43 protein-coding genes are annotated in these 47687 nt (G+C 73.6%); 23 read left to right on the top strand and 20 right to left on the bottom strand.

All coding sequences use genetic code 11. From position 1 onward, the window contains the following. Nucleotides 1–128 precede the first annotated feature (128 nt). Nucleotides 129–1061 (bottom strand): zinc metalloprotease HtpX, encoded by a 933-nt coding sequence (gene htpX / locus E2C05_RS06470; protein WP_133218789.1) that lies wholly within the window; start codon nucleotides 1059–1061, stop codon nucleotides 129–131. Nucleotides 1062–1172: 111 nt separating this feature from the next. On the opposite strand from htpX, the gene E2C05_RS35390 reads away from it, so the two are divergent. Further along, nucleotides 1173–1484 (top strand): succinate dehydrogenase assembly factor 4, encoded by a 312-nt coding sequence (locus E2C05_RS35390; RefSeq protein ID WP_456306482.1) that lies wholly within the window; start codon nucleotides 1173–1175, stop codon nucleotides 1482–1484. Between the two features lie 501 nt (nucleotides 1485–1985). On the opposite strand, the gene E2C05_RS06460 is transcribed toward E2C05_RS35390, so the two are convergent. The 3 genes from E2C05_RS06460 to ubiA all read right to left on the bottom strand — a co-directional run bounded on the left by E2C05_RS06460 (nucleotide 1986) and on the right by ubiA (nucleotide 4404). After that, nucleotides 1986–2723, bottom strand: coding sequence for a Crp/Fnr family transcriptional regulator (locus E2C05_RS06460; protein ID WP_133218787.1), 738 nt, complete (start codon nucleotides 2721–2723; stop codon nucleotides 1986–1988). A 126-nt stretch (nucleotides 2724–2849) separates the two neighbouring features. After that, the gene (locus E2C05_RS06455) at nucleotides 2850–3494 is read right to left on the bottom strand and encodes a class I SAM-dependent methyltransferase (protein ID WP_133218786.1); all 645 of its coding nucleotides are present in this window, start codon (nucleotides 3492–3494) and stop codon (nucleotides 2850–2852) included. Between the two features lie 10 nt (nucleotides 3495–3504). After that, nucleotides 3505–4404, bottom strand: coding sequence for a 4-hydroxybenzoate octaprenyltransferase (gene ubiA, locus E2C05_RS06450; RefSeq protein ID WP_133218785.1), 900 nt, complete (start codon nucleotides 4402–4404; stop codon nucleotides 3505–3507). Nucleotides 4405–4448: 44 nt separating this feature from the next. On the opposite strand from ubiA, the gene E2C05_RS06445 reads away from it, so the two are divergent. From E2C05_RS06445 to E2C05_RS06430, 4 genes are all read left to right on the top strand, one after another. Then, nucleotides 4449–5174 carry a 16S rRNA (uracil(1498)-N(3))-methyltransferase gene (locus E2C05_RS06445; protein ID WP_133218784.1) on the top strand — a complete coding sequence of 242 codons (726 nt, stop codon included), beginning with the start codon at nucleotides 4449–4451 and terminating at the stop codon, nucleotides 5172–5174. 272 nt (nucleotides 5175–5446) lie between these two features. After that, entirely contained in the window at nucleotides 5447–6802 is a 1356-nt protein-coding gene (locus tag E2C05_RS06440; RefSeq protein ID WP_133218783.1) for a glutamate--cysteine ligase, read from the top strand. A gap of 1 nt (nucleotide 6803) precedes the next feature. Then, nucleotides 6804–7112 carry a nucleotidyltransferase domain-containing protein gene (locus E2C05_RS06435; RefSeq protein WP_133218782.1) on the top strand — a complete coding sequence of 103 codons (309 nt, stop codon included), beginning with the start codon at nucleotides 6804–6806 and terminating at the stop codon, nucleotides 7110–7112. After that, on the top strand, nucleotides 7109–7591 hold the full coding sequence (locus E2C05_RS06430; protein WP_133218781.1) for a nucleotidyltransferase substrate binding protein: 483 nt from the start codon (nucleotides 7109–7111) through the stop codon (nucleotides 7589–7591). Before E2C05_RS06435 ends, E2C05_RS06430 begins: the two co-directional genes overlap by 4 nt. Here the strand turns inward: E2C05_RS06430 and E2C05_RS06425 are convergent. From E2C05_RS06425 to E2C05_RS06405, 5 genes are all read right to left on the bottom strand, one after another. After that, a complete protein-coding gene (locus tag E2C05_RS06425) occupies nucleotides 7569–8012 on the bottom strand; it encodes a GNAT family N-acetyltransferase (protein WP_133218780.1) in 444 nt (147 codons plus the stop codon). The genes E2C05_RS06430 and E2C05_RS06425 overlap by 23 nt on opposite strands. Before the next feature lie 53 nt (nucleotides 8013–8065). Further along, nucleotides 8066–9751: a type I secretion C-terminal target domain-containing protein gene (locus tag E2C05_RS06420; RefSeq protein ID WP_133218779.1), complete on the bottom strand. Its 1686-nt coding sequence runs from the start codon at nucleotides 9749–9751 to the stop codon at nucleotides 8066–8068. 99 nt (nucleotides 9752–9850) lie between these two features. After that, nucleotides 9851–11287, bottom strand: a complete 1437-nt coding sequence (gene tldD / locus E2C05_RS06415; protein ID WP_133218778.1) for a metalloprotease TldD — start codon at nucleotides 11285–11287, stop codon at nucleotides 9851–9853. A gap of 350 nt (nucleotides 11288–11637) precedes the next feature. Beyond that, nucleotides 11638–17004 carry a PAS-domain containing protein gene (locus tag E2C05_RS06410; RefSeq protein ID WP_133218777.1) on the bottom strand — a complete coding sequence of 1789 codons (5367 nt, stop codon included), beginning with the start codon at nucleotides 17002–17004 and terminating at the stop codon, nucleotides 11638–11640. Continuing rightward, nucleotides 17001–18110, bottom strand: a complete 1110-nt coding sequence (locus E2C05_RS06405; protein ID WP_133218776.1) for a COX15/CtaA family protein — start codon at nucleotides 18108–18110, stop codon at nucleotides 17001–17003. Before E2C05_RS06405 ends, E2C05_RS06410 begins: the two co-directional genes overlap by 4 nt. 81 nt (nucleotides 18111–18191) lie before the next feature. On the opposite strand from E2C05_RS06405, the gene E2C05_RS06400 reads away from it, so the two are divergent. The 3 genes from E2C05_RS06400 to E2C05_RS06390 are packed head-to-tail and all read left to right on the top strand — an operon-like array spanning nucleotide 18192 to nucleotide 20199. Then, a complete protein-coding gene (locus tag E2C05_RS06400) occupies nucleotides 18192–18980 on the top strand; it encodes a glycosyltransferase family 2 protein (protein WP_133218775.1) in 789 nt (262 codons plus the stop codon). After that, nucleotides 18977–19690, top strand: a complete 714-nt coding sequence (locus E2C05_RS06395; RefSeq protein ID WP_192912422.1) for a TVP38/TMEM64 family protein — start codon at nucleotides 18977–18979, stop codon at nucleotides 19688–19690. The genes E2C05_RS06400 and E2C05_RS06395 overlap by 4 nt, the downstream gene beginning before the upstream one ends. Before the next feature lie 50 nt (nucleotides 19691–19740). Beyond that, nucleotides 19741–20199, top strand: coding sequence for a GNAT family N-acetyltransferase (locus E2C05_RS06390; RefSeq protein ID WP_133218774.1), 459 nt, complete (start codon nucleotides 19741–19743; stop codon nucleotides 20197–20199). 507 nt (nucleotides 20200–20706) lie between these two features. Here E2C05_RS06390 and E2C05_RS06385 read toward each other — a convergent pair. Continuing rightward, the gene (locus tag E2C05_RS06385; protein ID WP_456306481.1) at nucleotides 20707–20994 is read right to left on the bottom strand and encodes an usg protein; all 288 of its coding nucleotides are present in this window, start codon (nucleotides 20992–20994) and stop codon (nucleotides 20707–20709) included. Nucleotides 20995–21314: 320 nt separating this feature from the next. On the opposite strand from E2C05_RS06385, the gene groES reads away from it, so the two are divergent. From groES to E2C05_RS06370, 3 genes are all read left to right on the top strand, one after another. Then, nucleotides 21315–21626 carry a co-chaperone GroES gene (gene groES, locus E2C05_RS06380; RefSeq protein WP_133218773.1) on the top strand — a complete coding sequence of 104 codons (312 nt, stop codon included), beginning with the start codon at nucleotides 21315–21317 and terminating at the stop codon, nucleotides 21624–21626. 163 nt (nucleotides 21627–21789) lie between these two features. Further along, nucleotides 21790–23427, top strand: a complete 1638-nt coding sequence (gene groL / locus E2C05_RS06375) for a chaperonin GroEL (protein WP_133218772.1) — start codon at nucleotides 21790–21792, stop codon at nucleotides 23425–23427. Nucleotides 23428–23749: 322 nt separating this feature from the next. Continuing rightward, nucleotides 23750–23953, top strand: a complete 204-nt coding sequence (locus E2C05_RS06370) for a cold-shock protein (RefSeq protein WP_132285923.1) — start codon at nucleotides 23750–23752, stop codon at nucleotides 23951–23953. Nucleotides 23954–24032: 79 nt separating this feature from the next. Here the strand turns inward: E2C05_RS06370 and E2C05_RS06365 are convergent, their stop codons facing one another. Further along, the gene (locus E2C05_RS06365) at nucleotides 24033–24599 is read right to left on the bottom strand and encodes a hypothetical protein (protein ID WP_133218771.1); all 567 of its coding nucleotides are present in this window, start codon (nucleotides 24597–24599) and stop codon (nucleotides 24033–24035) included. A 174-nt stretch (nucleotides 24600–24773) separates the two neighbouring features. Between E2C05_RS06365 and E2C05_RS06360 the strand changes: the two genes are divergently transcribed. The 3 genes from E2C05_RS06360 (at nucleotide 24774) to E2C05_RS06350 (ending at nucleotide 27100) form a co-directional block, all read left to right on the top strand. Next, complete coding sequence (locus tag E2C05_RS06360; RefSeq protein WP_133218770.1) at nucleotides 24774–25733, top strand: threonine dehydratase; 960 nt, start codon at nucleotides 24774–24776, stop codon at nucleotides 25731–25733. A gap of 113 nt (nucleotides 25734–25846) precedes the next feature. Continuing rightward, nucleotides 25847–26716, top strand: a complete 870-nt coding sequence (locus tag E2C05_RS06355) for an MBL fold metallo-hydrolase (protein ID WP_192912421.1) — start codon at nucleotides 25847–25849, stop codon at nucleotides 26714–26716. Nucleotides 26717–26791: 75 nt separating this feature from the next. After that, the gene (locus E2C05_RS06350) at nucleotides 26792–27100 is read left to right on the top strand and encodes a non-heme iron oxygenase ferredoxin subunit (RefSeq protein WP_133218769.1); all 309 of its coding nucleotides are present in this window, start codon (nucleotides 26792–26794) and stop codon (nucleotides 27098–27100) included. Nucleotides 27101–27268: 168 nt separating this feature from the next. On the opposite strand, the gene E2C05_RS06345 is transcribed toward E2C05_RS06350, so the two are convergent. The 4 genes from E2C05_RS06345 to alr all read right to left on the bottom strand — a co-directional run bounded on the left by E2C05_RS06345 (nucleotide 27269) and on the right by alr (nucleotide 31052). Then, nucleotides 27269–28150, bottom strand: coding sequence for a TauD/TfdA dioxygenase family protein (locus tag E2C05_RS06345; protein WP_133218768.1), 882 nt, complete (start codon nucleotides 28148–28150; stop codon nucleotides 27269–27271). Between the two features lie 231 nt (nucleotides 28151–28381). Next, the gene (locus tag E2C05_RS06340; RefSeq protein WP_240046612.1) at nucleotides 28382–29197 is read right to left on the bottom strand and encodes an ABC transporter ATP-binding protein; all 816 of its coding nucleotides are present in this window, start codon (nucleotides 29195–29197) and stop codon (nucleotides 28382–28384) included. Further along, entirely contained in the window at nucleotides 29194–29982 is a 789-nt protein-coding gene (locus tag E2C05_RS06335; protein ID WP_133218767.1) for an MlaE family ABC transporter permease, read from the bottom strand. The genes E2C05_RS06340 and E2C05_RS06335 overlap by 4 nt, the downstream gene beginning before the upstream one ends. Further along, entirely contained in the window at nucleotides 29982–31052 is a 1071-nt protein-coding gene (alr, locus tag E2C05_RS06330; RefSeq protein WP_200305640.1) for an alanine racemase, read from the bottom strand. Before alr ends, E2C05_RS06335 begins: the two co-directional genes overlap by 1 nt. Before the next feature lie 215 nt (nucleotides 31053–31267). Between alr and E2C05_RS06325 the strand changes: the two genes are divergently transcribed. The 3 genes from E2C05_RS06325 (at nucleotide 31268) to E2C05_RS06315 (ending at nucleotide 33211) form a co-directional block, all read left to right on the top strand. Then, entirely contained in the window at nucleotides 31268–31870 is a 603-nt protein-coding gene (locus E2C05_RS06325; protein ID WP_133218765.1) for a hypothetical protein, read from the top strand. 181 nt (nucleotides 31871–32051) lie between these two features. Next, nucleotides 32052–32477, top strand: coding sequence for a DUF2382 domain-containing protein (locus E2C05_RS32840; protein WP_158291979.1), 426 nt, complete (start codon nucleotides 32052–32054; stop codon nucleotides 32475–32477). A gap of 47 nt (nucleotides 32478–32524) precedes the next feature. Next, nucleotides 32525–33211 carry a DUF2382 domain-containing protein gene (locus E2C05_RS06315; RefSeq protein ID WP_133218763.1) on the top strand — a complete coding sequence of 229 codons (687 nt, stop codon included), beginning with the start codon at nucleotides 32525–32527 and terminating at the stop codon, nucleotides 33209–33211. A 290-nt stretch (nucleotides 33212–33501) separates the two neighbouring features. Here E2C05_RS06315 and E2C05_RS06310 read toward each other — a convergent pair whose 3' ends face one another. The 4 genes from E2C05_RS06310 to E2C05_RS06295 all read right to left on the bottom strand — a co-directional run bounded on the left by E2C05_RS06310 (nucleotide 33502) and on the right by E2C05_RS06295 (nucleotide 38290). Further along, complete coding sequence (locus tag E2C05_RS06310; RefSeq protein ID WP_133218762.1) at nucleotides 33502–34521, bottom strand: SDR family NAD(P)-dependent oxidoreductase; 1020 nt, start codon at nucleotides 34519–34521, stop codon at nucleotides 33502–33504. A 236-nt stretch (nucleotides 34522–34757) separates the two neighbouring features. Beyond that, nucleotides 34758–35825, bottom strand: coding sequence for an amidohydrolase family protein (locus E2C05_RS06305; protein WP_133218761.1), 1068 nt, complete (start codon nucleotides 35823–35825; stop codon nucleotides 34758–34760). Then, nucleotides 35822–36712 carry an NAD(P)-dependent oxidoreductase gene (locus tag E2C05_RS06300; RefSeq protein ID WP_158291977.1) on the bottom strand — a complete coding sequence of 297 codons (891 nt, stop codon included), beginning with the start codon at nucleotides 36710–36712 and terminating at the stop codon, nucleotides 35822–35824. Before E2C05_RS06300 ends, E2C05_RS06305 begins: the two co-directional genes overlap by 4 nt. 12 nt (nucleotides 36713–36724) lie before the next feature. Then, on the bottom strand, nucleotides 36725–38290 hold the full coding sequence (locus E2C05_RS06295; RefSeq protein ID WP_133218759.1) for an ABC transporter substrate-binding protein: 1566 nt from the start codon (nucleotides 38288–38290) through the stop codon (nucleotides 36725–36727). Nucleotides 38291–38405: 115 nt separating this feature from the next. On the opposite strand from E2C05_RS06295, the gene E2C05_RS06290 reads away from it, so the two are divergent. Beyond that, complete coding sequence (locus E2C05_RS06290) at nucleotides 38406–39266, top strand: alpha/beta fold hydrolase (RefSeq protein ID WP_133218758.1); 861 nt, start codon at nucleotides 38406–38408, stop codon at nucleotides 39264–39266. A gap of 5 nt (nucleotides 39267–39271) precedes the next feature. After that, nucleotides 39272–39745 (top strand): CYTH domain-containing protein, encoded by a 474-nt coding sequence (locus tag E2C05_RS06285; RefSeq protein WP_133218757.1) that lies wholly within the window; start codon nucleotides 39272–39274, stop codon nucleotides 39743–39745. 82 nt (nucleotides 39746–39827) lie between these two features. Here E2C05_RS06285 and E2C05_RS06280 read toward each other — a convergent pair whose 3' ends face one another. Beyond that, complete coding sequence (locus E2C05_RS06280) at nucleotides 39828–41591, bottom strand: ABC transporter transmembrane domain-containing protein (protein ID WP_133218756.1); 1764 nt, start codon at nucleotides 41589–41591, stop codon at nucleotides 39828–39830. A gap of 115 nt (nucleotides 41592–41706) precedes the next feature. Between E2C05_RS06280 and E2C05_RS06275 the strand changes: the two genes are divergently transcribed. The 4 genes from E2C05_RS06275 to E2C05_RS06260 form a co-directional block, all read left to right on the top strand. Continuing rightward, the gene (locus E2C05_RS06275; RefSeq protein ID WP_158291976.1) at nucleotides 41707–42705 is read left to right on the top strand and encodes an isopenicillin N synthase family dioxygenase; all 999 of its coding nucleotides are present in this window, start codon (nucleotides 41707–41709) and stop codon (nucleotides 42703–42705) included. A 134-nt stretch (nucleotides 42706–42839) separates the two neighbouring features. Next, nucleotides 42840–43817, top strand: a complete 978-nt coding sequence (locus tag E2C05_RS06270) for a Bug family tripartite tricarboxylate transporter substrate binding protein (RefSeq protein WP_133218754.1) — start codon at nucleotides 42840–42842, stop codon at nucleotides 43815–43817. Between the two features lie 211 nt (nucleotides 43818–44028). Then, nucleotides 44029–45126 carry a TRAP transporter substrate-binding protein gene (locus E2C05_RS06265; protein ID WP_133218753.1) on the top strand — a complete coding sequence of 366 codons (1098 nt, stop codon included), beginning with the start codon at nucleotides 44029–44031 and terminating at the stop codon, nucleotides 45124–45126. A 2-nt stretch (nucleotides 45127–45128) separates the two neighbouring features. Further along, nucleotides 45129–47687: PAS-domain containing protein (locus E2C05_RS06260; RefSeq protein ID WP_133218752.1), on the top strand; the 2559-nt coding region annotated here is incomplete at its 3' end.

Raw genomic sequence — 47687 nt, 5'->3', positions numbered from 1 at the left:
GCCTGGTCGCCGCGCCGCGCGCCTCTCCGCCCCGGCCGATGCCCGGCGGCGCTTCGCCCAGGCCGGATGATGCCGCACGCCGCTCGCCCATCCCCTTGCCCGCCCTGCCCGGGCGATGCGACGGCCGCTCAGCCCCAGGGGTTCGGGCGGCCGCCGCCCCAGGGGGACGGCGCAGGGCTGGCCGGGATGCGCGGCGGCGCCGGCGGTGCCCCCGGCGGCGCCATGGCCAGCAGCCGACGCACTCGCTCCCCGGTCGGCGGATGGGTGGTGAACAGGCCGTCCATCCGCAGGCCGGACAGCGGGTTGACGATGAACATGTGGGCGCTGGCCGGATGCGCCTCGGCCGCGTGGTTCACCCTGCCCTGCTTGTAGTGTTCCAGCTTCTGCAGCGCCGCCGCGAGCCAGCGCGGGTCGCCGGCGATCTCGGCGCCCAGCCGGTCGGCCTCGTATTCGCGGGACCGGCTGATCGCCATCTGCACCAGCATGGCGGCGATGGGCCCCACCACCACCAGCAGGATGGCGCCGATCGGGCCGAAGGGGTTGCGCCGCCCGTCCTGCGTGCGGCCGCCGAACAGGAAGCCGAATTGCGCCAGCATGCCGATGGCGCCGGCCAGCGTCGCGGTGATGGTCATCAGCAGGGTGTCGCGGTGGCGGATATGCGCCAGTTCATGCGCGACGACGCCGGCGACCTCCTCCTCGCTCATCAGGTCGAGCAGGCCGGTATTCACGGCCACCGCCGCATTCTGCGGGTTGCGGCCGGTGGCGAAGGCGTTCGGCTGGTCCTCCTGGATGACGTAGAGCGCCGGCATGGGCAGCCCGGCCCGCTGCGCCAGCCGCTGCACCATGGCGAAGAGCCGCGGCGCCTGGGCCGGCGCGACCGGCTGGGCGTTGTGCATGGACAGCACCATGCGGTCGCTGTTCCACCAGGCCCACAGGTTGGTGCCGCAGGCGACGAGGAAGGCGATGGCCATGCCCTGCTCGCCGCCCAGGGCATAGCCGATGCCGATGAACAGCGCGGTGAGCGCCGCGAGCAGCACCGCCGTGCGGGCGTATCCAGCCATGTCGCATCCCTTTGTGGCGCAGCCGGGCGATTCCCCGGGCGTTGGGGGTGGCGGCACCGCGCCCCGAGGGACCAGATGAGGATGATGACCGAAACCCGACAAGAGGCGGCCTTGTCGGCCCCCGACCGCAGCGGCGCCCCGGCGCGCCTTCCCGTCCAGGCCCAGGTGCCGATTTCGCCCGACACCCCGCCGGCGCCGGTGCCGCCGATCCCGCCGCCGCCGCCTGGCCCCGACCTGCCGGACCCGCCGGTGCAGGACCCGCCCGGCCCGGATGCGCCCTTGCCCGGCGACCCCGGCCTGCCGCCGGCCGGCGACCCGCCCAGCGACCCGCCGGTGCGGATGACGGAGATCGGTGGCCCCGCCGGACCGGAGCCGACGCGCTACGGCGACTGGGAACGGAAGGGCCGCGTCAGCGACTTCTGACGGCCCCGCCGGAGCGGGGCCGGGGTGGACCGCCAGGCATGGGCCGCCGCAGCGGCCGGGTGCCGGGTGCCGGGTGCCGGGCCGGAACGCGGCCTGCCCCGGCGGAGCCTCGCCGCCGAGGGCGCAGCGCGGCGTGGCGCAGGCGCCGCAGCCCCGGACCCGGCGCGTGGAGTCTGGTCTGTGGGGTCCGGCCTGCGGGGTCCGGCCGGGTGACCACGGCCGCGGCGGGACAGGCCAAGCCCGGCCAAGCCCGGCCCCGGGGCGCCCGGCCGCGACTCGGGCGGCTCGTCGAGTCGCGGCCGGGCCGAAGCAGGAACGGGCTTGTGCGGCGGCAGGGCGAGCGGCCACAAGCACTTGTGGCCCGCCGGCCCGCGGGCCCGGCCCTGCGGCGTCAGCGATTCGTTCGCGCGACTCGGGCCAAGGGGCTGATTCGGCTGGCACCGCGATACCGGCCCCGGCACCGCTTGTTCGCGGTCCGTACCAGCACCGGCAGGCCGGGTCTCAATCGGGGTACAGAACCGGCGCCACGCGTCGCAGCCGGTCCCGCATCGCGGTGTGGCAGGTGCAGGAGGCCTGGGCCAGCCCGGTCGGGTCGGTGACCATCACCCGGCTGCGCCGGCGGCGGATCAGCCCCTTGTCGGTCAGCTGCGCCATCACCCGCGTCACCGTCGTCCGCCGCACGCCGAGCAGGTCCGAGAGCAATTCCTGCGTCACCGGCAACTCCGGCGCGCCGACCCGCTCCATCGCGATCAGCAGCCAGCGGCTGACCCGCGCCTCCACCGTGTGCAGGGACGCGCAGATGGCCGACTGCACCAGGCGCGCCATCATCGCCTCGTCATGCGACTGGATGCTCACCCGCAGGGACTCGCTGCCGGCGCAGAGCGCCTCCAGCGTCCGCAGGTCGATCCGCAGGGCCTGGCCCGGCATCTGCACCTGGATATGCCCGAGCCCGGGCAGGCGGACGATCGCCGGGCCCAGCATGCCCTCCCGCCCCACCGAATGCGCCTCGGCGGTGCGGCCATCCTCGCAGACCGCCACCACGGACACGACGGCCGGCCCGATGGGGAACAGCACGGCGGCATTCTCCGCGCCGGTGGGGCCGAGGATCTGCCCGGCCGCCAGCACCTGCCGTTCCAGATGGCCGCCGATCCGGGCCGCATCCTCCGGCGAAAGCCCATCCAGTACCCGGTTGCCGGTGCCGGCAGGCTGCATTGGCGTCCCCGTGGTCGTCCCGGTCATGGGACGGCTCCCATACTCATCCATGGGAACGGACCTACAGCGAACTGGTTTAGTGTCAATCAGGTGCGCGCCACGGGTCGCTCGTTCTTGCCATGATCCTGCTGCCTTGTGTGGTCCCGCGGCCCGTCAGGCCAGCAGCCGGGCGATGGCGACGCGCCGGAGGTCACGATCCTCGAGCTCCCGCGTCACCGGCACGTCGAGGCTGGCGATCGGCACCAGCCCGTCCCGCGGCACATAGGCCCGGCCCGGATCGGCCAGCCAGACCTCCGCCCCCGCCGCCGCCATGGCCCGCAGCCAGGGCAGCACATGCCCGGTCATGGGCGCCTCGTAGCAGACATCCCCGGCCAGGATCAGGTCCCAGCGGCCGGCGGCGCCGACCACATCACCGTCCAGGGCGGTGACTGCCACGCCGTTCAGCGCCGCGTTCAGCCGGATGGCGGCGGTCGCCAGCGGGTCGATCTCCGCCGCCTCCACCACCGCGGCGCCGGCCATCCCCGCCGCGATGGCCGCCAGGCCGCAGCCGGCGGCGAAATCCAGCACCCGCCGGCCGGCGATCCGGGCGGGGTCGTCCAGGATCAGCCGCGCCATGGCCTGGCTGCCCGGCCAGGCGAAGGCCCAGAAGGGCGGCTCGATCCCCTCCCGTGCCAGCCAGGCCTCGGTCGCCTGCCAGATCGGGGTGATCTCGGTGGCGAGGTGCAGCGCCACCTCCGGCACCAGGGCGGGCCGGGCGATGGCGGTGTGGGCGCGGATGAAGGATGCGGCGTCCCGCATGCCCGGCCCGTCACGCCCGGCCGAGCAGGAAGGCCAGCGCCACCGCCAGCCCGACCTCCCGGTTCGCCTTGAACAGCCGGAGGCAGGCGCCGGGGTCGTGGATGTCGAGCAGGGCGACCTGCCGCGCCAGCAGCGCCGCCGGCAGCAGCAGGCCGGGCAGGAAGGCCCAGCCCAGCCCGGCCGCCCAGCCCGCCGCCGCCAGGAAGCCCAGCATCGCGGCATAGCAGGCGGCAAGGAAGGGCCGCGTCCGGTCCCCGAAGCGCAGCGCGGTGCTGCCGATGCCGACCGCCGCGTCGTCCTCCCGGTCCTGGTGGGCATAGATCGTGTCGTAGCCGAGGATCCAGCAGAAGGCGGCGGCCCAGAGCAGCAGCGCCACCAGGTCCACCTGGCCGGTCGCCGCCGCGATGCCTTCCGGCGCCGCCCAGGAGAAGACGAGGCCGAGCATCGCCTGCGGCCAATGCGTCACGCGCTTGGCCAGCGGGTAGAGCAGGATCGGCAGCAGGGAGAGCAGGCCGAACAGGATCGCCACCCGGTTCAGCTGCAGCAGCACCAGCAGCCCCACCAGGCAGAGCCCGGCCAGGAAGACCAGCGCCCGGAAGGGCGTGACGGCGCCGGAGGCGAGCGGCCGGCCGCGGGTGCGTTCCACCCGCCGGTCGATGTCGCGGTCCCAGAGGTCGTTCACCACGCAGCCCGCGCCGCGCATGGCCACCGCGCCGAGGCCGAAGAGCAGGGCGAGCCGCGCCCCCTCCCCCCAGCCCGGCGCGGCGATGGCGAAGGCCCAGAAGCCGGGCAGGACCAGCAGCCAGGACCCGATCGGCCGGTCCAGCCGGGCGAGCAGCGCATAGGGCCGCCAACCTGCCGGCAACCGGCCGATCAGCCCGCCCGTTCGGATATCGGTGTAGCCTTGCATCCGCCCGCCCTTGCTGCCGGCCTCCGTGTCAGCGAAAGACCCGCATGTCCACCCCGCGTCTCTACCTGGACCAGCCGCTGGAGGAAGGGCGGGAGATCCCCGCGACGCCCGGCCAGGCGCACCACCTGGGCGGCGTGCTGCGCCGCGGCCCGGGCGACGCGGTGCTGGTCTTCAACGGCAGGGACGGCGAATGGGCGGCGAGCATCGCAACCCTGCGCAAGGACCGCTGCACGCTGCTGCCGGAACGCCCCATCCGCCCGCAGGAGCCCCCGCCCGATACCCGCCTGCTGGTCGCCGCGGTGAAGCGGGACGCCATGGACTGGATGGCGGAGAAGGCGACCGAGCTCGGCATCGGGTCGATCCGGCCGGTGGTCACCCGCCGCAGCATCACCGACCGGGTGAACCAGGCGCGGCTGGCCGCCATCGCGCAGGAAGCGGCCGAGCAATGCGGCCGCCTGACCGTGCCCGCGGTGGCGCCGGCCATGCCGCTGCATGCGGTGCTGGATGGCTGGGACGGCACGCCGCTTCTCGCGGGCGACGAGCGGCGGGAGTCGCCGCCGCTCGCCCAGGTTGCGCAGGGGCTGCGGGCGCCCTGGGCCTGGCTGGTCGGGCCGGAAGGCGGGTTCGAGCGGGCAGAGCTTGACGATCTCCGTCGCCGTGCCTTTGTTTCGACTGTTTCCCTGGGGCCCCGCATCCTGCGGGCGGAAACGGCTGCGGTGGCGGGGCTTGCGGTGCTGCAGGCCCTGGCCGGCGACTGGAACGGGCGCTGATCGTGCCGGGCGGTCGCCCGGACCGCGGCCGCCCGGCCGGCGACCCGTCCGGCTGCGCGCAGCCCGGGCGCGGCCCGTCGGGTCAATGAAGGCTGGACGCCGGGCGTCCCGACCAGGGTCGGGCCGATCGGGGTCGAGGGGTCCGATCCCGGTGCCTGGGTCCCAGGCGGCGGGCGAATCGGCCCGCCAAACAGATGCCTGGCGGCGCCCGCCGGACGGCCCCTCGCCGTCCGGCACGGGCCGCCGGGGCCCGAGAACACTGGAAGGGCAGGATGTCGAACCCCGGCGAAGCGGACCTGACGCCGATCACCTCCGTGCGGCAACTCGCCGAATGGTTCGCCGCCGGCAGCAAGCCGCGCGGGCAATGGGGCGTGGGCACGGAGCACGAGAAATTCGGCTTTTTCCGGGATGGCTTCGCCACGCCGGCCTATGCGCCGCCCGGGGGCGAACCCGGGATCCGGGCGCTGCTGGAAGGGCTGCAGGCCAAGGGCTGGGCGCCCATCCTCGACAACGGCAACCCGATCGGGCTGAAGCGCGGCGGCGCCTCCATCAGCCTGGAGCCGGCGGGGCAGCTGGAATTGTCGGGCGCCGTGGTGCCCGACCTGCACGCCACCTGGCAGGAACTGCAGCAGCACCTGCGGGAGGTGCATGAGGTGGCGGGGCCGATGCAGATCGGCTTCGCCCCGCTCGGCTTCCATCCGCTGCATGCGCGCGACCAGATGCCGTGGATGCCGAAGGGCCGCTACGCCATCATGCGGCGCTACATGCCGACGGTCGGGTCCATGGGCCTCGACATGATGACCCGCACCTGCACGGTGCAGGCCAATCTCGACTACGGCGACGAGGCCGACATGGTCGAGAAGCTGCGCATCAGCCTGGCGCTGCAGCCGGTGGCGACCGCGCTGTTCGCCAATTCCCCGTTCACCGAAGGCAAGCCCAACGGCTTCCGCAGCATGCGGGCGCAGGTCTGGACGGATACCGACAAGGCCCGCACCGGCATCCCGGCGGTGGTGTTCGAACCGGGCTTCGGCTTCGAGCGCTTCGCCGAGTGGCTGCTGGACGTGCCGATGTACTTCGTCATGCGCGACGGCAAGTGGCTGGACGCCGCCGGCGCCAGCTTCCGCGCCTTCCTCGACGGCCGGCTGACCCTGCTGCCGGGGGAGCGCGCGACGATGGGCGACTTCGCCGACCACGTCACCACCGCCTTCACCGATGTGCGGCTCAAGCGCTTCCTCGAGATGCGCGGGGCGGATGCCGGCAGCGCGGCGATGCTGGTGGCGAAGCCGGCGCTCTGGGTCGGGCTGCTCTACGACGACGCGGCGCAGAAGGCGGCGGCGGCGCTCACGCGGGACTGGACGGTCGAGGAGATCCGCGCGCTGCGCCTGGCCGTCCCGCGGGAGGCGCTGGAGGCCCGGATCCATGGCCGGCTGGTCCGCGACGTGGCGCGGGACGCGCTGGCGATCGCCCGGGACGGGCTACGGGCGCGGGGCCTGGGCGAGGAGGTGTATCTCGCGCCGCTCGAGGAGATCGTGGACAGCGGCCTGACCCAGGCCGACCGGCTGCTGCAACTGTACGACCGCGCCTGGGGCGGCGATGCCGGCCGGGCGCTGCTGCACGCCGAGGTCTGACATGCCGCCGCCGGTGCGCCTGCGGCCGGAGGAGATCGCGGCGGTGAAGCGCATCATCGCCGCGCATTTCGGCCCGGCGGCGGAGGTGCGGGTCTTCGGCAGCCGGGCCAGGCTGGCGGCGCGCGGCGGCGACCTGGACCTGCATGTGCTGGTGCCGGGGACGGCGCCGGCCGAGAGCGTCGCCGACCGCGCAGCGATGGATATCGAGCACGCGCTGGACGACCGGCATACCGACCTGCTCGTGCTGGGGCGCGAGGATGAAGCGCGCCGGATCGACGAGGTGGCGCTGCAGACAGGCGTGCTGATTTGACCGAGGCCGATCTCGACGCCGCCATTCGCGCCGCGCAGGCCATCGCCCAGTCGCTGCGGCGGGTGCGGGAGCGGCTGGTGGCGCTCTTCCCGCTCGACGCCGCGGGCGTTTCGGCGCTGGACGAGGACCAGCGCGACCGCACCGATGCCCTGATCAAGCGCTTCGAGAATTTGGTGAACACCTTGCAGGACCAGGTCTTCCGCCAGATCGCGGAACGGGAACTGGCGCGCGACCCCGACCGGATGTCGCGCCGCGACGTGCTGGATTACATGGAGAAGATCGGGGTGCTGGACGCCGCCGACCGCTTCCTCGATGCGGTCAAGCTACGCAACCGCCTGTCGCATGTGTATCCGGAGGACCCGGCCAAGCAGGCGGGGCAGTTGAACCGCGTGCACGCGGCAACGGCGGTGGTCCTTCAGGCGCTGGAGGGCGTGGAAGCCTGGGCCGCCCGCCGCCTCACCCCACCCGCTTCGCCATGAAGACGCGGGAGAACCCCTTCTCCACCTGCCGCCCGGTCTCGGCGAAGCCGCGCCGCTCGTACAGCGCGATGTTCCGCGCCATCAGCGCATTGGTGTAGAGCCGCAGCTCCGGCAGGCCGCGGCGCCGCGCCTCCGCCTCGGTGAAGTCCAGCAGCACCCGCCCCGCGCCGGTGCCCTGCGCCGCCGGATCCACGGCGATGTTGTCCAGCAGCAGGTGGTCCGGATGCGCCTCCAGCACCACCAGGCCGCGCAGCGCGCCCGCCGCCTCCAGCAGCCAGGCCTGACCGGCGGCGATGCGGGCGGCGTAGTCGTCCTCCATCGGCGCCGGGCGGCGGCCGACCACCGCCACCCAGGGGCCATAGGCGCGCTCCACCAGCGCGGCCAGGGCGGGCGCTTCCTCGGGGCGGGCGGGGCGGATCATGCGGGCCATCCGGCGGCTGGGGACGGGCGCATCCTGCACCCGTCCCGCCCCGGTCAGAACAGGTAGTTGCCGGGGTCCAGCAGCATGGCGTCGGTGACGTTGTCGAATTGCGCCACCCGCTCGAAGCCGAATTCGCCACGCGCGCCGTCGCGGTCCACCAGCAGGAACCGCGTCAGTTCGGTCGCGCCGGGGGAGGTGACCTGCAGGTAGCTGCCCAGCGTCTCCGCCGTCGCCTGGAATTTCACCAGCAGGCGGATGTCGATCAGGTCAACGCCGTCCGCGAAATCCGTCACCCGGTCCGCCGTTTCCTTGAACCGGGCGAAGGCGAAGATGTCGCGCCCCGCCTCCCCGGTCAGGGTGTTGGTGCCGAGGCCGCCTTCTAGCCGGTCGTCGCCCTCCCCGCCATCGAGGAAGTCGTCGCCATCGCCGCCCGTCAGGCGATCATCGCCCGCCCCGCCGAAGACCACGTCGTCATCGGCGCCGCCATCGGCGGTGTCGTTGCCGCCGCCGCCATCCAGCACGTCGTCGCCCGTCCCGCCCGCCAGGCGGTCGGCGCCCTGGCCCGCCAGGATCACGTCGTCGCCGGCGCGGCCGTCCAGCGCCTGGCCGCCATCCCGGCCGAGCAGCGTGTCATCCGCCGCCCCGCCCGCCACCAGCCCGTCGCGCGGGCCGGAGACGACGACGGCGTCCGCTTCGACCGCGCGCCCCGCCACCCGCATCACCTGCGCCGCGTCCAGCGATTCCAGGCCGGCCAGCAGCAGCGAATGCGGCCCGCCCGCGGCCGGGATGCGCAGCAGCAGCCCCTCCTCCGTCGCGGCGGCGCCGGCCAGCACCGCCTTCAGGGCCTGGGGCGACAGGCCGAAGGCCGACAGGTCCAGCAGGTCGCCCTGCGCCGCCGAGAAATCCTCGATGCGGTCATGCCCCGGCCCGGCGGCGATGACGAAGCGGTCGGCGCCCCCGCCGCCCTCCAGCGTGTTCCGCCCGGCGCCGGCCGCCAGCACATCGGCATCCTCCCCGCCGCCCAGGGAATCGTCGCCGGCGCCGCCCGACAGCACATCCCTGCCGATGCCGCCCAGCAGGGTGTCGCCACCCTCCCGGCCCAGCAGCACGTCGTCGCCGTCATGGCCCTCGAAGCGCTCGGCCCGCGCGGTGCCGCCCAGCCGGTCGTCGCCGGCGCCGCCGATCACCGTGGTGAAGGCGAAGCCGTTCAGCTCCTGCGCGAAGGCCACCACCCCGCGCTCCCCGTCCGGGCCGGTCACGGCGGCATTCGGCTGGCCCATCACCACCGTGTCGGCGAAGGCGGTCAGGTCCAGCGTGGTGAAGGGCGCCGTGCTGCCGAAGAAGGCGGTGATGATGTCGTCGGTGTAGTTCCGCGGGTCGAGCAGCGTGGCGAAGAAGCTGCCGAGCAGCAGGTCGGCGCTCGCGCCCGAGAAGCCGTTCACGATGGCGCCGTCGGAGAGGCGGATGGTCTCGACGCCATCCAGCCGGATCGGCAGCTGCACCGGCGAGAGCGGGCTGAGCGCCAGGTAGAACAGCGGCACGCCGGGGATGGGCGAGGGCTGGGTGAAGGCGGCCGCAGCCTCGGCGAAATCGCCGGTGAAGCGGAAGCGGTAGCCGTTGAGGCTGAAGGTGAGCGAGTCCGGCTGCGGATCGAAGCTCAGCGTGAAGGGGTTGACCGTCGCCGGGTCGGGGAAGGCGGGGAAGCCGGCGAGGCCGGGGCCGATCCTGAAGGTCGCCACTGGGGGCTCCGTGCAAAGGGAGCCCCGTGCCTAACACGAGATGAAGAAACTGTAACGCTGGCGGCGGTCCCGGGCGGGACCCGGGCGGCCGCCCCGGCGCTACACGGCGGTGCCGCCCACCGTCAGCCCGGCCATCTTCAGGGTTGGCTGGCCGACGCCCACCGGCACGCCCTGGCCCTGCTTGCCGCAGGTGCCGATGCCGGGATCGAGCGCCATGTCGTTGCCGACCATCGTCACCTTCGTCAGGCTGTCCGGCCCGTTGCCGATCAGCGTCGCGCCCTTCACCGGGGCGCCCAGCTTCCCGTCCTCGATCAGATAGGCCTCGCTGGCGGAGAAGACGAATTTCCCGCTGGTGATGTCCACCTGGCCGCCGCCGAAATTCACCGCGTAGAGCCCGCGCTTGACGCTGCCGATGATCTCCGCCGGGCTGTGCGACCCGCCCAGCATCACCGTGTTGGTCATCCGCGGCATGGGGATATGCGCGAAGCTCTGCCGGCGGCCATTGCCGGTCGGCGCCACGCCCATCAGCCTGGCGTTCTGCCGGTCCTGCAGGAAGCCGACCAGCACGCCATCCTCGATCAGCACGGTGCGGTTGCTGGGCGTGCCCTCGTCATCCACGGTCAGCGACCCGCGGCGGTCCGGCAGGGTGCCGTCATCCACCACCGTCACGCCGGGGGCGGCGATCCGCTGGCCGAGCAGCCCGGCGAAGGCGCTGGTCTTCTTGCGGTTGAAGTCGCCCTCCAGCCCATGGCCGATCGCCTCGTGCAGCAGGATGCCGGGCCAGCCGCTGCCCAGCACCACCTCCATCTCGCCCGCCGGGGCCGGGACGCTGTCCAGGTTCACCAGCGCCTGCCGCAGCGCCTCCTGCACCGCGCCCTGCCAGACCGGCGCGGCGACGATGCGGGCATAGTCGAAGCGGCCGCCCATGCCATGGCTGCCGGTCTCCCGCCGCCCGTCCTGCTCCACCACCACGGCAACGTTCAGCCGCACCAGTGGGCGGATGTCGGCGACGCTCGTGCCGTCCGCCCGCAGGATCTGCACCGCTTGCCATTCGCCGGCCAGGCTCGCCATCACCTGCTTCACCCGCGGGTCGCGGCCCCGGGCATAGGCGTCGATCTCGGCCAGCAGCGCCGTCTTGGCGGCGAAGTCCAGCAGCGCCAGCGGGTTCGCATCCTCGTACAGCCGGGCATTGGTGGCACGCGGAGCGACATCCAGCGTGCCGCAGCGGCCCTGCCGCACGGCGCCCACCGTCTCGGCCGCCCGCTTCAGCGCCGCCTCGCTCAACTCCCCCGCATGGGCATAGCCGGCCGCCTCCCCGGCCACGGCGCGCAGGCCGAAGCCCTTGGTGGCGTCGAAGCTGGCGGAGCGGATACGGCCGTCGTCCAGCGAGATCATCTCGCTCTCGCGGTATTCCAGGAACAGCTCGCCATCCTCGGCGCCGGCCAGCGCAGCCTTCAGGATGCGCTCGGACGCGGCCCGGTCCAGCTCGCTGAAGAACAGGCGGTCGGTGACGGCGATCGGGCTATCGAGCGGCATGGGGACGGGTTCCTCGGGACAGCAGGGGCAGGCACGGGCCGGGTCGGGCGGGACCGCCGCGGCCGGGGCGGCGCGGCGCATGGTCGCCCGGCCGCCTCCAGGAAAGCTGAACGGATCGGGCCCGCGACGGGCCAAGGGTCGCAGACATACCGGCCTTTCGCGCCGAATACACGTCGGCCGGCCGTCCGGCCCGCGATCTCGCGCCGGCCAGCGCAGGTGCCGGCCGCCACGGCCATTATGTTTGTCGCGCAGCCGCCACGCCAACCCCGCGCGATGTCTGGGGCACGGCCGCCACGCCGACCCCGCGCGCGGAACCGGCAGCCAGGCCGCGGGATGCCCGCGCCCCGGTCTCAGGCGACCAGGGGCGCCAGCAGGCGCGATGCCGGGAAGCGCAGCACCGCGGTGGTGCCCTGGCCGGGCGTGCTCTCGAGCGTGAGCGTCGCCCCCTGCGCCTCGGCCAGCGCCCGCGAGAGATACAGGCCGAGGCCGGAGCCGGGGAAGCGCCGCGCCAGGGAGGAATCGAGCTGGGTGAAGGGCTCGAAGGCGCGCGGGATGTCCTCGGGCGCGATGCCGATGCCGCTGTCGGCGACCCGCAGCACCAGGCCGCCGCCCCTGGCCCCGCCCCCGCTCGCGCCCCCGCCCCCGTCCACGGGCCCGTCCAGGGGCCCGTCGGCCTCCTCGGCCGTCGCCGCCGCGGTCACCGTCACGGTGCCGCCGGCCGGGGTGAATTTCACCGCGTTGGAGACGAGGTTGAGCAGCACCTGCCGCAGCCGCACCTCGTCGGCGCGCAGCAGCGGCAGCGCCGGCGGCAGCGCCGCCGCCACCGTCACGCCGGCGGTCGCCGCCGTCGCCTGCATGACCCGCACCGTGGTCTCGACCAGCGGGATGACCGCGACCTCGCCCTCGGTCATGGCGAAGCCGGTGGTCTCCGCCCGGGTCACGTCCAGGATGTCGTCGATCAGCGACAGCAGGTGCCGCCCCGCCTCATGGATCGAGCGGACATAGTCCCGCCCGCGCACCGGGTCGGGGTCGGCGGTGATCGCCTCGGAGAAGCCGATCACCGCGTTCAGCGGCGTCCGCAGCTCATGGCTCATCGTCGCCAGGAAGCGGGACTTGGCGCGGTTCGCCGCCTCCGCCGCGTCCTTGGCGCGCTCCAGCTCGGCGCGGATGCGGCGGTCCTCGGTCACGTCGGTCAGGGCCAGCACCCAGCCGCCGCCCGGCACCGGCTCGGACGCGATCTCCAGCACCAGCCCGCTCGGCCGGGTGCGGACCGACAGGCTGGGCTGCCGGCGGTCCCGCGCCTTCAGCCGCGCGGCGGTGGCCAGCCCTTCCTCCCCGGCGCCGTACTCCCCGCGCTGCTGCAGGTGGTCGATGAAGCCCTCGAAGCTGCCGCCGGCCGCCATCACCGCCTGCGGCAGCTCCAGCAGCTCGAGGAATTCCGGGTTCACCGCCAGGATCCGCCCCTCGGCGTCGAACAGCGCGATGCCGTGGCGGATGTTGTCCAGCATGGCCTGCAGGATGCCGGCGCGGCGCTGCGCCTCGGCCTCGGCCGTCGCCAGGGCGCTGATGTCCGACATGGTGACGACGAAGCCGCCATCCGGCGTCGGGTCCGACGTCACCTCGATGATCCGTCCGTCGGCATTCGGCCGGACGTAGCGGGCCGGCCGCGTGCGATCCAGCATGCGGGCCATGCGCGCCGTCGCCTCGGCATCGCCGCCGACCGAGCCGCGCCGGAGCTGGCAGGCGATCAGCTCCTCGAGCGAGGCGCCGACCGCCAGCATCTCGGGCGGATAGCCGCCGAGGTCGGCGGCCAGGCGGTTGGCGGCGATGATGCGGCGGTCCGGCCCGTAGTAGCAGATGCCGTGCCGCATGCTGTCGAGCATGAGCTGGAGGATGCCGGCGCGCGACGCCGCCTCGCTCTCGGCCCGGGCCAGGTCGGTCACGTCGGTATGGGTGATGACGAAGCCGCCATCCGGCGTCGGATCCGACCCCACCTCCATCACCTGGCCGTTCGGCCGCTGCCGGCGGTAGCGGATGGACCGGCCGCGATCCATGCCCAGCAGTTCGCGCAGCCGCGCCTCCGCCGCCTCCCCGGTGCCGAGCTGGCCGCTGCGCCACTGCTCCCGCACCAGCTCGTCGAAGCTCTCGCCCTCCCGCCCGCGCAGGTCGGGCAGCGCATGCGGCGGCCCGGCCAGGCGGTTGGCCAGGATCATCCGGCGGTCCGGCCCGAACAGGATCAGCGCATGCCGCATGCTGTCGAGCGCGGCCTGCAGCATGGCGGCGTGCTGCCGCGCCTCCGCCTCGGCCCGCGCCCGGGCGGTGACGTCGGTGAAGCTGACGACGAAGCCGCCATCCGGCGTCGGGTCGGTATAGACCTCCAGCTGCCGGCCGTCGGTCAGGTGGCGCATCTCCCGCCGCGGCTGCGACCGGTCGAGCGCGGCGAGGCGCTGCATGGTCGCGGTGGCGCCCGGCTCCGGCCCGAAATGGCCGCGGTCGCGCTGCCGCAGCAGCGTCTCCTCCAGCGCGATGCCGGCCGGCATGTCCACCGGCGCCAGGCCGGTCAGCGCCGGCGCCAGGGCATTGGCCGCCTTCAGCCTCCGGTCCGGGCCGTAGATCAGCAGCCCGTGCCGCATGTGGTCGAGCGCGGCCTGCAGCATGGCGGCGCGGGATTCCGCCGCCGCCTCGGCCTCCGCCAGGGCGCTGATGTCGGAGAAGGTGATGGCGAAGCCGCCATCCGGCGTGGGGTCGGAGACCACCTCGATCAGCCGGCCGGCGGCGTTGCGCCGCTGGTAGCGGATGGGCTGGCTGCGATCGAGCGCGCCGAGCCGGCTGACCTCCGCCGCCGCGCCCGGGGTGTCGCCGAAGACGCCGGCCGCCTGCTGGCCGCGCAGCACCTCGGCATGCAGGGTGCCGGGGCGCAGGCTTCCCTCCGGCGCGCCGGACAGCGTGGCGGCCAGGCGGTTGGCGGCGATCAGCCGGCGGTCCGGCCCGAACAGCATGATCCCGTGCCGGATCACGTCCAGCATCACCGCCTGGGTCGCGGCCTGCCGCTTCGCCTCCGCCTCCGCCCGCGCCAGCGGCGTGATGTCGGACAGCGTGATGACGAAGCCGCCATCCGGCATGGGGTCGGAGAAGACCTCGAGCGTGCGGCCATCCCGCGTCGGGCGGATGTAGTGCAGCGGCCGCGACCGGTCGGCGGCGGCCGCCTGCCGCTCCAGCGTCGCGTCCAGCGCCGCGTCGCCGGTCGCACCGCGGCCGAACAGCGCGCCGGTCAGCGCCTCCAGCGGGGCACCGGGCACCGCCATCGCGTCCGGCACGCCGGTCAGCTCCCGCGCCAGGCGGTTGTCGGCCAGGAAGCGCCGGTCGGGGCCGAACAGCACCACGCCATGGTGCATGTTGTCGATCATCGCCTGCAGCGTGGCGGCGCGCTGCTCCGCCCGCGCCTCGGCCTCCGCCAGCGCGGTCACGTCGGTCCAGGTGACGACGAAGCCGCCATCCGGCGTGGGGTCGGACACGCTGTCCACCACCCGCCCGTCCGGCATCCGCCGGCGCACCGGGTGGGACTGCCGGCGGTCGCGCCGGGCCACCGCCGCCGCCTCGGCCTCGGCCGCGGCGCCTTCGCCGAAGACGCCCTGCGCCAGCTGCCGCGCCGCCAGGTCGGCCACCGTCATGCCCGGCCGCATCTCCTCGGCCGGCACGCCGGCCAGGCCGGCCGCCAGGCGGTTGGCGACCACCAGCCCGCCCTCCGGCCCGAACAGCGCCAGGCCGTGCCGCATGGAATCCTGCATGGTCTGCAGCAGCGTGGCGCGCTCGCGCGTCGCCTCCTCGGCCCGCACCAGCGCGGTCACGTCGGTCAGGGTGATGACGAAGCCGCCATCGGGCGTGGGGGCGGAGCGTTCCTGCATGACCCGCCCGTCCGGCAGGCCGCGGCGGGTCTCGAAGGCCTCGCCGCGGTCGCGCGCCAGGGCGTCGCGCATCGCCGCCCCGCCCGCCTCCCCCACGCCGTAGAAGCCGGCCGCCTGCTGCGCCCGCACCAAGTCGCCGAAGGGCCGGCCGGGCTGCAGGTCCCCGGGCGGCAGCAAGGTGCAGGACGCCGCCATGGCATTGGCCGCCAGCAGCCTGCCGTCGCGGTCGTAGAGGATGAAGCCGTGCTGCATGGCATCCAGCGCCACCTGCAGCATGGCGGCGCGGCGCTCCGCCGCCTCCTCCGCCCGGGCGCGGGCGGTGACGTCGGTCCAGCTGATGACGAAGCCGCCCTCGGGCGTCGGGTCGGAATGGATCTCGATGATCCGCCCGTCCGGCATCGTGCGGCGGTAGCGGATGGGCTGGCTGCGGTCGAAGCCGATGATCTCGGCCGCCGCCGCATCCGCCGCCGGCCCGGTGCCGAAGACGCCGGCGGCGCGCTGCGCGACGACGATCTCGTCCAGGCTGCAGCCGGGCCGCACCGCCGGGTCGGGCGTGCCGCTCAGCGCCTGGGCCAGGCTGTTCACCGCCAGCAGCCGCCGGTCGGGGCCATAGAGCGCGATGCCGTGCCGCATCTTGTCGAGCAGGGCCTGCAGCGCGGCGGCGCGCGCCGTGGCCTCGGCCCGGGCGGCGTGCAGCGCGGTGATGTCGGTCACCACCTGGACGATGCCGCCATCCGGCAGCGACGCGTAGCGGATGTCGAGCACCGTGCCGTCCGGCCGGATGCGCTGCCGCGGCACCGGCGCTTCCGGCGGGCGGTACAGGTTGCGCCGCGCCAGCTCCTCCGGGTCGCCGGGGCCGTATTCGCCCTGCCGGGCGCGGCGGCTGGCGATCTCCTCCCGGTGCTCGCCGACCGCGACCTCCGCCCCGGCCATGATCGCCTGGTGCGCGGCATTCACCATGGTGGCGCGGCCATCGGCGCCATAGACCACGACGCCATGCGGCAGGCAGGCGAGGACGCCGTCGAGCAGGCCGGCGCGGCGCTGCGCCTCCTCCTCCGCCCGGCGGGCGGCGGTCATGTCGGTCACCTCGACCAGGTGGCCGCCTTCCGGCAGGCCCTGGCTCTCGAAGCGCAGCACCTGGCCGTTCGGCCGGGTGCGCTGGTAGGTGTGCGGCCGCGACCGGTCCAGCCGCAGCCGGTCCTCCACCACCGCGTCGCTGTCCTGGTTGGCGAATTCCCCGCGCTCCGCCAGCAGGCGGTAGAAGGCGGCATGCGTCATGCCGGGGCGGATGGTGCCGCGCGGCAGGCCCAGCAGGTCCTCATAGGCCGGGTTGGTGAAGACGACGCGGCGGTCCTGGTCATAGGCGGCGACGCCGCCATGCAGCCGCGCCAGCAGGTCCTGCAGCCGCCGCGCCTGCGCCGCCGCCGCCTCGGTCCCCGCCAGCAGGCCGGTCACCTCCACCAGGGCGGCGACGGCGCCGCCGCCGGCCAGCGGCGCGCCGATCTCATCGAAGCAGGCGCCGTCGGCGCGGCGGATGCGGCGGCGGAAGGGCCGCCCGCGATCGATGCGGAGCTGCTCGGCCGCCAGCGCCTCCGGGTCGCCGGGGCCGTAGAAGCCCTGACGGGCGAGGCTGCGGACCAGCCCCTCCACCGGCGCCCCGGGCAGCAGATGCGCGGCGTCGAGCCCGGTGGCGCGCCGCAGCGCATCGTTGACGAAAGCGAGGCGCCCATCCGGCCCGGTCGCCCAGACGCCGAGCGGCAGCGCGGAGAGCGCCGCCATCAGCGCCGCATCGGCCGCCCCGCTTGGTTTCATGCGCCTCTCCGCGATTCTCTGGGGGAGGATTTCCCACAGGTTGAATACCTGAGCGCGTGCAACGCCGCCAGCGCCGCGGCGAGGACCAGCACGGCGCAGGCCTGGTGCAGCGTGCCGAGCCAGACAGGCACGACATGCACCAGCGTGGCAACGCCGAGTGCATATTGCAGGCAAACGGCGAAGCCGAGGCCGAGGCAGGCGCGCCGTGCCGGGCCGGCCGGCAGCCTGCGCCAGCCGGCGAAGGCGGCGCCCAGCGCGGCGAGCGTCGCCAGCGTCGCCAGCAGGCGGTGGTTGAACTGCACCGCGGCGATGTTGACGGTGAGATTCGTCCAGGCGGGGTCCAGCCGCCAGTAGCCTTCCGGCACCAGCCGCCCCGCCATCAGCGGGAAGGTGTTGTAGTCGAAGCCCGCCTTGGTGCCGGCGACGAAGCCGCCGGCCAGCATGGCGGCCACGATCAGCCAGGCGGCCGCCTGGGCCTGCCGCCGCACCGTCCGCTGCCCCGGCACCGCCGGCGCCGGCACCGGCCGCAGCACCGACAGGCCGGTCCAGAGCAGCGCGGCAAAGAGCACCAGCGCCAGGCCGAGATGCATCACGAGGCGATAGGGGGAGACGGCGGTGCGGTCCGCCTCGAACCCCGAGGCGACCATGAACCACCCCACCGCGCCCTGCAGCCCGCCGAGCAGCAGCAGCAGGACCAGCCGCGGCTTCAGCCCGGCCGGGATGCGGCCGCGAAGCCAGAACCAGGCCAGCGGCACGGCATAGGCCAGGCCGATCAGCCGCCCCCAGAAGCGGTGGATCCACTCCAGCCAGAAGATCTCCTTGAAGCCCTCGATCCCGAAGCCGGCATTGACCAGCGCGTATTGCGGGATGGAGCGGTAGAGGTCGTAGAGCCGCCGCCACTCCGCCTCGCTCAGCGGCGGCAGGGTGCCGGACAGCGGCGCCCATTCCATGATGGACAGGCCGGACCCGGTCAGGCGGGTGGCGCCGCCGATGGCGACCATGACCCAGACCATGCCGGCGACGGCCAGCAGCCAGACGGCGATGGGGCGGGGGTTGGGCTCGATGCGGTCGGCCGCGGCGGCCGAGATCTGGGCGTCGAAGGGCATGGCCCGAGTATAGGGTCGCCCCGCCGCCGGCGCATCGGCAGCGGCTTGCCCGGGGGCGGCCGGGCTGCTACCCGCGCGCCGATGCCCACCGCCGAACCTGCGGCGCCCGACGCCGCAGCGCTGGCGCCGCCGGGCCCCGCCGCCGATGCCCGCCAGGGCCCCCTGCCGCTATCCGTCGTCATCCCCGTCCGGAACGAGGCGCCGAACATCGCGCCCCTGGTCGCCGAGATCGAGGCGGCGCTGGCCGGGACCCGGCACGAGATCGTCTATGTCGATGACGGGTCGTCCGACGCCACGCCGGCGGCGCTGCGGGAAGCGGCGGCGGGCGCCCCGCTGCGGGTGCTGCGCCACCGGCAAAGCTGCGGCCAGTCGGCGGCCATCGTCACCGGGGTGAAGGCGGCGCGCGGCCTGTGGATCGCCACCCTGGACGGGGACGGGCAGAACGACCCGGCCGACATCCCCCGCCTGCTGGCGCGCGCCCAGGCCGAGGGCGGCGCCATCCTGGTCGCCGGCCACCGGGTGACGCGCAAGGATACCTGGGTGAAGCGGCGGACCAGCCGCATCGCCAATGGCGTCCGCAGCCGGCTGCTGGGCGACCGCACGCCGGATACCGGCTGCGGGCTGAAGGTCTTCCCGCGGTCGCTCTTCCTCGACCTGCCGCATTTCGACCACATGCACCGCTTCCTGCCGGCCCTGGTGCTGCGCCAGGGCGGCCGGGTGGTGAGCGAGCCGGTGAACCACCGGCCGCGGGTGCGGGGGCGGTCCAACTACGGCACGCTGGACCGGCTGGCGGTGAGCCTGCTGGACCTGGTCGGCGTCGCCTGGCTGCAGCGCCGCTGGAAGCGGCCGGTGGTGGACCCGGCGGAGTGAGCGCGACGGCCCCCGCCGGCCAAGGCCCCCCGGCGGGGCGGGAGAGGCTGCGCGCCATCGGCAAGCTGGTCGTCCTGGCGCTGGGCCTGGCGGCGGGCGGGCTGCTGCTGCGGGCGCTGGGCGCCGCGCCGGGCACCGAATGGGTCGATCGCTACATCCGCGACCAGGGCCTGCTTGGGGAGACGCTGTTCCTGCTGGCCGGCGCCGCCGCCGCCGCGGCCGGCCTGCCGCGCCAGGGCGTGGCCTTCCTGGGCGGCTATGCCTTCGGCGCGGTGCTCGGCACGCTGCTGGCGCTGGCGGCGCAATTGCTGGGCTGCGCCCTGGCCTTCGCCTGGGCCAGGCTGGTCGGGCGCGCCTGGGCGGAGCGCGTGCTGGCCGGCCGCTACGGCCGCCGGCTGCGGCCGGTGCGGGATGCGCTGGCGGAGAACCCCTTCGGCGCGACGCTGGCACTGCGGCTGCTGCCGGTGGGGAACAACCTGGCGCTGAACCTGCTGGGCGGGCTGGCGGGGATCGCCCCCCTGCCCTTCCTGGCCGCCTCGGCGCTGGGCTACCTGCCGCAGACCGTGGTCTTCGCGCTGCTGGGCAAGGGCGTGCGGGTGGACGGCGCCTGGCAGCTTGGGCTGGCCGGGGTGCTGCTGGCGGTCTCGGTCGGGATCGGGCTGTGGCTGCTGCGGCGGGCGCGGGCGGGGCGGGCGCTGGACGGGGCCTAGGGCGGGCGGCGGCGTGTTGCCTGGCCGCCCGCCGGTGCCGATCATGCGGCATGCTTCGGATCGAACCCACCGCCGACGATGCGCTGCTGGTCGAGCATTACCGCCTGCACTGGCACGAGATGGGCGTTGCCGAGGATGCGGCACGGGCGGATTGGCAGGCGGAAGCCCGCCGGTTCCTACGGGAGGCCCGGGCGCGGGACGGCCTTGCGGCCTTTGCGGCGCGGGATGCCGCCGGGGCCGTGATCGGCACCGCCTGCTGCCACCTGATGCCGCGGGCCTTCCCGGCCTTCCGCCAGGGCGACGCCGATCGCATCGGCTATGTCTGGGGCCTCTATGTCCGCCCCGGGGCCCGCGGCAGGGGCGTCGGCGGGGCCCTGGTCGGCCGGTGCGTGTCGCATTTGAAGGGGCTGGGCTGCGGGCGCGTGCTGCTGCACGCGGGGGCGCGGTCCGCGCCGCTCTATCGCCGCCTGGGCTTCAGCCCGACCCATGAGCTTGCGATGCCGCTCTGATCGCCCCGGCCGGGTGGCCCCCGCCGGGGCGGCCGCGCGCACCCCGTGGCCCTGTCCCGCGTGCCGGCGGTGCGATGGTCGGTCGCGGCCGCCTGTCGAGGGCGGTCGCACGGGGCAGCGGCGGTGCGCATCGGCGACGGCCGGGGGTTCGGGCGGATGCCGATGGTCAGGCGGGCTGATGGCCGGCGGGGGCGGGGCGCGGGCGAACCATCGGTTCGCGCGGCCGCGGTGTGGGACGGGGTGGCGCCGGGACGGCGGGGCTTGCCCTGCCCGCCGGCGCCGGAATATAGGAATATTGTCAACGCCACCGCTGCATCCGGTGGCGGCGGCCGATAAAACCGCTCAATTCCTCAAATCCTCAAGCGGCCCTGGCGGACTCCGCCCGGAACGACACGCCTTTCCGGAAAAGGGGCCGATCCGGACTCAGCGGAATTGAGCGCGGCGGCGGCCGGTCGGGCCACCGCCGGACCGGGGGGGAGGCGCGCTGCCACCCCCGGGGCGCCCCCCTCAGTGCAGCACGAATTGCCCGCCGGCATAGCGCAGCTCGGCCGGGCGGATGAGGGCGGAGGAGGCGACGCGGACGGAATGCAGCGGCCCCTCGATCTCCCGCCGCCAGAAATCCAGGAAGCGGGTCAATTCCGGGAAGACCGGCGCCTGGTCGAGCTTCTGCCAGATGAAGGTCTGCAGCAGCCCGGGATGGTCCGGCAGGTGGTAGAGGATCTCGGCTGTCGTCAGCCGCCAGTCTCGCACGTGAAGATCGGGTCCGCGAACCATGCTCTCGATCTGCTGCAGCACGCCTGTTGTCTCCCTGGTCGTCCTGGTGCCGTGCCGTCCGGCGCCGTCCTGCGGCGCGGTACGGCGTGTTCCTCCTGTGTGACGGTTGAAAGTCTGCCACGAAGATCCGGGTTCCGTGCAAGGAAAAGCTTTGAAGATCAGGCTGTTAGCACTCGCACTCGAAGAGTGCTGCAACGTCTTGACGCCGGCCTGGCACTCGCCTAGGTCTCTGGCACTCCTCCGGGGGGAGTGCCAGCAGTGCCGCAAGCGGGCTCTGGCCGGACCTGCCGGTGCGAGGAAACGCAAATGGCCAAATGGCAATGGCATCAGGAGAGGACCGTATGAGCTTCCGTCCCCTGCATGACCGCGTTCTCGTTCGCCGTGTCACGGCCGAAGAGAAGACCGCGGGTGGCATCATCATCCCCGACACCGCCAAGGAGAAGCCGCAGGAGGGTGAGGTGATCGCCGTCGGCTCCGGCACGCTGAACGACAAGGGCGAGCTGCGCCCGCTGGACGTCAAGGCTGGCGACCGCATCCTGTTCGGCAAGTGGTCCGGCACCGAGGTGAAGCTCAATGGTGAGGAGCTCCTGATCATGAAGGAGTCCGACATCATGGGGATCCTCGACACCCCTTCCGTCGCGAAGGCCGCCTGAGGCCGCTGCCGCCGGCCGCCGCGCCCCCCGCTTCCGGGGTGGCCCGGCCCGCACCGGCGGCGAAGCCCAGCCTTCGATTGATCGTCAATCAGGGTGATCCGCCGCGCACCGGGGCCTGAACCCCGGCGCCGGGCGATAGCCCTATGAACAGAGGATACGCAGAATGGCAGCGAAGGACGTCAAGTTCGGCGCCGGCGCGCGCGAGCGGATGCTGCGCGGCGTCGACATCCTGGCCGACGCGGTGAAGGTGACGCTGGGCCCGAAGGGCCGCAACGTCGTGCTCGACAAGAGCTTCGGCGCGCCGCGGATCACCAAGGACGGCGTGACCGTCGCCAAGGAGATCGAGCTGGCCGACAAGTTCGAGAACATGGGCGCGCAGATGGTGCGCGAAGTGGCCTCGAAGACCAACGACATCGCCGGCGACGGCACCACCACCGCCACCGTGCTGGCCCAGGCCATCATCCGCGAGGGTGCGAAGGCCGTGGCCGCCGGCATGAACCCGATGGACCTGAAGCGCGGCATCGACAAGGCCGTCACCCAGATCGTCGGTGAGCTCGAGGCCAAGACCAAGAAGATCACCACCTCGGCCGAGGTCGCCCAGGTCGGCACGCTGTCCGCGAACGGCGAGACCGAGATCGGCGAGATGATCGCCAAGGCGATGGAGAAGGTCGGCAACGAGGGCGTCATCACGGTCGAGGAAGCCAAGAGCATCCAGACCGAACTCGACGTCGTCGAGGGCATGCAGTTCGACCGCGGCTACGTCTCTCCGTACTTCATCACGAATGCGGAGAAGATGATTGCGGAGATGGACAACCCCTACATCCTGATCTTCGAGAAGAAGCTCAGCCAGCTGCAGCCGATGCTGCCGCTGCTGGAGGCCGTGGTGCAGTCCGGCCGGCCGCTGGTGATCGTGGCCGAGGACGTCGAGGGCGAGGCGCTGGCCACCCTGGTGGTCAACAAGCTCCGCGGCGGCCTGAAGATCGCCGCCGTGAAGGCCCCGGGCTTCGGCGACCGCCGCAAGGCGATGCTCGAGGACATCGCGATCCTGACCGGCGGTGAGGTGATCAGCGAGGATCTCGGCATCAAGCTCGAGAGCGTGACACTGAACATGCTCGGCCGCGCCAAGACCGTGCGGATCGAGAAGGAGAACACCACGATCGTCGACGGCGCGGGCGAGAAGTCCGCGATCAACGGCCGTTGCGAGCAGATCAAGGCGCAGATCGAGGAGACCACCTCGGACTACGACCGTGAGAAGCTGCAGGAGCGGCTGGCGAAGCTGGCCGGCGGCGTCGCCGTGATCCGCGTCGGCGGCTCGACCGAGGTCGAGGTGAAGGAGCGCAAGGACCGCGTCGACGACGCGCTGCATGCGACCCGCGCCGCGGTGCAGGAAGGCATCGTGCCGGGCGGCGGGACCGCGCTGCTGCGCGCCTCGACCAACCTGCACACGCTGAAGGGCATCAACAACGACGAGCAGGTCGGCATCGAGATCGTCCGCCGCGCCATTCAGGCGCCGCTGAAGCAGATCGCCGAGAATGCCGGCAAGGACGGCGCCGTGGTGGCCGGCGAGGTGCTCCGCACCGACACCTACGCCTTCGGCTACGACGCCCAGCTCGACGAGTACAAGGACCTGGTGGCGGCCGGCATCATCGACCCGACCAAGGTCGTGCGCACCGCGCTGCAGGACGCCGCGTCCGTGGCCGCCCTGCTGATCACCACCGAGGCGATGGTGGCCGAGCGGCCGGAGAAGAAGGCCGCGGCCGGTGGCCCGCCGGGCGGCGGCATGGGCGACATGGATTTCTGATCTAGTCGACCGGTGTCGACTTCCGGCCCTTCCGGGGTTGGAAGTCAAGAAAGGGGGCGGGGCTGCAAGGCCCCGCCCTTTTCATTAGGAAAATACAAGGCGTCTTTTTGGGACGGCCGCTGCCGCTTGTCGCGGCATCGCGTGTATGCAATCGTTGACTTCGCGTGGGCGATCTGCGCTGACTGGATCAGCCAGCCGATTTGGCCGCCTTGCCGTGCCTCCCCGGGGAGATCCCTCGGGCGCCCTCAAGCGATCCAGCCCGGTGGGTTTCCCGCGCGGGCGATCGGCGTCCGCGCCACAGGACAACAGGAGGGTGCGTCGCATGGCGACCGGCACCGTGAAGTGGTTCAACGCGACCAAGGGCTTCGGCTTCATCGTCCCGCAGGATGGCGGCAAGGATGTCTTCGTGCACATCACCGCCGTGCAGAAGGCCGGCCTGCAGGGCCTGAACGAGAACCAGAAGGTCAGCTACGACGTCGTCATGGAGCGCGGCAAGGCCGCCGCCGCCAACCTCAAGCCGCTCTGACCACGCTCTCCTGAACTCGGCGGGGCCCGGCCAGCCGGGCCCCTTTGCTCCGCAGATCCGGCCGGCCCGCCGCGGCGGGTCAGCCCGCCACCGGGTCCTGCACCCAGACCCGGCTCGCACCGGCCTCCCGCAGGAAGGCCTCGGCCCGCTGCCGCATCTCCGGCGCCGCCGCGGCGATGCCCAGCGCCGGCCCCGCCGTCCTCGCATCCTCCGCATCCGCCTTCCTGGCCTCGTTATGCGGGTCGGCCGCCATCCCCACAGCCTCGCCCGCCGCCAGGGTCGCGCCGCCGGCCGCCGCCGCCGCCGCCACGGCCGGCAGCGCCGCGCCGCCAGTGGCGATCACCAGGCCAGCCGCGAGCATCGACGTGCCGGCGGTCGCGGTGCCGACCCAGTTGGTCCTGAGGTTGCGCTGGCTCGCCTCGCCCGGATGCTCGTCCGGCATGATGACCTGCCGGTTGTCGGCCGCGCCTTCGTCGCCGGCCCCGGCGGCCGCCTGGGATTGCTGGAACCACGGCTCCGCCCGCAGGCGTTCCGCCGCGCGGTCCAGCGCCGCGCGTTCCGCGAACTCGCCCCAGACGACCGGACCGGCCATGGATGCGTCGTCTTGCTCACCGGTCCACTGGCTGCTGTCCACCGTGATGGGCATGGGGCCTCCTTCCGCTAGACTTGGAATCGGCCGGAGCGGCCGGCGCGTTCCGACGGGTACGCAGGCCGTTCCTGGCGTTGTAGGCAGAACGGATCCACGCGCCCGGGCAGCCACGCCCCTCCCGCGGTCCGCCCTGGCCAACGCCCGCCGCCCGATGCCGTTCCGGAGGCCCGCTTGTTCGACCTGCCCGCGCTCGAAGCCGCTGCCGCCCTGGTGCACCGCGCCTTCCCGCCGACACCGCAATTCGCCTGGCCGCTGCTGGCCGCCCGCAGCGGCGCCGAGGTCTGGGTGAAGCACGAGAACCACACGCCCACCGGCGCCTTCAAGGTGCGCGGCGGCCTCACCTACATGGAACGCCTGAAGCGGGAACGGCCGCAGGTGCGCGGCGTGGCCAGCGCGACGCGCGGCAACCATGGCCAGAGCCTGGCCTATGCCGGCGCGCGGCATGGCGTGCCCGTCACCATCGTCGTCCCGCGCGGCAACAGCACGGAGAAGAACGCCGCGATGCGGGCGCTGGGCGCGACGCTGCTGGAGCATGGCGAGGATTTCGACGCGGCGCGCGCGCATGCGGCGGCCCTGGCGGCGGAGCAGGGGCTGGAATTCGCGCCCTCCTTCGCGCCGGACCTGGTGCTGGGCGTCGCCACCTACGCGCTCGAATTGTTCCGCGCCGCGCCGCCGCTGGATGCGCTCTATGTCCCGATCGGGCTCGGGTCGGGCATCTGCGGCTGCATCCTGGCGCGCGACCTGCTGCGCCTGCCGACCGAGATCATCGGCGTGCAGAGCACCGAGGCCCCGGCCTATGCGCTGTCCTTCGCCGCCGGGCGCGTCGTCACGGTGGACAGCGCGGCGACGCGGGCGGACGGCATGGCGGTGCGGGTGCCGGATGCGGCGGCGCTGGAGATCATCCGGCGCGGTGCCGCGCGCATCGTCACCGTGACGGATGCGGAGGTGGCGGCGGCGATTCGCGCCTATTGGCAGGACACGCACAACCTGGCGGAGGGCGCCGGCGCGGCACCGCTGGCGGCGCTGCTGCAGGAGCGCGAGCGCATGCGGGGCCGCCGCGTCGGGGTCGTGCTCTGCGGCGGCAACATCGACCTGGCGCTGTTCCGCGACTGGGTCCTCGCCCCCGCCTAGGCGGCGGCTGGCCAAGCAGCCTTCCCGCCGCGCCCCGATCCGCCCCGGCGCCCCCGCCTGCAACCGCGTGGCCACCCGCCCCGTTGCCCCGCGACGCGACGGAGGGACGCCGCATGCGCATCCACCACCTCGATTGCGGGCCGGCGCGGCCGCTGGGCGGCGCGCTGATGGATGGCGTCAGCCCGGGCACCATCGGCCGCCTCACCTGCCATTGCCTGGCGGTGGAGACGGCACGGCATGGCGTGGTGCTGGTCGATACCGGGCTCGGCATGCGGGACATGCTGCGGCCGACCGGGCGCTTGCCATGGCTGAACAGCGCGCTGCTGCGCTTCCGCTACGACCCGGAGCGCAGCATGCTGCGGCACCTGACGCGGCTGGGCCTGCATCCGCGGGACGTGCGGCACATCGTCATGACGCATCTGGATTTCGACCATGCCGGCGGGCTGGTGGATTTCCCGCAGGCCACCGTGCACCTGATGCAGGCGGAAGCGCAGGTCGCCCGGGCGCGGGAAGGCGTCCTGGGCCGCGCCCGCTACCGCCCGGTGCAATGGGGCGACACGCAGCGCTGGCGCACCTACGGGGAAGGGGATCTCGGGGACTGGTACGGCCTCGGCGCCGTGCGGCAGCTCGACGGCCTGCCGCAGGGCTTCGCCCTGGTGCCGCTGCCCGGCCATTCCGCCGGGCATGCCGGCGTGGCGGTCGAGACGCCGCGGGGCTGGCTGCTGCATGCCGGCGACACCTATTTCAACCGCGCCGAAATCCATGCCGAGCCGCCGCACTGCCCGCCGGGCAGCGCCGCCTATGAAGCCGCGATGGCCTGGAGCGGGCCGCTGGTGCGGGCGCAGCAGCGGCGGGTGCGGATGCAGGCCCGCGCGCCGGATGCACCGGTGATGGTGTTCTGCACGCATGACCCGGTGGAGTTCGTCGCGCTCTCGGCCTGGACGGACGGGCAGCAGGCCACGGCCGCGGCCGCGGCCGCCTGATGCCGGACGGCATGGCGGGTTCGACAGCCGCGCGGCGGCGCGGTAATTCCGCGCGGTCCGCAAGGGGGAACATCCATGGCAGCCTGGCACCGCGTCGCCAATGAGGACGACCTGGCCGAGAACATGCCGCTGGCCGTGCGCATCGGCGACCTGTCCATCGCCGTGGTGCGGCTGGCGGACGGCATCTTCGCGGTCAACGACATCTGCACGCATGAATACGCGCTGCTGTCGGACGGCTATTGCGAGGACGGCAAGCTGGAATGCCCGCTGCACCAGGCCTGCTTCGACATCCGCACCGGCGCCGCGCTCAACGAGCCGGCGGAGGTGCCCGTCGCCACCTACAAGGTGAAGGTCGAGGCCGGCGCCGTCTTCGTGGAGGCCTGAGCCGCATCAGGCGCCATGGCACATGGCGCCTGGCCCTGGTCGCCGCGGCGGCCGCCGCCATGGCCCGGGCCCGCCGCCTGACCGGCTGCCGCCGAGGGTGACGGCGAGGCCGATGCGGGCCGGCGGCGGCGGCCGGTCAAGGCCGGCCCGGCCACGGGTCGGTGGCTGTCAGGCCGCCCCGGCCACCGTGGTGCGGAACATCAGCCGCTGGTAGCGGGTGTGGTCGAACAGCGTCGCGGTGTGCAGGGTGCAGCGGTTGTCCCAGACCACCAGGTCGCCTGCCCGCCAGCGGTGGCGATAGACGTAGCGATCCTGCGATGCATGCGCCATCAGCGCGTCGACAAGGGCGCGGCCTTCCGCCACCGGCATGCCTTCGATGTGGCTGATGACGGCGGGGCAGAGGAAGAGGGAGCGGGCGCCGGTGACCGGATGCACCCGCACCAGCGGCTGCGGCATGGGCGGGAATTTGCGCCGCGTCTCCTCCGGCAGCGGGCCGCGGCCGGGCGTGTGCTGCGCATTCCATTCGGCCAGCGTCGCCAGGTCGTGCACCGCGCGCAGGCCGTCGATGCGCGCCCGGGTTTCCGCCGGCAGGTCGGCATAGGCGGCGACGGCGTCGATGAACCAGGTCTCGCCGCCTTCGGGCGGGCAGATCGCGCCGTAGAACAGCGACGCCATGCTGGGCACGGCGCGGAAGCTGCTGTCGGCGTGCCACTGCTCCACGCCGCGGGCGAAATGCGCGCGCAGCCCGTTCGGCCCTTCGGCATTGCCGACGCAGAAGATCTCCGGGTGGTCCGGATGGGTGTGGGCGGTGGAGGAGTGGAGTTCCAGCGGCCCCATGCGGCGGCTGAAGGCGACCTGCGCGCCGGGGTCGTTGGGCACGTCCCGCACCAGCAGGACGTGGCGCCTGTGCAGCGCGCCGAGGAAAGCCTGGAAATCGGCCTCGGGCACGTCGCCGGCGATGCGCAGGCCGCGCAACTCGGCGCCGAAGCTGGCCGGCAGCGTGTGGACCTCGACGGCGGAGGGGTGGTCCAGGGTCAGGCCGGCGCTCATCGCACTGCGGTCTCCTTGCAGCGTGGGGTCGGGCCGTGGTGACGGGCGTTCGGTTGGGGGCCATCGCCCCTCGGGATGATGCCCCGGTCCCGGCCACCGCGCAAACGGCGCGCCGCGTCCCGAACAGGGGGGCGCGACACCGTCGGGCGACCCCAAGCCCTGGCCAGGCCGGCGGAACGGTGTCGAAGGGGCGCTACGGCGCCTTCGCGCTATGCCCGGGCAGGTCGAAGCCTACCGCCGCAGCTCCATCTGGATCGGCCCCTCGCGCTCGCCATTGGCGAACTGGTCCACCAGCGCATTCCCGGTATGGCCCAGCGCGCCCGCCGGCCCGGTCCAGACGATGCGGCCCTTGTGCAGCATCGCCGCCGTGTCGCCGATGCGCCGGGCGCTCGCCATGTCATGCGTGATGGACACCGCCGTGGCGCCCAGCCGCTTCACGCAGTCCACGATCAGCCCGTCGATCACCGCGCCCATGATGGGGTCGAGGCCGGTGGTCGGCTCGTCGAAGAAGATGATGTCGGGCTGCGCCGCGATGGCCCGGGCCAGCGCCACCCGCTTCTGCATGCCGCCCGACAATTCCGCCGGCGAGAGATCGCCGACCGACCCGGCCAGCCCGACCTGCGCCAGCACCTCCGCCGCCTTGTCGCGCGCCTTCGCCCGGGTGATGCGCTTCTGCGCCAGCAGCTTGAAGCAGACATTCTCCCAGACCGGCAGGCTGTCGAACAGCGCGCCGTTCTGGAACAGCATGCCGATGCGGTCGCCCAGCGCCTCCCGCTCCCGCCGGCTCATCGCCAGCACGTCGCGGCCATCCACCTCGATGCTGCCCTCGTCCGGCTGCACCAGGCCGAGGATGCACTTGATGGTCACCGACTTGCCGCTGCCCGACCCGCCCAGGATCACCAGCGAATGGCCGGCCGCGACATCGGCATCCACGCCGTCCAGCACCTGCTTCGCGCCGAACGCCTTGCGCAGCCCGCGCAGGCGGATCTTCGGCACCGCCGATGCTGTCCCGGCGGCGCGCGGTGCCTGCTGCAGCATGTCGCTCATTGCGCGAAGAAGGCCTCGGTCAGCACGTAGTCCAGCGCCAGGATGAGGATGGAGGACGTCACCACCGCCGTGGTGGTCGCCCCGCCCACGCCCTGCGCCCCGCCCTTGGAGCGGTAGCCGCACCAGGTGCCCATCAGCGCGATGACGAAGCCGAAGACCGCGGCCTTCACCAGGCCGGAGATGACGTCATCCGCCTCCAGGTAGTCGAAGGTGGATTTCAGGTAGGCCGCCGACACGAAGCCGAGCTTGTAGGTGCCGATCAGCCAGCCGCCCATTACCCCCAGCACATCGGCCACCAGGACCAGCAGCGGTAGGGCGATGACGGCGGCCAGCAGCCTTGGTGCCACCAGGTACTTCATCGGGTTGGTGGACAGCGTGGTCAGCGCGTCGATCTGGTCGGTCACGCGCATGGTGCCGATCTCGGCCGCGAAGCTGGCGCCGATGCGCCCCGCGACCATCAGCGCCGCCAGCACCGGCCCGAGTTCGCGCGTCAGCGAGATGACGACGACGCTGGCGATGGTGCTCTGCGCGTTGAAGCGGGCGAAGCCGGTATAGCTCTGCAGCGCCAGCACCATGCCGGTGAAGACCGCGGTCAGCGCCACGACGGGCAGCGAGAACCAGGCGATCTCGACGAAGGCGCGCCAGAACAGCCGGCCGTAGAAGGGCGGCCGCACCAGGTGGCTCACCGCCTCCAGCGCGAACAGCGTGACATCGCCGATGGTGCGGCAGGCGGCCAGCGTCGCGCGGCCGAGCGCGGCCAGCGGGTCGAGGATGAGGGCGGCCATCAGGCGGGGACGTACTCGCGCGCATAGCGGGCGCCGAGGCCGGTCAGCACCTCGTATCCGATGGTGCCGGCGCGCTCCGCCACCTCGTCCGGGGTGTTCCCCGGGCCGATGAGCTGCACCCGGTCGCCGGGCGCGACCATGGGCAGGTCGGTGACATCGAAGGTGATGAGATCCATGGATACCCGGCCGACGAGGGGCACGGGCCGGCCGGCGATGACGCCGATGGCCCGCCCGGAGAGGCTCCGAAGGTAGCCATCGGCATACCCGGCGGCAACGGTGGCTATCCGGGACGTGCGCGGCGCCGCCCAGCCGGCGCCATAGCCCACCGGGGTGCCGGCCGGGATCTCCCGTACCTGCAGCACCGGCGCGTCCAGCCGGACCGCCTGGCGCATCGGGTTCGGCTGGCCGGGTGTCGGGTTTATGCCATAGAGCGCGCAGCCGGGCCGGGCGAGGTCGGACGCGAAACCGGGCCCGAGGAACAGGCCGGAGGAATTCGCCAGGCTGGTCGGGGCCGCCGGCAGCCGCGCCCGCAGCGCGGCGAAGCGCCCGGCCTGAGCGGCGTTCAGCGCATGCGCCGGGTCGTCGGCGCAGGCCAGGTGGGTCATCACCCAGCGCAGGTCCAGCCCCTCCAGTGCCGCCGGGTCGGCGGCCAGCGCCTCCGCCTCCGCCGGGGCCAGGCCCAGCCGCGCCATGCCGGTATCGAGATGCAGCAGCGCCGGCAGGCGGCGCCCGGCCCGGCGCGCGGCGGCGGCCCAGGCGGCGACGTCGCCTGGGCCGTTCAGCACCGGCAGCAGGCCGGCCTCGCCAGCCTCACCCGGCGCGAAGCCGTTCAGCACCGCCACCATGGGCCCGGGGCCGAGCGCGGCGCGCAGCGCCAGCCCTTCCGCCAGATGCGCCACGAAGAAATGCCGGCATCCCGCCGCCAGCAGCGCCCGCCCGACCGACGCCGCGCCCAGGCCATAGCCATCCGCCTTGACCACGCCGGCACAGGCCCCGGGCGCCGCGCGGTCCCGCAGCAGCCGCCAATTCGCCGCCACGGCGCTCAGATCGACGGTCAGCACCGCCTGCATCGCCCCAACCCCGCTGTTCGGTTCCCGGTCATGCTGCGGCACGGCATGGACCGGCGGACGGCCTGCCGCAACCCCGCAACCCATGGGCGGCCACCGCGTTCGGGACCAGACGGCACAATCGCCGATCATTTTGCCGCGCGGCAGCATTTCAGCAGACTGGATTGCAGACCGGTCCGCAGGGGCCGCGCCGCCGGCGTCGCAGCACGGAGAACAACATGCCCGAGAATACCCCGAAGACCGAACAGCGGAACGGCGCGACGGCCGAGGTGGTGCGCCGCGGCGCAGCCGCCGCCCGCGGCACGACCGAGGCCCTGCGGCAGGCGCCGCAGGTGGCCGCCGAACAGGTCCGCAACGGCCAGGCCGCGGTGACGGAGGCGGTGCGCGCCACGGTCGAGGCGGCGCAGCAGCCCGCCGTCCAGGCGGCCGAGGCGGTGGGCCAGGCCAACGCCGAGATGGTGCGGCGCGCGGCCGAGACCGCTGCAAAAGGCCCGGACGCCCTGGCGCAGGACGCGCAGCGCAATGCCGCCTCGCTCTGGGCCGGTGGCTTCGACCTGTGGCGCGGCCTGCCCGGCGCGGCGCCGATGCCGGGCGGCATGGGTGAGATGCCGCAGGCCTTCGCCGGCCTGTTCGGCGACCTGCTGCGGAACAACCTGCGCGTGGCGCAGGAGATGCTGCGCCTCACCAACCCCGTCGCGCTGATCGAGCTGCAGCAGCGCATGATGCGCGGCTATGTCGACGCCGTGCTGCACAGCCAGTCCATGCTGCTGGGCACCGCGCAGCGCGCGGCGGAGACGGCGCAGCGCCCGCCCGGGCGCTGACGCCTCAGGGAATTGTGCACCGCAGCGGAACGCGCTGCGGTGCAGCACGTTTGGGGTGAATGGCGGCCTGGACCCCCGCCAGCAGGCACCGGCCCGCTCCGGCCGGTGCGACGCCGGGCAATCCCGCCATCATCATGACATGAGACTGTCGCGGCGCAGGCCGCGACGGAACGGGGACCGCATGGCCGAGCCCGAGCGCACCGGAAGACTTGTCGAGGAGAGGGTCGTCCCCGTCGTGGAGGAAACGGCCGTCGTCACCAAGGAACAACTCGTCACCGACCGGGTGCGCCTGCACAAGCGGGTTCATGCCGAGCGGCAACGGCTGGACATCCCGGTCCGGACGGAAAGCCTGGAGATCGCGCGCATTCCGGTCGGCCGCTTCGTCGAGGCGGCGCCTGCGGTGCGGCAGGTGGGCGACACCACCATCCATCCGGTGGTGGAGGAAGTCCTGGTCGTCGAGAAGCGACTTCGGCTGGTGGAGGAGGTGCATGTCACCCGCCGCCAGACCACCCGGCAGGTCCGGGACGAGGTGACGCTGCGGCGCGAGGAGGTGACCGTCGAGCATCTGACGGACCCCCACGCGACGGAGCGCAACGGGCCGGGCTGAGCCCCGGCCGGATCACGATACATATTCAGGACAAGGAAAATTCTATGATGGAATCCGTGATCGGTCTGCTCGCCAACCGCGAGCAGGCGGAGAGCCTGCGCCGTGCCCTGGCCGAGGCCGGCATCCGCGAGACCAACGTGGTGATCTTCGACCGCCAGGCGGGCCAGACGCTGATGGACGAGCTGGAGGATCGCGGCCTCGAGGAGACGCGCGCTAGGCTCTACGCCCAGGCGGTGCAGAAGGGCGGCGTGCTGGTGGCGGCGGAGGCCGAGAAGGCCGAGGCGGCGCTGACGGTCATGAACCGCTTCGACCTGACCTCGCCCGAGGCGCTGCTGCAGGGCGAGCATGTCGAGCGCGCGCAGTCGGTGGAGGAGGAACTCCATGTCGGCAAGCAGACCGCGGTCGGCGGCAAGCGCCTGGTGACGAGCGTGCAGGAGCGCCAGGTGGAGATGCCGGTCACCCTGCACGAGGAAGAGGTCGAGGTCGAGCGGACCCGCGAGAACCATCGGCTGAGCCCGGAGGAGGCCGGCCGCGCCTTCCAGGAGGAGACGGTGGAGCTGACCGCGACCAGCGAGCGGCCGGTCGTCTCCAAGGAAGCCCGCGTCACCGGCGAGGTCGCGCTGCGCAAGCGCGCGGTGGAGCGCCGCGAGGTGGTGCGCGACACGGTCCGCCGGCAGGACGTGGATGTCGAGACCATCGCCGAGCGCAAGGTCGGCCCGACCCGCGAGGCCTGACGGAGGCGGGCGGGGCGCCACGGCACCCCGCCAGGCTTGCGTGACGGAGCAGGGTCTCGCACCGGGGCGATGACGCCCCGCAGCGATCTGTCCTGATGCCAGCGGCGTGCATCGTCCCATCATGCCGCGCCGCCAGGCCATGCGGCCCGACCCGCCCGGCGGTCGGCCATGATCGACGGGCGTACGTCCAGAGCGGCTTGCGCGTTCTTCTGAGCGCGCAAGCCGCCCTATCCTGTTGATTGCAGAGCGGATTCACGCGTCCGGGCGGTCACGCCCTCCCGCGATCCGCTCTAGGGTGGGGCCGCAGCCTCCCGCGCCATGCGGGAACGGGTGCGGCCCTCCACCGTCGCCGGCGTCGGCTGCGGCGCGAAGATCGCGCCCTCGGTCGGCGGCGCCGGCGGACCGGATGTCATCTGCGCGCCATGCACCACGTCGCCGGCGATGCGCTCCGCCAGGCCCGGCCAGAATTGCGCGCCCAGCACGGCGCCTTCCGCCTTCCAGCCCACCGCGATCTCCTTGCGCGGCCGGACCGCCGCGGCGGCGATCGCATCCGCGACCGGCTGGGCATCGTCCATCATCGCCATGCGCGGCGTGCGGCCGCTGTAATTCGCGGTGTTGTCCCAGTAGGGCGTGTCCACCGCCCAGGGCAGCACGGTGGCGACCTGGATGCGGTCCGCGCCGGCCAGGCGCAATTCCTGCCGCAGCGCGCCGGAAAGGCCGATGACGGCGTGCTTCGTCGCGGCATAGCTGGCGTGGTAGGCGACGGGGATGCGTCCCTCGACCGAGGCGACGTTGACCAGCGTGCCGAAGCCCTGCACGCGGAACTGCCGCAGCGCCGCATGGCTGCCGAAGATCACCCCCTTCAGGTTCACGTCCACGATGCGCGCATGGTCGCGCGGCGGGATGTCCTCGAACCGGCCGATGGCACCGATGCCGGCATTGTTGATCCAGGCATCGATGCGGCCGAAGCGGGCGAGCGCGGCCTGCGCCAGGCGATCCACCTGCGCGGGGTCGGAGACGTCGGTCGGCACCGCCAGGGCCTGGCCGCCCAGCGCGCGGATCTGCGCCGCCGCTTCCTCCAGCGCCTCCGCCCGCCGCGCCGCCAGGACGACATTGCCGCCGAGGCTGCCGAGGCGCAGCGCGGCGCCGCGGCCGAGGCCGCTGGAGGCACCGGTGACGACGAAGGTGCGGCCGGCGACCTGCGCACGGTCGGACTCATCCAGCGAACCGCCGCCGCAGGCCGCGAGCGGCAGGACCAGCAGGGCGAGCAGCAGGAGCCCTGGCTTCCACGCACCGCGTCGCTTTCCCATGCCACCTCTCCCTTCGCCTGTCCGGCAGATGGCGAAGGCCGGGGCGCCGCCAAGCCGCCGAGGGCGCGGGGAACCGGGCGCGGCTCGGTCACCGCGGCATCGTGACGCGCGGCCGGGGACCGGGACGCGCCTGTCCGGCGGGCGCGGCCGCTCGCGGCACCGGGTCATTCGCCATGCGGTGCCTGGGCCGGCGGCCTCGCCCGGCATCCGCCGGCCGGACCCGCGGCCGGGGCCGGTCAGAGCCCCAGCAGCCGCGCCGCATTGCCGCCGGCGATGGCGGCGACGGTCGCCTCGTCGAAGCCCGCGGCCGAGCGGATGTGCCCGACCGGGTCGCTCTCCGCCATGTCGAAGGGGAAGTCGGTCCCCATCAGCACACGGTCGGCGCCGAAGACCGTCACCAGGTATTCGAGCTGGTGCGGGGTGAAGACGATGGAGTCGAGATACACCTTGCGCAGGTAGTGCGTCGGCGGCTGCGGCAGCGTGCCGCGGGCATCGCTGCGGGCGCCCCAGGCATGGTCGATGCGGCCGGAATAGGAAGGCAGGTAGCCGCCGCCGTGCACCGCCAGGATCGTCAGGTCGGGATGGCGCTCCAGCACGCCGTCGAAGATCAGATGATGCAGCGCCAGCGTGGTGTCGAAGGGATTGCCGACGACGTTGTTGAAATAGTGCCGGGTCAGGCGCTGGCCCTCGATGAAGCCGTTGGGGTGCAGCATGACGAGGGCGCCGAGGCGCTCCGCCGCCGCCCAGAAGCCGGCGAAGGCGGGGTCGGACAGCTCCCTCCCCTGCACATTGGTCAGCACCTGCACGCCCTTGAAGCCAAGCGGGCCCATGCAGCGCGCCAGCTCCGCCTCGGCCTCCCCCGGCACCGCCAGCGGCACGCTGCCGAGGCCGAGGAAGCGGTCCGGCCGCGCCGCGCAGAAGGCCGCGATGCCATCGTTCACCAGCCGCGTGGCGGCGACCGCGTGCTCCGGCGGGATGCCATAGTAGCACTGGCCGGGCGGCGGGGCGCAGAGCTGGATGTCGATGCCCATGGCGTCCAGCTCGGCGAGGCGCGGGCCGTGCTGGTTGAACACTTCCCGCCGGTCCAGGCCCTGCTTGCGGTTCAGGGCCCGCGTCTCCTCCGTGGCGAAGCGCGTCAACGGCTCGCCGGCGGGGTCGAGGAAGGGCGCCGCATACGTCGCCGCTTCCGGCACCAGCACATGGGCATGGATGTCGATCACCGGGCCTGCCGGCTTCTGCTCCCGCCCCGGGCGGCCATGGGCGCGCGCGGCGGTCGGGCCGTAATGGTTCGTCGGCTCGCTCATCCCCCCTGCCCTTCCCCGATGCCCGCCATCCGCGCCAGCACGGCATGGATCGCCGCCGTGTCCTCCCCGCCCCGTCCCTCGGCCAGCACCGCCGCGTGCAGCGGCAGCACCGCGCCGAAGAGCGGCACCGGGCAGTCCAGCGACGCCGCGAATTCGCCGATCACCTTCAGGTCCTTCGACCACATGGCGTTGCGCATGGTCGGCGGCGCGTAGCGCCGCGCCGCCATCATCGGCGCCCGCAATTCGAAGACGCGGGAGGTGCCGACGCCGCTGGCGACGAGGTCGACCACCTGCGCGGGGTCCAGCCCGGCCTTCTCCGCCAGCACCATCGCCTCCGCCGCCGCGGCGTTGTGGATGGCGACCAGCAGGTTCGCCACGAATTTCATCCGCGTGCCGTTGCCATAGGCGCCGAGGTCATGGGTGGCGCGGGCGAGTCCCTCGAACAGCGGCGCGAGGCGGGCGATCGCCTCGCGGTCGCCGCTGGCATAGACGACAAGGTCGCGCCGTTCCGCCTGCGCGCCGGTGCCGGACAGCGGGCAGTCCAGCACGACATGCCCGGCGGCGCGCAGGATGGCCCCGGCCGCCAGCTTGTCCTCCAGCGTGAAGGTGCTGGTCTCCACCAGGGTTCGCGGCGGCAGGCCGGCTGCGGCGATGGCCGCGGCGGTGGCCTGCAGCGCCGCCGGCTTCGGCAGGCTGGTCAGCAGCACCGGCGCCGCCCGCGCCACCGCCGCCGCATCCGCGGCGATGGCGATGCCGGCCTCGGCCAGCGCGGCGCGGCGCGCCGGGTCGGTGTCGAAGCCCGTCACCGCCCAGCCCGCGTCGCGCAGGTTCCGCGCCATCGCCCCGCCCATGATGCCCAGGCCGATGACGCCGACCGCCTTGTCCATGCGCATTCCCCGTCAGGCCGCCTTCTTCACGTTCCAGAATACCGTGCTCGGCGCCTTCAGGATGCCGCTGAGGCGGGAGGCGCGCCAGGCATGCGGGATGATCCAGAGGCCGACGGGGATGAAGGGCGGTTCCTGCAGCGCCTGGGCCTGCATCCGCCGCGCCGCCTGCTGCTGCGCCGCCATGTCCGGCGCGTCGAACCAGGCATCGCGCAGCGCCTCCATCCGCGGGTTCGGATGGTCGTTGCCATAGAGCGGCGTGTGCATGCCGGGATTGGTGGTCCAGAGCCCGGACCAGGAGAGGGCGAAGCAATGCCAGGGATGGCGGTCGGCGCCCTCGCCGCTCGCCCGCCAGCGGCCGACCATGGTGCCCCAGTCCATCGCCTGCAAATCGACGTTCAGCCCGATGCCGCGCAGCATGGCGTTCGCCACCAGTCCGATGGCATTCGGCGCCGGCAGGTCGGTGGGCAGCATCTGCACCACAGGGCGGCCGTCATAGCCGCTTTCCTTCACGAGCTTGCGGGCGAGGTCGAGGTTGCGCGGGCCGAGCAGCGCCGACAGTCCCTCGTCATTGGCATAGGGGCTGTCGGGGTGGAACCAGCCATGGCCGGTCCTGGTCAGTTCGGTGTCGCCGCCGGCCAGGGCCTGCATGAATTCCTGCTGGTCCACCGCCGGGACCAGGGCGCGGCGCAGCGCCGGGTTGTCGAAGGGCGGCACGCGGGTGTTGAAGGTGACGAAGCCGTAGAAGCCCAGGCGCTCCACCACCTCCACCCGCACATCGGTCATCCGCCGCAGGCGGGGGACGAGGTCGAGCAGCGGCCGCTCCATCCAGTCCACCTCCCCGCGCTGCAGCGCCGCGGCGGCGGTGGCGGGGTCGGGCATGATCTGCCACTCCACCCGCTCGAGATGCGCCACCTTGCCGCCGGCCCAGGCCTCAGCCGGCTCGTTGCGCGGCACGTAGCGGTCGAATTTGCGGAACACGGCGCGGGACCCGGCGACCCATTCGTCGCGGACGAAGCGGAAGGGGCCGCTGCCGATGCTCTCCGTCACCTGGGTAAAGGCCTCGGTGCGCGCCACCCGTTCGGGCAGGATCACCGGCTGGGTCAGCGCGAAGGGCATCAGCGCGAAGGTCTTCGTGAGTCTGATTACGAAGCGGCGGTCATCGAGCGCGCGGATCTCCGCCAGTTGTGACGCCAGGCGCTTGCCGAAGACGTCGCGCTGCATCCAGCGGCGGATGGACTGCACGCAATCCGCCGCCCGCACCGGTTCGCCATCGTGGAACCACAGCCCGTCGCGCAGGCGGAAGGACCAGGCCAGGCCATCGGCGGAGACCTCGTGCCCCTCCACCATCTGCGGCCGCGGCAGCAGATCCGCGCCGAGTCCGTAGAGGAAGTCATGCACCATCAGCGCGTAATTCGTGGAGATGAGCGCGGAGGACCAGAGCGGGTCCAGCGAGGTGAGGTTGGCATGCGGGACGAAGCGCAGAGTGTTCGCCGCCGCGCCCTGGCCGAGGGCCGGCCCCGCCAGCGCCGTGGCCGCCGCGGCGCCCAGCAAGGGCCTTCTGCCGATGCCGATGGTCATCGCACCCTCCGTCCCCGTTCCCACCGCAAGGCTACGCAAACCGCGTGCCGGCCGGCAACCGGTCGCGCGCGCGGACAACGAAGGCTAGGCTGCCGCGAACCGCAGGAGGCAGGGGATGCGCGCGAAGGTCCGCGACACCGAATTGTATTTCGACGTGCAGGGGCCCGGCCTGGTGCCGGACGGGGCGCGGATGCGCGAACGCCCGGTGGCCTTCGCCATCCATGGCGGCCCCGGCAGCGACCATAGCGGGTTCAAGCCCGGCTACACCGCGCTGACCGATGCGATGCAGGTGGTCTATTTCGACCATCGCGGCCAGGGCCGTTCCGCCCGCGGCGATCCCGCGCGCTGGACGCTGGACGAGGCTGTCGAGGACATGGAGGCGCTGCGCCGGCATCTCGGCTGCGGGCCCATCGTGTCCATCGGCACCAGCTATGGCGGCATGGTCGCCATGGCGCATGCGGCGCGCTACCCGGATGCCGTCTCCCACCTCGTGCTGGTGGTCACCGCCGCGCATGGCGGCTTCATCCCGCGCGCGCAGCAGATCCTGGCGGAACGCGGCACGAAGGAGCAGCAGGCGATCTGGACCAGGGTGCTCGACGGCGACATCAGGGACGAGGCGGAGCTGAAGACCTATTACCGCCTCATGGGCCCGCTCTATGCCGCGACGCACGATGCGGCGAAGGCCGAGGAGGGGATCGCGCGGGCGATCCACAGCCCGGAGGCGCTGAACCGCGCCTTCGGGCCGGACGGCTTCCTCCGCCGCTTCGACCTGCGGCCGGAGCTTTCGCGCATCACCGCGCCTGTGCTGGTGCTGGCGGGCGCGCTCGACTGGATCTGCCCGCCGGAATTCTCGCGGGAGATCCATGCGCTGATCCCCGGCAGCCGGCTGGTCGTCGCCGAGGGATCGAGCCATTCCATGCGGGTGGACGCGCCGGAGGTGCTGTTCGGCGAGACGCTGCGCTTCGTCGGGGCCTGACGCCGATGGGCACGGAGATCGAGCGGAAATTCCTGGTCGCCGGGGAGGGCTGGCGCGACGCGGCGCTGGGGCCCGGCCTGCGGCTGCGGCAGGGCTACCTGGCGCATGGCGGGCCGGCGGCGCCGGTGGTGCGGGTGCGCCTGGCCGGCGACCACGGCTTCCTCACGATCAAGGGACCGGGCCTGCTGGCCCGGGCCGAATACGAATACGCCATCCCGGCGGCGGATGCCGAGGCGATGCTGGCGACGCTCTGCGCCCCGCCGGTGATCGACAAGACGCGCAGCCGCGTCGCGCATGCCGGCCTGGTCTGGGAGGTGGACGAGTTCGCCGGCCATCTCGCCGGCCTGGTGCTGGCGGAGGTGGAACTGCCCGGCGCCGAGACGCCGGTCACGCTGCCCGGCTGGGCGGGGCGGGAGGTGACGGACGACCCGCGCTACCAGAACAGCCACCTGGCCCGGGCGGATGGGCCGCCGGCCTGAGCGGCCGGTGCGCGCGACGGGCCAGGCAGGCCGATCCGGGCCGTGACCGGCAGGGCGGCGTTGCCCTCCGCCGCGGGCCGCCCTACGCCGCCTCGCCGAACTGCAGCGCCGCCAGCCTTCCATAGAGCCCGCCGGCGCGCACTAGCGACTCATGCGTGCCCGTCGCCACGATGCGCCCGCCCTCCATCACCACGATGCGGTCGGCGCGCCGCACCGTCGCCAGCCGGTGCGCCACCACCAGCGTCGTCCGGCCGCGGGAGGCGACCGCCAGCGCCTGCTGCACCGCCTGCTCGCTCTCGGCATCCAGCGCGCTGGTCGCCTCGTCCAGCAGCAGCACCGCCGGGTCGCGCAGGATGGCGCGGGCGATCGCCAGGCGCTGCCGCTGCCCGCCCGACAGCATCACGCCCTTGGTGCCGAGGAAGGTGGAGAACCCCTGCGGCAGCGCGTCGAGGAAGCCGGCGGCCTGCGCCGCCTCGGCCGCCGCGCGCACCTCGGCATCGCTCGCCCCCGGGCGGCCGAAGCGGATATTCTCGAAGGCATCGGCGCTGAACACCACCGGGTCCTGCGGCACCAGGCCCAGCCTGGCCCGCAGCGAAGCCGGATCGACGCGGCGGATATCCACGCCGTCCAGCGTCACCCGCCCCGCCTGCGGGTCGTAGAAGCGCAGCAGCAATTGCAGCACCGTGGTCTTGCCGGCGCCGGAGGGGCCGACCAGCGCCACCGTCTCCCCCGGCTCCACCGCCAGGGAGAATTCATGCAGCGCCGACTGCCCGGGCCGCGTCGGGTATTCGAAGGTCACGGCCTCGAAGCCGATGCGGCCGCGGGCGGGCGCGGGCAGCAGCGCCGGCGCGGCGGGGGCGGCGATGCCCGGCCGCACCGCCAGCAGGTCGAAGATGCGCTCGGCGGCGCCCGCGGCGCGCTGGATCTCGCCCCAGACCTCGCTGAGCGAGGCGCCGGAACTGGCCAGCATGACGGCGTAGAGCACGAAGGCCGCCAGCTCCCCGCCGGTCATCCGCCCCGCCACCACGTCCCGCCCGCCGACCCAGAGGCTGAAGGTGATGGCGCCGAAGCCCAGCAGGATGACCAGCAGGATCAGCAGGGACCGGCTGTTGATCCGCCGCACCGCCGCGGCGACCGACTCCTCGACCCGCGCGGCGAAGCGCTGCCGGTCCAGCGGCTCATGCGTATAGGCCTGCACGGTCCGCAGCCCGGCAATCGCCTCCTCCGCCGTGTCGCCCAAGTCGGCGATGCGCTCCTGCGCGGCGCGGGACAGCCGCTTCTCCCGCCGGCCGAACAGCACCAGCGGCGCGACCACCAGCGGCACCACCAGGGCGACGATGCCGGCCAGCTTCGGGCTGGTGACCAGCAGCATGCCGAAGGCGCCGGCGCCGGTCAGGACGTTGCGCAGCCCCTGCGAGACGGCGGAGCCGATCAGCGCCTGCAGCAGCGTCACGTCGGCGGTCAGGCGGGACAGGATGTCGCCGGTCCGCGCCGTCTCGAACCAGGCGGGGGAGAGGGAGAGGACATGGTCGAAGACGTCGCGGCGGACATCGCCGGCCACCCGCTCCCCCAGCCAGGAGACCAGCCAGAAGCGGGTGCAGGTGGCGACGGCCAGGGCCGCCACCACGCCGAACAGCACCAGCGCGGTGCGGTCCAGCGCCGCGGCGCTGCCGGCGGCGAAGCCCTCGTCCACGAGGTGGCGCACGCCCTGGCCGAGGCCGAGGACGAGGCCGGCGGCCAGCAGCAGCGCCAGGGCGGCCAGCAGCGCGCGGCCGCGATAGGGGCGGAGATAGGGCAGCAGCCGGCGCAGGGCGGCGATGCGGGCGGGCGGGGCGGCAGCGGTCATGCCGGCCGAGACTGCGCCGCGCGCCCGGCCGCCGCAACAAGGCCGGTTGGCGCGGGGTTTGCACGCCCCTGGCGCAGGCATAGGCTGGCGCCTTGCGATGCCAGGGAGGCTGCGAATGGCCGACGAGATCCCCGTCCTCGACCTCGCCCCGCTGCTGCGCGGGGAACGGGATGCACTGGACCGGCTGGGGCCGCAATTGTACCGCGCCTTCACCGGGGTGGGGTTCTACTTCATCCGCAACACCGGCGTGCCGGATGCGCTGGTGGAGGCCGCCTTCGCCGCCGCCGCGCGCTTCCATGCGCAGCCGCTGGACGCCAAGCTGGCCATGCCCTTCAGCGTCCACAACCAGGGCTACCTGCCGATGCGCGGCAATACCTCGCGCATGAACGCCGTGGACGGCGTCAAGAAGCCGAATGCGAACGAGGCGGTATTCTTCAAGCGGGAATTGCCGCCGGACCATCCGGACGTGCTGGCGGGCAAGCGCTTCCGCCCGGCCAACCAGTGGCCCGCCGACCTGCCGGGCTTCCGCGACGTGGCGCTGGACTACATCGCGGCGATGGAGGGGCTGGGCCGGCGGCTGGTGCCGATCTACGCGGCGGCGCTCGGCCTGCCGCATGACTGGTTCGACGACAAGTTCCGCGAGCCGATGTTCACCCTGCGCATGACCCACTACCCGCAGCAGGAACCGACCGCCCCGGCCGATGAATGGGGCCTGGCGCCGCATGCCGACACGTCCTTCATGACCATCCTGGCGCAGAACAAGGTGCCGGGCCTGTCCATCCGCCTGCCGGATGCCCGCTGGATCGACGCGCCGGCGCTGGACGGGCATTTCCTGGTCAATGGCGGGATGATGCTGCGGCGCTGGACCAACCACGCCTTCCTGGCGACGCCGCACCGCGTGACGAACCGCTCGGGCCAGGAACGCTATGCCATCCCCTTCTTCATGGATTGCGACTACGACGCGGTGATGGCGCCCATCCCCACCTGCGTCACGGCCGACAACCCGCCGCGCTACCCGCCCTTCACCTACCTGGAATTCATGACGGAATACTCGGGCGCCAATTACGACCAGCGCGGCCGCTCGGCCGCCGGCGTGGCGCTGCAGGGCGCCTGACCCGGGGATCCCGGGGGCCTTCCGGCCGCTGGCGGGTCGGCGGCACTGCCGCCGAGGTTCGGGGAAGGCAGAGCCTTTCCCGGCACGCGGAAGCCGTGTTTCCTTGGCGCCAACCAGTGCCAGGGAGGAAGCCCATGCAACGCCGCGCGCTGCTTGCCGCGTCGCTCGTGCCCATTGCCGCGCGGGCGCAGAATTTCGCCGAACGCCCCGTCACCCTCGTCACCGGCTATGCCCCGGGCGGGTCCACCGACATCGCGGCGCGGCTCCTGGCGGACCGGATGCCGGCGCATCTCGGCGCCGGGACGCGCATGGTGGTGGAGAACCGGCCCGGCGCCGCCGGCGCCATCGCCAGCGAATGGCTGCGCCGGCAGCCGCCGGACGGCTTCACCATCATGGTGGCGGAAACCGGGTCGCACGCCATCGCGCCCAACGCCATCGCCGGCTGGAACCGCTACGACCCGGTGGCGGATTTCACCCATCTCGGCCTGATCGGCGCCCCGCCGCTGGTGCTGGTGGTGACCAACCGCTTCCCCGGCAGCAATGCGGCGGAGACGGTGCAGGCGCTGCGCCGCGCCCCGCCCGAAAGCGTCACCTACGCCACCTCGGGCGTCGGCGGCGTGCTGCACCTGGCCTCCGAGATGCTGGCGCAGCATCTCGGCACCCGCTTCGTCCATGTGCCCTATCGCAGCGGCGCGCAGATGCTGCAGAGCATCCATACGGGGGAGGCGCAGTTCGGCATCGCCGCCCTCGCCTCGGCCAACGCGATGATGCGGGACGGGCTGGTGCGGCCGGTGGCGGTCACCGGCCAGCGCCGCTTCCCGACCTGGCCGGACCTGCCGACCCTGGCCGAGAGCGGGGTGCCCGGCTTCGACTTCGACACCTGGTTCATCCTGGTCGGCCCGCCCGCCATGCCCGCCGCGGCGGCCGAGGCGGTGAACCGCGCCCTGGTCGCCAGCCTGAACGAGGATGCGCTGCGCGACCGCCTGCTGGCCGCCGGCCATGATGCCTGGCGCGGCCCGAACGGCCTGCCGGAGGCGCGGGCGTTCATCCAGAGGGAGGTCGCGAAGTACCGCGACGTGGTGGCCCGCACCGGCGTCCGGCTGGAGCCCTAGGGGCGGCCCCGGGGGGGGGCCGCCCCCGTAAGGAAGACGGCAATCCTTTCCCGCGAGGAGCCCTGAGGCCGCCTGCCCCCCATCGGCGCCGGCGCGACGCGGGTGGCTGCCAAGCCGGTCGGCAACCGCTAGATGTGGGGCGGCAGGGACGGCGCGCGGCAGGCTGCAGGGCCGCGCCCGGACGCCACCGACCGCCGAGGGCCGCACCCGCATGACCGCACCGCCCGCCGACCGCCCGCCGCCCGCGCCGCGCCGCCGGGTCCTGCGCGTCGCCCTGGCCCTCCTCCTCCTCCTGCTCGCCGGGCCGCGCGGGGCGGCCGCCGCCGACCCGCCGCCGATCGAGATCCGCGTGCTCGGCGGCCTTGCCTCCATCAGCCAGTATGTCCGCTACGAGGCGCCCTTCTGGACCGAACGGGTGCCGGTGCTGACCCAGGGAAGGCTCCGGGCGGAGGTGGCGCCCTTCGACCGCATCGGCATCCGCGGGCAGGAGATGCTGCAGCTCATGCGCCTTGGCGTCGTGTCCTTCGGCACGGTCCTGCTCGGCCTCGCCGCGGCGGACGAACCGGAGCTGAACGCGATCGACCTGCCGCTGCTGAACCCCGACATCGCCACCCTGCGGCGGACCGAGCAGCTCTGGCGGCCGCGGCTGGAGGCGCTGCTGCGCGAGCGCTACGGCATCCGGCTGCTGGCCGTGTACACCTACCCGGCGCAGGTGACCTTCTGCCGCCAGCCCTTCGCCGGGCTGAACGACCTGGCGGGGCGGCGCGTCCGCGTCTCCTCGGTCGGGCAGGCGGAGCTGGTGACGGCGCTGGGGGCGACGCCGGTCGTGACCCCCTTCGCCGAGATCGTGACGGCGATCCGCGCCGGCGTCGTGCAATGCGCGGTCACCGGCGCGCTGTCGGGCAACGCCATCGGCCTGCAGGAGGTGACGTCGCATGTCTCGCGCGTCGCGATCAGCTGGGGCGTGTCCATCTTCGGGGCGAACCAGCGGGCCTGGGCGGCGCTGCCCGAGGATATCCGCACCGCCCTGGCCGCCGGCCTGGCCGAATTGCAGGACACCATCTGGCATGCGGCCGAGCAGGAGACGGAGGACGGCTTGGCCTGCAATGCCGGCCGGCCCACCTGCGTCGGCGGCGCGCGCGGCCGCATGATCGTCGTCGAGGACCGGCCGCAGGAACAGGCGCGCCGGCACCAGCTGCTGGGGGAGGTGGTGCTGCCCGCCTGGGTGCAGCGCTGCGGCGCCGATTGCGCCGAGACCTGGAACCGCATCATCGGCGGCGTCCGCAACCTGCCGGCGAAGGCCGACTGACCGTGCTGTCGCACCGCATCCGCCGGGTCATCGCGCTCGGCTGCATCGGTATCCTGCTGCTGATCCTGCTGGGCACCGCGCTGGTGCTGGACCGGCTGCGCGACTCCGCGCTCTCGGCCGCGGCGCAGACGGTGCAGCGCGTGGCCAAGGTGGCGGAGAGCACGGCGAACCGGCAGCTCCTCTCGGTGGACGGGACGCTGGCCGGGCTGCCCGCCATCCTCGGCCAGCTGGCGCAGGACGGCGCGGTGGACCGCGCCGCCGCCAGCCGCATGCTGCGGGACATCAACTTCCAGAACCTCAATTTCCGCGACCTGGTGATCCTGCGGCCGGATGGCCGGCCCTGGGCCAGCGCGCTCGCCGCCTCCCGCAGCCTGCCGCCGCCGATCGACCCCGCCCGCATGGCGGAGGCGCGGGAGTCGGGCACCGCGGTGGTCACCGGCCCGGCGCGCAACGCGCTGACCGGCGAATGGGCGCTGTTCGTGCTGCGCGCGCTGGACCTGCCGGGGGCGGAAGGCCTGGTGGCGATGGCGGAGGTGCCGGTCTCCATCATCACCACCATGATGGCGCCGGCCGGCGACCAGCCGGGCCTGCGCATCTCGGTCGAGCGGCGGGACGGCACGCTGCTGGCCAGCCTGCCGCATGACGAGACCTGGATCGGCCGGCCGCTGCCGCGCAGCGCCGCGACCATGCCGGCGGATGGCAGCGCCGTGCAGGGCACCAGCCGCAGCGGCACCACCCCGGTGGTCGCCGCGGCGCGGCCGATGCTCTACCGCGACCTGTTCGTGGTCGCCAGCCTGTCGGTCAGCGCCGCCCTGGCCGAGTACCGCGAGGATCGGCAGCGCCTGAGCATCGTCGCCGGCGTCTCCACCCTGCTTGTCGTCGCCCTGGCCTTCGCGCTGCACCTGGCGCTGCGGCAGCGGGAGAAGGTGGAGGCGGAGCGCGCCACCGCCCGTCGCCTGCTGGAGAGCGCCATCGAGACCATGCCCGACGGCTTCGTCATGTTCGACGCCGCGGACCGGCTGGTGATCTGCAACCAGCGCTACCGCGACCTCTATGCCGTCAGCGCGCCCTTCATCCGGCCCGGCGCGAAATTCGAGGACATCATCCGGGAGGGCGCCAAGCGCGGCCAGTACCCGCAGGCGGGCGAGGATATCGAGGGCTTCGTCGCCCAGGTCACCGCCTGGCACCGCAACGACCAGCCGAGCATGGAGCGGCTGCTGCCGGATGGCCGCTGGATCCTGGTGACGGAACGCCGCACGCCCACCGGCGGGACGGTGGGCATCCGCACCGACATCACCGCGCTGAAGCACGCCATGGCGGATCTGGCCAAGGCACGCGACGCGGCCGCCGCGGCGACCGAGGCGAAGTCGCGCTTCCTGGCGCGGATGAGCCACGAGCTGCGCACGCCGCTGAACGGCGTGCTGGGCCTGGCGCAGGTGCTGGCGCGCGACCCGGCGCTGTCCGGCGACCAGCGGCAGCGCGCCGAGACGCTGGAGACGGCGGGCCGGCACCTCGTGGCGGTGGCGAACGACGTGCTGGACCTGGCGAAGGTGGAGGCGGGGCGGCTGGAGCTGCGGCTGGCCGCCATCGGCGTCGCCGGGCTGCTGCGCGACTGCATCAGCCTGGTGCGCCCGGCGGCGGAGGCGAAGGATGTCGCCCTGTCGCTGCAGCTGGCGCCCAGCGTGCCGGCGCATGCCGAGCTGGACCAGACCCGGCTGCGGCAGATGCTGCTGAACCTGCTGTCCAACGCGGTGCGGTTCGCCCCCTGCGGCAGCCGGGTGGAGCTGGCGGCGGCGGCGCTGGGCCCGGCCGGCGCGGACGGCACCGTGCCGGTGCGGATCGAGGTGCGGGACAGCGGCCCCGGCGTGCCGGCCGACCAGCGCCGGGCGATCTTCGGCGACTTCGTGCAGCTGGACCGCGGCACCTCCGGCGGCAGCGGCCTCGGCCTCGCCATCGCCGCCGGCATCGCCGAGCAGATGGGCGGGCGGATCGGCTGCGAGGAGAACCCGGCCTCCGCCACCGGCAGCGGCGCGGTGTTCTGGGTGGAGTTGCCGCTGCGGCCGGCCCTGGCGGCCGTGCCGGCGGCGCCCGCGGCGATGGCGGCCGGGCAGCCGGCGATGAACATCCTGGTGGCGGACGACGTGCCCGCCAATCTGGCGGTGGCGCGGGCGCTGCTGGAAAGCGCCGGGCACCGGGTGACCTGCGTGGCGGATGGCCAGCAGGCGGTGCAGGCGGTGCAGGACGCGGCGGCGGACCGGCCCTTCGACGCGGTGCTGATGGACGTGATGATGCCCGGGACGGATGGGCTGGAGGCGACGCGGCGCATCCGCGAATTGCCGGGGCCGGCCGCGCGCACCCCGATCCTGGCGGTGACCGCCGGCGCCTTCCCCGAGGATGTCGCCGCCTGCCGCGCCGCCGGCATGGATTCCCACCTGGCGAAGCCGATCGAGCGGGAGGCGCTGATCGCCGCGCTGGCCCGGCTGGCGGGCCCGGCCGGCGACGCGCCGCCGGGCCGGGCGACGGGGAAAGGCCAGGGCGCCGCGGCCGCTGCCCCGGCCTTC

The organism is Paracraurococcus ruber, assembly GCF_004353985.1.
In the GTDB taxonomy this organism is placed as follows: Bacteria; Pseudomonadota; Alphaproteobacteria; order Acetobacterales; family Acetobacteraceae; genus Paracraurococcus; species Paracraurococcus ruber.
The sequence above is the reverse complement of the archived record's forward strand: the minus strand, read 5'-3'. Positions and strand labels throughout refer to the sequence as shown.

What these genes read in the sequence shown, in the direction of transcription:
- E2C05_RS06460 (WP_133218787.1), bottom strand. Translation starts at nt 2,723, where the DNA reads ATGACCGGGACGACCACGGGGACGCCAATGCAGCCTGCCGGCACCGGC.
- E2C05_RS06270 (WP_133218754.1), top strand. Translation starts at nt 42,840, where the DNA reads ATGCAACGCCGCGCGCTGCTTGCCGCGTCGCTCGTGCCCATTGCCGCG.
- E2C05_RS06290 (WP_133218758.1), top strand. Translation starts at nt 38,406, where the DNA reads ATGCGCGCGAAGGTCCGCGACACCGAATTGTATTTCGACGTGCAGGGG.
- E2C05_RS06315 (WP_133218763.1), top strand. Translation starts at nt 32,525, where the DNA reads ATGGAATCCGTGATCGGTCTGCTCGCCAACCGCGAGCAGGCGGAGAGC.
- E2C05_RS32840 (WP_158291979.1), top strand. Translation starts at nt 32,052, where the DNA reads ATGGCCGAGCCCGAGCGCACCGGAAGACTTGTCGAGGAGAGGGTCGTC.
- E2C05_RS06370 (WP_132285923.1), top strand. Translation starts at nt 23,750, where the DNA reads ATGGCGACCGGCACCGTGAAGTGGTTCAACGCGACCAAGGGCTTCGGC.
- groL (WP_133218772.1), top strand. Translation starts at nt 21,790, where the DNA reads ATGGCAGCGAAGGACGTCAAGTTCGGCGCCGGCGCGCGCGAGCGGATG.
- alr (WP_200305640.1), bottom strand. Translation starts at nt 31,052, where the DNA reads ATGCAGGCGGTGCTGACCGTCGATCTGAGCGCCGTGGCGGCGAATTGG.
- E2C05_RS06355 (WP_192912421.1), top strand. Translation starts at nt 25,847, where the DNA reads ATGCGCATCCACCACCTCGATTGCGGGCCGGCGCGGCCGCTGGGCGGC.
- E2C05_RS06410 (WP_133218777.1), bottom strand. Translation starts at nt 17,004, where the DNA reads ATGAAACCAAGCGGGGCGGCCGATGCGGCGCTGATGGCGGCGCTCTCC.
- E2C05_RS06350 (WP_133218769.1), top strand. Translation starts at nt 26,792, where the DNA reads ATGGCAGCCTGGCACCGCGTCGCCAATGAGGACGACCTGGCCGAGAAC.
- E2C05_RS06390 (WP_133218774.1), top strand. Translation starts at nt 19,741, where the DNA reads ATGCTTCGGATCGAACCCACCGCCGACGATGCGCTGCTGGTCGAGCAT.
- E2C05_RS06340 (WP_240046612.1), bottom strand. Translation starts at nt 29,197, where the DNA reads ATGAGCGACATGCTGCAGCAGGCACCGCGCGCCGCCGGGACAGCATCG.
- groES (WP_133218773.1), top strand. Translation starts at nt 21,315, where the DNA reads ATGAGCTTCCGTCCCCTGCATGACCGCGTTCTCGTTCGCCGTGTCACG.
- tldD (WP_133218778.1), bottom strand. Translation starts at nt 11,287, where the DNA reads ATGCCGCTCGATAGCCCGATCGCCGTCACCGACCGCCTGTTCTTCAGC.
- E2C05_RS06325 (WP_133218765.1), top strand. Translation starts at nt 31,268, where the DNA reads ATGCCCGAGAATACCCCGAAGACCGAACAGCGGAACGGCGCGACGGCC.
- E2C05_RS06425 (WP_133218780.1), bottom strand. Translation starts at nt 8,012, where the DNA reads ATGATCCGCCCCGCCCGCCCCGAGGAAGCGCCCGCCCTGGCCGCGCTG.
- E2C05_RS06365 (WP_133218771.1), bottom strand. Translation starts at nt 24,599, where the DNA reads ATGCCCATCACGGTGGACAGCAGCCAGTGGACCGGTGAGCAAGACGAC.
- ubiA (WP_133218785.1), bottom strand. Translation starts at nt 4,404, where the DNA reads ATGCAAGGCTACACCGATATCCGAACGGGCGGGCTGATCGGCCGGTTG.
- E2C05_RS06285 (WP_133218757.1), top strand. Translation starts at nt 39,272, where the DNA reads ATGGGCACGGAGATCGAGCGGAAATTCCTGGTCGCCGGGGAGGGCTGG.
- E2C05_RS06305 (WP_133218761.1), bottom strand. Translation starts at nt 35,825, where the DNA reads ATGAGCGAGCCGACGAACCATTACGGCCCGACCGCCGCGCGCGCCCAT.
- E2C05_RS06400 (WP_133218775.1), top strand. Translation starts at nt 18,192, where the DNA reads ATGCCCACCGCCGAACCTGCGGCGCCCGACGCCGCAGCGCTGGCGCCG.
- E2C05_RS06405 (WP_133218776.1), bottom strand. Translation starts at nt 18,110, where the DNA reads ATGCCCTTCGACGCCCAGATCTCGGCCGCCGCGGCCGACCGCATCGAG.
- E2C05_RS06310 (WP_133218762.1), bottom strand. Translation starts at nt 34,521, where the DNA reads ATGGGAAAGCGACGCGGTGCGTGGAAGCCAGGGCTCCTGCTGCTCGCC.
- E2C05_RS06265 (WP_133218753.1), top strand. Translation starts at nt 44,029, where the DNA reads ATGACCGCACCGCCCGCCGACCGCCCGCCGCCCGCGCCGCGCCGCCGG.
- E2C05_RS06445 (WP_133218784.1), top strand. Translation starts at nt 4,449, where the DNA reads ATGTCCACCCCGCGTCTCTACCTGGACCAGCCGCTGGAGGAAGGGCGG.
- htpX (WP_133218789.1), bottom strand. Translation starts at nt 1,061, where the DNA reads ATGGCTGGATACGCCCGCACGGCGGTGCTGCTCGCGGCGCTCACCGCG.
- E2C05_RS06335 (WP_133218767.1), bottom strand. Translation starts at nt 29,982, where the DNA reads ATGGCCGCCCTCATCCTCGACCCGCTGGCCGCGCTCGGCCGCGCGACG.
- E2C05_RS06275 (WP_158291976.1), top strand. Translation starts at nt 41,707, where the DNA reads ATGGCCGACGAGATCCCCGTCCTCGACCTCGCCCCGCTGCTGCGCGGG.
- E2C05_RS06300 (WP_158291977.1), bottom strand. Translation starts at nt 36,712, where the DNA reads ATGGACAAGGCGGTCGGCGTCATCGGCCTGGGCATCATGGGCGGGGCG.
- E2C05_RS06295 (WP_133218759.1), bottom strand. Translation starts at nt 38,290, where the DNA reads ATGACCATCGGCATCGGCAGAAGGCCCTTGCTGGGCGCCGCGGCGGCC.
- E2C05_RS06455 (WP_133218786.1), bottom strand. Translation starts at nt 3,494, where the DNA reads ATGCGGGACGCCGCATCCTTCATCCGCGCCCACACCGCCATCGCCCGG.
- E2C05_RS06440 (WP_133218783.1), top strand. Translation starts at nt 5,447, where the DNA reads ATGTCGAACCCCGGCGAAGCGGACCTGACGCCGATCACCTCCGTGCGG.
- E2C05_RS06435 (WP_133218782.1), top strand. Translation starts at nt 6,804, where the DNA reads ATGCCGCCGCCGGTGCGCCTGCGGCCGGAGGAGATCGCGGCGGTGAAG.
- E2C05_RS06280 (WP_133218756.1), bottom strand. Translation starts at nt 41,591, where the DNA reads ATGACCGCTGCCGCCCCGCCCGCCCGCATCGCCGCCCTGCGCCGGCTG.
- E2C05_RS06345 (WP_133218768.1), bottom strand. Translation starts at nt 28,150, where the DNA reads ATGAGCGCCGGCCTGACCCTGGACCACCCCTCCGCCGTCGAGGTCCAC.